The sequence below is a fragment of the Stutzerimonas stutzeri genome (assembly GCF_024448955.1).
Classification (GTDB): Bacteria; Pseudomonadota; Gammaproteobacteria; order Pseudomonadales; family Pseudomonadaceae; genus Stutzerimonas; species Stutzerimonas stutzeri_AQ.
On sequence record NZ_JAMOIH010000021.1, the window covers coordinates 1 to 57671 of the forward strand.

Here is a 57671-nt window from a genome sequence, read left to right on the forward strand (position 1 = left end):
TCGTCGAAGCCTTCGATGCCGAGCATTTCCTCCATTGGGACGTAGGCAACCTCTTCGAGCGAAGTGAAGCCTTCCTCGACCAGTACCTGCGCCAGTTCTTCATCGACATCCAGCTCTTCAATGAAATTGCGCAGAATATCGCCAGTCTCAGCCTGCTGCTTGGTCTGGATATCCGCCTCGGTCATTACGTTCAGCGTCCAGCCGGTCAACTGACTAGCGAGCCGCACGTTCTGACCACCGCGACCGATGGCTTGAGCCAGATTGTCTTCGCCGACAGCGATATCCATAGCATGGGCATCTTCATCGACGATGATGGCAGCGACTTCCGCCGGCGCCATTGCATTGATGACGAACTGGGCTGGATTCTCGTCCCAGAGCACGATATCGACGCGCTCGCCACCGATTTCGCCGGATACGGCCTGTACGCGCGAACCACGCATGCCAATACAAGCGCCTTGCGGATCGATACGCTTGTCCTTGGAACGAACGGCAATCTTAGCGCGCGAGCCTGGATCACGCGAAGCGCCCATCACTTCGATCAGACCTTCTGCGATTTCCGGCACTTCGATACGGAACAGCTCGATCAGCATCTGCGGCGCGGTGCGGGACAGAATGAGCTGCGGGCCGCGGTTTTCGGTACGGATTTCCTTGAGCAGCGCACGAACGCGAGCGCCGACCCGGAAGGTTTCGCGAGCGATGATATCTTCGCGGGCCAACAACGCTTCGGCATTGTTGCCCAGGTCGACGATGACGCTGTCACGGGTAACCTTCTTCACCGTGCCGGAGATGATCTCGCCCAGACGGTCCCGATACGCTTCGACCACCTGGGCACGCTCGGCCTCACGAACCTTCTGCACAATGACCTGCTTGGCAGTCTGCGCAGCGATACGACCGAATTCGATCGACTCGATTTTTTCTTCCAGGACGTCACCAACCTTGGCATCGGCTTCGCGAGCTTGAGGCATATCGACCGTCAGCTGATGAGCCGGATCGTCGAAATCCTCCTCCTCGATCACCGTCCAGCGGCGAAAGGTCTCGTAGCTACCGTTCTGCCGATTGATCTCAACCCGTAGATCCACCTCGTCCTCGAAGCGCTTCTTGGTAGCCGTGGCCAGAGCCAGCTCCAATGCCTCGAAAATCACACCGGCCGGTACGCCTTTTTCATTGGATACCGACTCCACAACCAGCAGTACTTCTTTGCTCATCGTACGCCTCGCCTTTCGCAATCCATTGGGGTCCGCGGGATCCGCGATTCACTCAAAACGGGGAATTATGTTGGTCTTGTCGATCATATCGATCGGCAACAGATACTCGTGATCATCTACCAGCACTACCACGTCCTGTTCTTCAACCCCGCGGAGAAGACCCTGGAAATTGCGCCGGCCCTCGAAGGGCGAGCGCAGCTTTATTTTGACCTGTTCGCCTACGTGCGCCGAGTACTGTTCAAGTGTGAACAAAGGTCGATCCATACCAGGCGAGGACACTTCAAGCGTGTAATCGGAACTGATCGGATCCTCGACGTCGAGAACACCGCTCAGCTGGCGGCTGACCTTCTCACAGTCGTCGACAAGAATCCCATTGGAGTGATCGATATAGACCCTCAACAAGGAATGCCGACCCTGCGAAATGAACTCGATGCCCCAGCATTGATAGCCGAGCGCCTCGACCACCGGGGCCAACAAGGCCTGCAACTGTTCTAGCTTGCTCGACATCGAAGTCCCTCGCGCATGCTGTACAAATGAAAAATGGGCGAAACGCCCATCCCTTATGATCGCCTGTAGATGCCGGCGATCTGGCTTGGAGCTAATAAAAAGCCCCTCGACAGGGGCTTCTCATTAACTGGTTGCGGGGGCTGGATTTGAACCAACGACCTTCGGGTTATGAGCCCGACGAGCTACCAGACTGCTCCACCCCGCGTCAAACTGGGCACGAATTATACGACCGCATCCAAAACAGGTCAACCCAAACACCTGAAAACAAGAAAGCCCGCATCTGCGGGCCTGCTTGTTTGGTACCGAGGAGGGGACTCGAACCCCTACAGCCTATGGCCACTACCACCTCAAGGTAGCGTGTCTACCAATTCCACCACCTCGGCAAAAACCTTACTTCTGCTCCTGAACCTGCGGCACATCATCTGGGCTAGGCGCGGACGGAGCAGATTCCAGGACCGGAACATCTTCAACCACCGGCTTGCTAACTGGAACTTCCAGTACTGCCGGATCCGGCAAACCCGCCTGCGACATCTGATCTGCCTGCTGCGTTGCAAAGAACGCCAACCCCAGACTCGTCACAAAAAAAACGCCAGCGAGTATAGCAGTAAAACGACTTAGAAAGGTAGAGGAACCTTGACTCCCGAAAACAGTTGCCGAAGCACCCGAACCGAAAGACGCACCAGCATCCGCCCCCTTGCCCTGCTGCAGCAACACCAGCACAACCACACCAATGGCAACCAGCAGATGCACCACAATCACAACAGTCTGCAACATCTGATCAGTTCCCTGCGGCACGACAGATCGCGCCGAAATCATTCGCTTTCAGAGAGGCACCACCGATAAGCCCCCCATCAATATCCGCCATCTCGAAAAGCTCGAAAGCATTCTCCGCCTTCACGCTGCCGCCGTAGAGAAGACGCACGCCATCAGCGATACGTTGATCCTCCAGCGCCAGCTGCCCTCGAATGGCCGCATGTACTTCCTGAGCCTGCTGCGGAGTCGCCGTGAGCCCGGAGCCTATCGCCCACACTGGCTCATATGCCACAACCGCTCGCTCGAAAGCAGCGATACCGGCATCAGTTATAATGCGAGCCAACTGACGCCCTACCACTTCTAACGTTTGTCCGGCCTGACGCTGTTCAAGCGTCTCCCCCAGACAAAGCACCGGAGTCATCCCACACTCCAATGCCGCCGCGAATTTTCTACTTACCACTTCGTCGCTCTCGCCCATTATCAGGCGTCGCTCAGAATGCCCAACCAGCACCCACTTGCAACCCACATCAGCCAACTGCGATGCGGATTCCTCACCGGTAAAGGCACCGAAGCCAGCTTGCGCTGCGCAGTCCTGGGCACCTACCGCGATCGCCTTGTCATTCAGATCACTCACCACCTGCGCTAAATGCAGACAGCTTGGAAATATCACTACTTCTACATCGGCAGGCATATCCTGCTGACGAAGCGCATCGATCAGCTCTGCGACGCTGGCGCGGGTACCGTTCATCTTCCAGTTACCAGCTACCAGTGGGCGACGCATGCTTTACCTCGTCGGTCAAAGTGGGCGCAGATGGTACTCAACGGCAACACACCTGGCAAGCGGGAATCATGCACAAACCTCAGCAACCACTTTGGCCAGCTCCTCGGCGTAGTTGCGAACCTGCTTTTCGTCGTCGCCTTCGACCATCACACGCACCAAAGGCTCGGTCCCAGATTTGCGCAACAATACACGCCCCCGACCAGCCATTCGCTCGGTGACACTGTCACAGACGGCTTGAACCTGGGGGTGCGAGATCGGATCGCGATCACCTGTGAAACGCACATTAATCAGAACCTGCGGACACTTGTTCCAGGCCAGTCGCTCTTGCGCCAGGTTTCGCCCCCGCCGCCTCAGAGCAAGCACGACCTGAAGCGCTGCGATGATGGCATCTCCGGTAGACACATGCTGGGCGCAGACAATGTGCCCTGAGTTTTCCCCGCCGATCACCCAGTTACGCTCTAGCATTTCCGCCATTACATAACGGTCGCCGACCTTCGCTCGTACGAAGGGTATATCACGTTCCTTCAGTGCCAGCTCGAGGCCCAGGTTACTCATCAGGGTGCCAACGACCCCACCTGCTAAGCACTCGCGCTCTTGCAAGTCGGTAGCAATGATATAGAGCAACTCGTCCCCATCCACTTGCGCACCAGTATGGTCGACCATCATCACTCGATCGCCGTCTCCATCGAAGGCGATACCGAGATCCGCGCCGTGCTCGACCACAGCTTTCTGCAATTGTGCGATGTGAGTCGACCCAACGTCGGCGTTGATATTCAGCCCGTCGGGCTGGGCAGCGATCACCACCACTTCTGATCCAAGCTCACGAAAGACGCTGGGGGCCACCTTGTAGGTCGCGCCGTGGGCGCAATCGAGCACAATCTTCATGCCGGAGAAGTCGGTACTGGTGGGAACGCTGCTTTTGCAGAATTCGATGTAGCGACCAGCAGCATCGTTGATGCGCGATGCTTTGCCGAGCTGCGCGGACTCCACGACTGTCATTGGCGTATCGAGCAACTCCTCTATCATCAACTCAACCTCATCCGGCAATTTCGTACCCCGTCCGGAGAAGAACTTGATGCCGTTGTCGTGGTGAGGATTGTGCGAGGCGCTGATCACGATACCTGCGTCAGCGTGGAAGGTACGGGTCAGATAGGCAACCGCAGGTGTAGGCATTGGACCGAGCAGCAGCACGTCGGCACCTGCCGCGGAAAGTCCGGCCTGCAACGCCGACTCGAACATATATCCGGATATGCGGGTGTCCTTGCCAATCAGAATGCGGCACTTGCCTTGCTTGCGAAACGCCATGCCGGCCGCCCACCCCAACTTAAGCATAAAGTCCGGGGTAATTGGAAATTGCCCCACATGGCCGCGTATGCCGTCAGTTCCAAAATACTTTCTAGCCATGACTAAATTCCTATCCCGCCGCTTGCACGGCGGCAACCATTCGAACCACATCAATCGTTTCGGCAACGTCATGCACACGCAGGATGCTGGCACCCTTGGCTACAGCAAGCGCGGCAAGCCCTAAACTCCCATAGAGACGATGCGCCACATCCCGCTCAAGCGTCTGTCCAATCATGCTTTTTCGCGAGACACCAACCAGCAACGGCCGCCCCAAAACATGAAGCTGCTCCATATGTTTGAACAGGCTGAGATTATGCGAGAGGGTCTTCGCGAAGCCAAACCCGGGATCGAGCACGATCCGCTCCGCAGGAATGCCCACGCTAATGCACACTTCCATGCGCTCGCGCAGGAAGCCCAACACGTCGGCAGCGACATCGTCGTAGCGCGGATCGTTCTGCATGTCGGCCGGCTCGCCCCGCATGTGCATCAAGCACACCGGAAGACCACTATCGGCCGCTGCGTCCAGTGCGCCGTCGCGGGAAAGCGAACGAACGTCATTGATCAGACCAGCGCCAAGACGTGCACTCTCGCGAATCACCGCCGGTGTCGAGGTATCCACCGAGATGACCACGTCGAGCTCGCGCGATATCGCTTCGACCACCGGAGCCACACGCTCCAGCTCTTCTAGCGGCGAAACGACACGTGCACCCGGGCGCGTCGACTCCCCGCCAATATCAACCAATGTCGCACCGGCAGACACCATCGCCTCAGCGTGACGCAACGCCGCATCGACGCCGACATGCCGACCTCCGTCAGAGAACGAATCAGGCGTGACATTAAGGATGCCCATGACATGTGGACGCGATAAATCAAGAACCCGGCTGCCACAAGACAGCCGGGTTGGGTGCAACATCTCAGTCATTTAAACGCCTTAGCTAGTGCTCGCCAGCGGGGCCACCGATTGGAGCCTGCGGGCGATCGCCTTCAGGCTGAGCGGGCGTTCCCGTTGGGCCTGAACCGTCCTGCCAATCGCGAGGCTCGCGCGGGGTCCGCCCCGCCATGATGTCGTCGATCTGGTCTGAGTCGATGGTTTCGTACTTCATCAACGTCTCGGCCATCACATCAAGCTTGTCGCGGTTGTCAGCCAGAATCTGCCTGGCCGTGTCATAGCAGTGATCGATGATGCTGCGTACCTCAAGGTCGATCAGCTTGGCTGTATCCCCGGAGACATTGGTGTGCTGACTGCCGGCACTGCGCCCAAGGAATACCTCGCCTTCTTCTTCGGCATACATCAGAGGACCGAGCTTTTCGGATAAGCCCCACTTGGTGACCATGTTACGGGCCAGCTGGGTAGCACGCATGATGTCATTCGATGCACCGGTCGTAACCCCATCAAAGCCAAGCGTCATTTCCTCGGCGATACGACCGCCGAACAAGGAGCAAATCTGACTGATCAAAGCACGCTTGGACAAGCTGTAGCGGTCTTCTTCGGGAAGGAACATCGTGACGCCAAGCGCCCGACCACGAGGAATGATCGAAACCTTGTAGACCGGATCATGCTCAGGAACGACGCGCCCAACAATGGCGTGACCCGCCTCGTGATAAGCCGTATTGAGGCGCTCTTTTTCGGACATGACCATGGACTTGCGCTCGGCGCCCATCATGATCTTGTCTTTGGCCAACTCGAACTCTTTCATTTCCACCAGACGCTTACCGGCGCGCGCGGCGAACAGCGAGGCTTCGTTGACCAGGTTGGCCAAATCGGCACCCGAGAAGCCAGGAGTACCACGAGCGATCAATGCCGGTTCGACACTGTCGCCGAGCGGAACCTTGCGCATATGAACTTTAAGAATCTGTTCGCGACCACGAATATCAGGCAATCCAACCACCACTTGGCGGTCAAAACGACCAGGGCGCAGCAATGCCGGATCGAGCACGTCCGGACGGTTGGTTGCAGCAATGACGATGATGCCGTCGTTCATTTCAAAGCCGTCCATCTCAACCAGCAGCTGGTTGAGCGTCTGCTCGCGCTCGTCATGACCACCACCCAGACCCGCGCCACGATGGCGACCGACGGCATCGATTTCGTCGATGAAAATGATGCACGGCGCGTGCTTCTTGGCCTGCTCGAACATGTCGCGCACACGGCTCGCGCCCACACCAACGAACATTTCGACGAAGTCGGAACCGGAAATGGTGAAGAACGGAACCTTGGCCTCGCCAGCGACTGCCTTAGCCAGCAGTGTCTTACCGGTACCTGGCGACCCCACCATCAGCACGCCGCGCGGAATACGGCCACCGAGGCGCTGGAACTTACCAGGATCGCGCAGGAACTCGACCAGCTCGGTTACTTCTTCCTTAGCCTCGTCGCAGCCGGCGACGTCGGCAAAAGTGGTCTTGACCTGATCCTCGGACAGCAAGCGCGCCTTGCTCTTGCCGAAGCTCATCGGCCCACCCTTGCCACCCGCTCCGCCCTGCATCTGACGCATGAAGAACATGAAGACCGCGATGATTACCAGGATCGGGAAACTGGCGACCAGCAACTGCGTCCAGATGCTCTGCTGCTCCGGCTGCTTGCCTTCGATCACCACATTGTTATTGATCAGATCGCCAATCAGGCCGTTGTCCTGAATTGCCGGGCGAATAGTCTTGAAAGTTTCACCATCACTGCGTTTACCGGTAATGACGAAGCCGTCGACGGTCACGCGCTCCACCCCACCTTCTTTCACCTGCTCGATGAAATCGGAATAGTTGAGCGTTTGGGGCTCGGTCGGGCTGGAAAAGTTGTTCATCACCGTCACCAGGACAGCGGCAATGATCAACCACAGAATCAGGTTTTTTGCCATGTCGTTCAATTCACTACCCTCTAGAGCGAGCTCGTTGTCGAGAGCTCGCATGACGGCCGATGGTTCGCTCTCGGCCTAACTTACTACACAACGTTACTAAACGGGCAGCTTGGTCTGTAACCCGATATGAAACATGCTAGCCCGTAATCCTGCAGTTGGCGCCAGCCGGAATTGTTATTAGACAGCTGGAACTGGGGCCGATGGACTACCCCTCGCCACGATAGCCACGCGCCAACAAGTACTGTTCGCGTGAGCGATCCCGTGAAGATAGAGGTTTGCGCATCTGCACCTTGTCGAAGTTCTGCCGCACGTCCTTCAGGTAGGCATCGAACCCCTCCCCCTGAAAGATCTTGATCAAAAAATCGCCACCGGGGCGCAATACACGCATCGCCAAATCCAATGCCAGCTCGCAGAGAAACATCGCGCGCGCCTGGTCAGCTACTTTCACCCCACTCATATTGGGGGCCATATCCGAAATCACAAGGTCGACTTGCGTATCACCGATGGCCTGGAGAATTTCTGCGAAGACCACCTCCTCGGTAAAGTCCCCGAGCACGAAGGTCACATCGGCAATGCTGTCCATCGGCAGGATGTCAGAGGCGATCAGCCGCCCACGGTCTCCGATGACGCGACTGGTTACCTGAGACCATCCACCCGGGGCCGCCCCCAGATCAACTACCGTCATGCCCGGCCGCAGGATCCGATCCTTTTCCTGGATTTCGAGCAGCTTGTAGCTCGCTCGTGAACGATAGCCATCGCGCTGCGCCATCTTCACATAGGGGTCATCGAAATGCTCTTTCAGCCAACGCGGGCTGGTCTTGGAACGTGCCAAGCTGATACCTCATCTGTGCGGCTCAGGGCGTGTCAGTTACACTAGCCGCCGTTTTCAAGAGTTCTGACGCAAGGGTCGAATTATGCCGCTCACCAATGAGCAGAAGAAACAGTACAAATCCATCGGCCACCACTTGAAGCCGGTGTTGATCGTATCCGAGAACGGGCTGACCGAAGGGGTGCAGGCCGAGCTGGATCGCGCCTTGAACGATCACGAACTGATCAAGGTACAGCTACGGATCACCGAGCGCGACGATCGCCATGCGGTGATGGAAGAACTCTGCAAGGTCGGCGGCTGCGAACTGGTTCAATCCATCGGCAAGATGGCCTTGGTCTATCGGAAAAATCCGAAGGTGAACAAGCAACTATCGAACGTGCATCGCTTTCAGGGCTAAGCCGCTTTCCGCCCGTATCGCCTTCCGCCTATCGCTCCCGCCCGGGAGCGACCTGCAGCACCAGCATCAGCCCGCAAAACCCCATCACCAAATAGCTGAAGACCAACCAGTACGCTGATTCGATGACGCCAGCGCGCACTACAAAATAGCTCGCCGCAAGCAACAGCACCGTCATTAGTAATTGACCACGCACATCCCGCCAAAGACTGCGAAAGCCTTTGGACTGGATCAGTACGACTGCCTGAAGCCCCACGCAGAACGCGGCAAGACCCACCAGCAATGGCCGAAGACTGGATGCGATCTCTTCGATCAGCAGCGGCGCCAAGCCAATTTTCGCCAGCGCTGGCAACATCACGAACTGCAGCAACCAAAGGCCGCCGACCCAGAACGTTTGGGCCAGCTGCCAGCTAATCACCCCGGCGCGCATGGGTTGGCGGTCAGATATGGCGAACCTCGACGATCTCATATTCCAACACACCGCTAGGCGTCTTCACCGTCACCACATCACCCTCCTCTTTACCCACCAGGGCGCGAGCGATAGGCGAGCTGACCGACAACTTGCCGCGCTTGATGTCGGACTCGTCGTCCCCAACGATCTGGTACGTCACGGTTTCATCCGTTTCGACGTTGGCGATGTCCACAGTCGTGCCGAAAATGACCTTACCGGTACGCGGAATGCTGGCAACATCGATGACTTGCGCGTTCTGCAGTCGGCCCTCGATGTCACGAATGCGCGCTTCGACCATACCCTGTTGTTCCCGGGCAGCATGGTATTCAGCATTCTCCTTAAGGTCCCCCAGCTCCCGCGCCTCGGCGATGGCCTGGGTAATCTGCGGACGCAGCTCGGTTTTCAGATGCTTGAGCTCCTCTTCCAGGGCGCGTGCGCCCTGGACAGTCATAGGGTATTTAGTCATGCCTTAATTCCTGCATGGAGGTCCTGCAAGCGGCGCACGGTCTTCTCAGGACCGAACCTGAGCGCCTCACAGATCGCCTGGCCACCCGCCAGGGTGGTGGTGCAGCAGATCTTATGTTGCAGAGCATTACGACGGATCGAGTAGGAGTCAGCGATGGACTGGCGCCCCTCGGTGGTATTGATGATCAAGGTGACTTCGTCATTCTTGATCATGTCGACGACATGCGGGCGACCCTCGGTCACCTTGTTCACCCGGCGCACCGGTAGTCCCGCGGCTTCGATGATCTTGGCGGTGCCGGCCGTACCAACCACCTCGAAACCGAGCTCGATGAGATCGCGCGCGACCTGAGCCACGTGAGGTTTGTCGTCGTCACGCACGCTGATGAAGGCGCAGCCGCTATTCGGCAGAATCTCGCTCGCGCCCAGCTGTGCCTTGGCGAAGGCCTCGGCGAAATTGTCACCAACTCCCATTACCTCGCCGGTGGACTTCATTTCCGGGCCAAGGATCGGGTCGACACCCGGGAACTTGGCGAACGGGAACACCGCCTCCTTGACACTGTAGAAGTTGGGGATGATTTCTTCGGTCAGCCCAACCTCTGCAAGCGTTTTGCCCGCCATCACCCGCGCGGCGATCATCGCCAGCGACACGCCAATGCATTTCGACACGAAAGGTACGGTACGCGACGCACGCGGATTCACTTCGATGACGAAGATATCCTCGCCCTGAACCGCCATCTGCACGTTCATCAGGCCGACCACGCCAAGCTCAAGAGCCATCTTCTTGACCTGATCACGGATCTCGTCCTGGATATGTGCGGGCAGGGAATACGGAGGCAGCGAACACGCCGAGTCACCGGAGTGCACACCCGCCTGTTCGATGTGCTGCATGATCGCGCCGATCACCACATGCTCGCCGTCGCACACCGCGTCGATATCGACCTCGATGGCGCAATTGAGGAAATGATCCAGCAGCACAGGGCTGTCATTGGAGACCTTGACCGCCTCGCGCATGTAGCGACGCAGCTCTTCTTCTTGGTAGACGATTTCCATCGCACGCCCGCCAAGCACGTAGGACGGACGCACCACCAGCGGGTAGCCAATGACCTTGGATGCGGCCAGCGCCTCTTCTTCGCTACGGGCAGTCGCGTTTGGCGGTTGGCGCAAATTGAGGCGCTCGACCATCTGCTGGAAGCGCTCGCGATCTTCGGCACGGTCGATAGCGTCAGGGCTGGTGCCGATGATCGGCACACCAGCTTCTTCCAGCGCACGAGCCAATTTTAGCGGGGTTTGGCCACCGTACTGAACGATCACGCCCTTGGGCTGCTCGACGCGGACGATTTCCAGCACGTCTTCCAGCGTCACCGGCTCGAAGTACAGACGATCCGATGTGTCGTAATCGGTCGAGACGGTTTCCGGGTTGCAGTTGACCATGATGGTCTCGTAACCGTCGTCGCGCATCGCCAGTGCCGCGTGCACGCAGCAATAGTCGAACTCGATGCCTTGGCCAATACGGTTAGGCCCACCGCCGAGGATCATGATCTTGTCGCGGCTCGACGGATTGGCTTCGCACTCTTCCTCGTAGGTCGAGTACATGTAGGCGGTGTCGGTGGCGAACTCAGCCGAACATGTATCGACGCGCTTGTAGACCGGCAACACCTTTAGCTTCTGGCGATGGTTGCGCAGGTTCTTCTCGGTCACGCCAAGCAACTTGGCCAGACGCGCATCGGAAAAGCCTTTGCGCTTGAGCTTGTACATCACATCGCGGTCGATGCTGGACAGGCCCATGGTCTTGATGCGTTCTTCGTCTTTGATCAGGTCCTCGATCTGCACCAGGAACCAGTGATCGATCTTGGTCAGCTGGAAGATTTCTTCCACGCTCATGCCCGCACGGAAGGCATCCCCTACGTACCAGATGCGGTCTGCGCCCGGTACAGTCAGCTCGCGCTTGAGTGTGCTGCTTGCGTCAGGATCGCCGGCCTCGATCTTCGGATCGAAACCAGCCACGCCCACTTCCAGGCCGCGCAGCGCCTTTTGCAGCGATTCTTGGAACGTCCGACCGATGGCCATGACTTCACCGACCGACTTCATCTGAGTGGTCAGACGAGCATCGGCCTTGGGGAATTTCTCGAAGGCAAAGCGCGGGATCTTGGTGACGACGTAGTCGATAGCCGGCTCAAACGAAGCCGGAGTACGACCGCCGGTAATGTCGTTTTGCAGCTCGTCGAGGGTGTAACCGACGGCCAGCTTGGCGGCGATCTTGGCAATCGGGAAACCCGTGGCCTTGGAAGCCAGAGCCGAGGAGCGCGACACGCGCGGGTTCATCTCGATTACCACCATGCGACCGGTGTTCGGGCAGATGCCGAACTGCACGTTGGAGCCACCGGTTTCTACGCCGATCTCACGCAGCACCGCCAGGGAGGCGTTGCGCATGATCTGATATTCCTTGTCGGTCAGGGTCTGTGCCGGGGCCACGGTGATGGAGTCACCAGTATGCACACCCATCGGGTCGAAGTTCTCGATGGCGCAGACGATGATGCAGTTGTCCTTCTTGTCACGGACCACCTCCATCTCGTATTCCTTCCAGCCGATCAGCGATTCGTCGATCAGCAGTTCGCTGGTTGGCGACAGGTCCAGACCGCGTGCGCAGATTTCCTCGAACTCTTCGCGGTTATAGGCGATGCCGCCACCGGTGCCGCCCATGGTGAAGGACGGCCGGATGATGCAGGGGAAGCCGACCTTGTCGAGTACGCCGTAGGCTTCATCCATGTTGTGCGCGATGCCGGAAACTGGGCAGGCCAAGCCGATGTCACGCATGGCCTTGTCGAAGCGCGAACGGTCTTCGGCCTTGTCGATGGTGTCGGCGTTGGCGCCGATCATCTCGACGCCGAATTTCTCCAGCACGCCGTGCTTTTCCAGATCCAGCGCGCAGTTCAGCGCGGTCTGGCCGCCCATGGTCGGCAACAACGCGTCAGGGCGCTCCTTCTCAATGATCTTGGCCACGGTGGCCCATTTGATCGGCTCGATGTAGGTGGCGTCGGCCATGGCCGGATCGGTCATGATGGTGGCCGGATTGGAATTCACCAGAATGACGCGGAAACCTTCCTCGCGCAGTGCCTTGCAGGCCTGGGCGCCGGAATAGTCGAACTCACAGGCCTGGCCGATGACGATGGGGCCAGCGCCGAGGATCAGGATGCTTTTGATATCTGTACGTTTTGGCATGTCTACTCTCGAATCCTTTGGTCAGTCGGCAGGCTTAACGGCGCTTGGCCATGGCTTCGATGAATCGGTCGAATAGCGGCGCTACGTCATGCGGGCCTGGGCTGGCCTCGGGGTGACCCTGGAAGCTGAAGGCCACCTTGTCGGTGCGCTCGATGCCTTGCAGGGTGCCGTCGAATAGCGACTTGTGCGTGGCGCGCAGGTTGCTCGGCAGACTGGCTTCGTCTACTGCAAAACCGTGGTTCTGGCTGGTGATCATCACCACGCCTGTGTCCAGGTCCTGTACCGGGTGGTTGGCACCGTGGTGACCATTGGGCATCTTCACCGTGGTCGCGCCGGAAGCCAGCGCCAGCAACTGATGACCCAGGCAGATGCCGAGTACCGGCGTATCGGTTTCCAGGATCTCCTGGATGGCCTTGATGGCGTAATCGCACGGCGCCGGATCGCCCGGACCGTTGGCCAGCAGGATACCATCGGGATTCAGCGCAAGCGCTTCGCTGGCAGGCGTCTGCGCTGGCAGGACGGTCAGACGGCATCCACGCGCAACCATCATGCGCAGGATGTTGTATTTCACGCCGTAATCGTAAACCACCACATGGTACGGCAGCTCGCTGGCCGGAATTTCCGCGTGCTGGTCGTTTTCCAGGCACCACACGCTGGAGCGCCATTCGTAGCGTTCCTTGACGCTGACTTCCTTGGCCAAGTCCATGCCCTTGAGGCCCGGAAAGCTCCGCGCCAGCTCCAGCGCCTTCTCTTCGGTCGCGTCTTCACCTGCCAGGATGCAGCCATCCTGGGCGCCCTTCTCGCGCAAGATGCGTGTCAGGCGGCGGGTATCGATACCGGCGATGGCAACAGTGCCGTTCTCCTTGAGGTAGTCAGGCAGCGACTGCTGGTTGCGCCAGTTGCTGGCCAGCAACGGCAGGTCGCGGATGACCAGGCCGGCAGCCCAGACTTTCCAGGACTCGGCATCGCCCGGGTTGGTCCCGGTGTTACCCACGTGCGGGTAAGTCAAGGTCACGATCTGCTTGGCGTAGGACGGGTCGGTGAGGATTTCCTGATAGCCGGTCATGGCGGTGTTGAACACCACCTCGCCGATGGTCTGACCATCGGCGCCGATGGATTCGCCGCGAAAAATGCTGCCATCGGCAAGGGCCAGAATGGCTGGCGTAGGGGCTGGCTTAGTCAAGAGACCTCCCAAAGATCAAGGCTGAAGCAGGCGCAGATTGTAAAAAAGCGGGATGACGTGTGAAGGTCATCCCGCTTTTTATTGGAGTCATTCTGCGCAACTTTTAGTGGACACACTAAAGCGGGAAGCTTACAGAAAACCCCTCTTGCGGTCCAGCCGCAATCCACCCGACGGCGAATCAGCGCAAGCCAAGCACGTCCTGCATGTCGTACAGCCCGGCCGGTTTTTCATCGAGCCACAGAGCCGCACGTACCGCACCCTTGGCGAAGGTCATGCGACTGGAGGCCTTGTGAGTGATCTCGACCCGCTCACCTTCGGCAGCGAACAGAACCGTGTGGTCGCCCACCACATCACCGGCGCGCACCGTGGCGAAGCCGATGGTGTCCCGCTCGCGCGCGCCGGTCTGGCCTTCGCGCCCATAGACCGCGACCTTGCGTAGATCGCGCCCCAGCGCCTCGGCAACCACCTCACCCATGCGCAGCGCAGTGCCGGATGGTGCATCGACCTTGTGCCGGTGATGCGCCTCGATGATCTCAATGTCAGCCTCGTCGCCCAGTACACGGGCCGCAGTATCGAGCAGCTTCAGGCAGAGGTTGACCCCAACGCTGAAGTTGGCAGCAAAGACAATGGGGATGTCCTTCGCAGCGGCAACCAGACGCTCCTTTTCAGCCTCGGAAAAACCGGTCGTACCGATCACCATCGCCTTGCCGGCACGCCGGCACACGTCCAGATTTTTCAAGGTAACCGAGGGATGGGTGAAGTCGATCAGCACGTCGAACTCATCCGCCACTTTGGCCACTTCGCCAATCAGCGGCACCCCCAAACGACCGATCGCCGCCAGTTCGCCGGCATCGGCGCCGACCAGCGTGCTATCCGGCCGATCGATCGCCGCAGTAAGTCCGGCGGCGCCAGCGGTCTGCTGCACCGCTTCGATCAGGGTCTTGCCCATGCGCCCAGCGGCGCCCATCACTGCAATACGTCGCATAACAAAGCTCCAAGCTGGAAAGCCTGAAGCTGAAAGCTGCTCCGGCGCGCTTCAGGCTCCCGGCTTCAAGCTTCCAGCTTCCGCTCAGACATCGCCGAAAAAGCGCTTCACACCCTCGAACCAGCCGCTGGCCTTGGGCGAATGAGAGGTGTCGCCCTGCAGCGTGCCGCGGAATTCCTCGAGCATTTCGCGCTGCCGCTTGCTCAGGTTGACCGGCGTTTCCACCGCAACCCGGCACAGCAGGTCGCCCGCCGCACCACCGCGCACCGGCGCCACACCCTTGCCGCGCAGGCGGAACTGCTTGCCGGTCTGGGTACCCTCGGGAATCTTCAGCTTGACCCGACCATCGAGGGTCGGCACTTCCAACTCGCCGCCCAACGCCGCGTCGGCGAAGCTGATCGGCACCTCGCAATAGAGATGCTTGCCGTCGCGCTGGAAGATTGCGTGCTCGCGCACGTTGACCACCACGTACAGATCACCCGCCGGGCCACCTTGAGTCCCGGCCTCGCCCTCGCCGGTCAGGCGAATGCGGTCACCCGTATCAACACCCGCCGGCACCTTCACCGACAGCGTCTTCTGCTCCTCAACACGCCCCTGGCCATGACAGCTGCCACAAGGGTCGGAGATCATCTTGCCACTGCCATGACAGCGTGGGCAGGTCTGCTGAACGGAGAAGAAGCCCTGCTGCATGCGGACCTGGCCGATGCCACCGCAGGTAGTACAGGTCACCGGACTGGTGCCCTTCTTGGCGCCGGAGCCATCGCAGGTCTTGCACTCGGCAAGCGTCGGCACGCGAATAGTCACGGTGGTGCCGCGCACGGCTTCTTCCAGATCCAGCTCGAGGGTGTAACGCAGATCGCTGCCGCGCTGGGCACCACCACGGGAGCTGCCGCGTGCACCGGTAAAGAAATCGCTGAACACGTCGCCGAAAATGTCGGAGAAATTGGCGCCGCCATAAGCCGCACCCGCACCGGCCCCCATCTGCGGATCGACACCGGCGTGGCCGTACTGATCGTAGGCCTGGCGCTTGCTGGCGTCCGAGAGCACTTCATATGCCTCGCTGGCTTCCTTGAAGCTCTCCTCGGCCGCCTTGTCCCCTGGATTGCGATCGGGGTGGTGTTTCATGGCGAGACGACGGTAAGCCTTTTTCAGCTCCGCCTCGCTGGCGCCACGCTCGACACCCAGCACTTCGTAATAATCACGTTTGGCCATAAATTTCCTGAACCTTCAAATTCGTACCCTCCAGACACGCCGACGCGGGAGCAAGCCCCCGCGCAGCGGTCAGGCCCGCCCGAACGCAGTCGGGACGGGCTGGAGCGGAAGTAAGCCAGGCTTACTTGTTGTCCTTGACCTCTTCGAACTCGGCATCGACCACGTCGTCACCAGGCTGCGCATTGTCACCGGCCGGCTGGCCTTCGCCACCCTGAGGCTGTTCGGCATACATTTTCTGCGCCAGGGGCGTAGAGGCCTGGGACACCGCAGCGATTTTCGCCTCGATCTCAGCCTTGTCGTCACCCTTGATAGCAACTTCCAACTCGGCAAGGGCCTTCTCGATGCTGACCTTGTCTTCCTCGGTGGCTTTGTCGCCAGCCTCGGTGATCATCTTGCGAGTCGCATGCACCAGTTGGTCACCCTGGTTGCGGGCACCGGCCAGCTCTTCGAACTTGCGGTCTTCCTCGGCGTTGGCCTCGGCGTCACGGACCATCTGCTCGATTTCTTCCTCGGACAGACCGGAGTTGGCCTTGATCACGATGGACTGATGCTTGCCGGTGGCCTTGTCCTTGGCGGACACGTGCAGGATGCCGTTGGCGTCGATGTCGAAGGTGACTTCGATCTGCGGCATGCCGCGTGGCGCCGGCGGAATCTCGGCCAGGTCGAAGCGACCCAGTGACTTGTTGCCGCTGGCCTGTTTGCGCTCGCCCTGCAGCACGTGGATGGTCACCGCGCTCTGGTTGTCGTCAGCGGTAGAGAACACCTGCGACTTCTTGGTCGGGATAGTGGTGTTCTTCTCGATCAGCGCGGTCATCACGCCGCCCATGGTTTCGATACCCAGGGTCAGCGGGGAGACGTCCAGCAGCAGCACGTCCTTGACGTCACCAGCCAGAACCGCGCCCTGAATGGCGGCGCCCATGGCCACGGCTTCGTCCGGGTTGACGTCCTTGCGCGCGTCCTTACCGAAGAATTCTGCAACCTTCTGCTGCACCAACGGCATGCGGGTCTGACCGCCGACCAGGATCACATCGTCGATCTTCGATACGTCGATACCGGCATCCTTCAGCGCGATGCGGCAAGGTTCGATGGTGCGCTGCACCAGATCCTCAACCAGCGCTTCGAGCTTGGCGCGGGATATCTTCACGTTCAGGTGCTTCGGACCGCTGGCATCGGCAGTGATGTACGGCAGGTTGACGTCGGTCTGCTGGCTGGAGGACAGCTCGATCTTGGCCTTCTCGGCAGCTTCCTTCAGGCGCTGCATGGCCAGCGGGTCGCCCTTGAGGTTCATGCCGCTTTCTTTCTTGAACTCGTCGACGAGGTAGTCGATCAGACGGATGTCGAAATCCTCACCACCGAGGAAGGTGTCGCCGTTGGTGGCCAACACTTCGAACTGGTGCTCGCCATCGACTTCGGCGATCTCGATCACCGATACATCGAAGGTACCGCCACCCAGGTCATAGACGATCACGGTGTGGTCGCCCTTGGCCTTGTCCATGCCGTAAGCCAGCGCAGCCGCAGTCGGCTCGTTGATGATGCGTTTGACGTCCAGACCGGCGATACGACCGGCATCCTTGGTGGCCTGACGCTGACTGTCGTTGAAGTAGGCCGGTACGGTAATCACCGCTTCAGTGACCGGCTCGCCGAGGTAGTCTTCGGCGGTCTTCTTCATCTTTTTGAGGATTTCCGCGGAAATCTGCGGCGGCGCCATTTTCTGACCGTTCACTTCCACCCAGGCGTCGCTGTTGTCAGCCTTGACGATCTTGTACGGGACCATCTGAATATCTTTCTGCACGACTTCTTCATCGAAGCGGCGGCCGATCAGACGCTTCACTGCGTACAGGGTGTTGTGTGGATTCGTCACCGCCTGACGCTTGGCAGACTGACCGACCAAGATCTCGCCGTCATTTGCGTACGCGATGATCGACGGCGTGGTACGACCGCCTTCAGCGTTCTCGATGACCTTGGCCTTGCCATTTTCCAGAATGGAGACGCAGGAGTTAGTGGTCCCCAGGTCGATACCGATGATTTTGCCCATTTATCTATCTCCGAAAATCTTGGATGAAATCCGCGCCTGTTTACCGGCTGCGGGTAACACAAAAACGCTTGGCTACCAGATGGGGGTCCGCAGCCGAAATTCAAGCCTTCTCGTCGATCGAAGGCGGGGTTTGCGCCGGCGCCTTGCTGACGACGACCATTGCCGGGCGCAGCAGGCGGCCATTGAGCAGATAGCCCTTCTGGAAGACCTTGAGCACGCTGCCAGGCTCGGCGTGGGTGCTTTCTTCCATCGCCATAGCTTGGTGGTGCTCGGGATTGAAGGGTTCGCCTTGCGGATCGAGCTGCGTCAGCTGATGGCGTGCCAGTGTGTCGAGCAGCAGTTTGAGCGTTAGCTCGAGACCTTCACGCACGGCCTTGACGGCCTCTTCATCTGGGCTCGACAGCTCGAGGCCGCGCTCCAGACTGTCAGCCACCGCCAGCAGATCACCCGAGAATTTTTCCAGTGCGAACTTGTGCGCTTTCTCCACGTCCTGCTCGGCGCGGCGGCGAATGTTCTGCAACTCGGCGGCAACCCGCAGAGACTGGTCCTGCGCCGCCGCCAGCTGCTCCTCGAGTGAATGCACGCGCGCGGCCAGATCCTCGGTCACCTCGGCTTGCAACTCCTCACTCTGTTCAGGGTTCTGGTTGTCCAGGTTCTGCTCGTCGGCCATGCGATCCTCCTCATCAAAACGTCAGCGGGCTGTCGAACCCGCGCTTGTGCCGCTATATGGGGGCACGGAATCCTGGTTCAAGGGGCGGCCAGCAAGCTAAACGCATGAGCGGCTCGGGCTGCATCGAGATGCTTTACCTTGTATTCCGTCTCGAGCTTGCAGTTTGCAGCTCGTCACTGCTTTTTTCTTCCTGCTTGAAGCCGCCTCAAAAACTACTGTATAAATAGCCAGCCACGCTTTCGGGAGCCCTGCCATGCTGGTTCATCTTTCCGTCCATAATTTCGCCATCGTCGAACATCTCGATCTCGAATTGCAGCGTGGTATGAGCGTGATCAGCGGGGAAACCGGCGCCGGCAAGTCGATCATGCTCGATGCCCTCGGGCTTACTCTGGGAGATCGCGCCGACAGCAGTGCGGTGCGCATCGGCGCGGACAAGGCCGACATCCTCGCTAGTTTCGATCTGGACGACATCCCCGATGCGCGCGCCTGGCTCGCCGAGCGCGATCTGGACAATGACGGCCCATGCATCCTGCGCCGCGTCATCACCGCCGAAGGCCGCTCGCGGGGCTACATCAACGGCACCCCCTGTCCGCAGGGCGACCTCAAGGCACTCGGCGAGCTGCTGATCGATATCCACAGCCAGCACGAACACCAGTCGCTGCTGAAAACCGATACCCACCGGCGCCTGCTCGACGAATACAGCGGCAGCCAGGAACTCGCGCGCCAGGTACAGCTGGCCGCACAGCGCTGGCGCCAGACCCGCCAGACACTCGAACGCCTGAGCAATAGCAGCGACGAGCAGCGCGCACGCCATCAGCTCCTCAGCTATCAGTTGGAAGAGCTGGAAAATCTCGCTCTCGGAGAAGGTGAACTGGAACAACTGGAGCAGGAGCACAAGAACCTGGCCAATGCCGAACAGCTACTCGGCGCGTGCCGCCAGGTCATGGACATGTGCAGCGAAAGCGATGCCGGCAACGTGCTGTCGGCGCTGACGGGCAGCCTGCAACGCCTATCCGCTTTCCAGAGCCAGCCCAGCGCACTGGCTGAAGCGGTGAATCTGCTGGCCAGCGCGCAGATCCAAGTCGAGGAAGCCATGGGCGAACTGAATCGTTTCGTCGATCATTTCGATGCCGACCCCGAGCGCCAGCAGACATTGGAAGAAAGGCTGGACAACATCTATACCCTGGCACGCAAGCACCGCGTACAACCAAGCGAACTGCCCCCCTTGCAGCAGCGCCTGCTGGAAGAACTCGAAAGCCTGAATGCTGATGACGAAGCGCTGGAGCGCCTGAGCGAGGAGCTGGCCGGCTACAGCCGTCACTATCAAGACAAGGCATCCGAGCTGAGCAACGCTCGCCGGCAAGCAGCCGAGACGCTCGCATCTTCGGTGGAGGCGGAAATCCAGCGCCTAGGTATGCCGGGTGGCAAGTTCAGCGTCGTGCTCAAGCCCTGCACTGAAGGCGAGCACCTTCCATACGGGCTGGAACAGGTGGAATTTCTCGTCAGTGCCAACCCTGGCCAGCCACTGCGTCCACTGGCGAAGGTCGCTTCCGGCGGCGAACTGTCGCGAATCAGTCTAGCGATCCAGGTGATCACCGCGCAGACTTCACGCGTACCGACACTGGTGTTCGACGAAGTCGATGTCGGCATCGGCGGCCCTACCGCTGAAGTGGTGGGCCAGCTGCTGCGCCGCCTCGGCGAACAAGGGCAGGTACTGACCGTTACCCACTTGCCCCAAGTTGCTGCCCAGGGGCATCACCACCTGTTCGTGCACAAAGCACGCGGCCAGAACGAGACCCATACGGCGGTCGCCGTGCTACAGGAAAGCGAGCGCGTCGACGAGATTGCACGCATGCTCGGCGGGGTCGACCTGACCGAGCAAGCGCTGGCCCATGCCCGCCAGATGATCAGTTCAGCCCAGGCGTAAACGGCCACAACGAAAAAGGCGACCGAAAGGTCGCCTTTTTTACGCAGCACTAATTATCACTCGGCCTTCTTGCGCACGTAGAGCACCAGATTGTGATCAACGAGCTCGTAGCCGTGGCGCTGGACGATCTCTTTTTGCAGCTTCTCGATGTCATGATCGAAGAATTCGATGACATCACCGCTATCGACGCAAACCATATGGTCATGGTGGCCACCGTCGGCTAGCTCGAATACCGCATGGCCGCCATCGAAATTGTGGCGAACCACCAACCCCGCCGCCTCGAATTGCGTGAGCACGCGATAAACCGTGGCCAGGCCGACATCTTCGCCCGCCTCCATCAGCGCTTTGTAGACATCTTCGGCACTCATATGACGCCGATCGGTGGTATCCAGCATCTGCAGAATTTTGACCCGTGGCAGGGTCACTTTGAGGCCGGCTTTGCGTAGTTCGCTATTTTCAACCATGGTTGGCTTTCTCGTTGCTGCTGTTTCGCAGCCTCCTTCAATACGGGTATGATCCAGGCTTTGCCCAGCCAAGATAGTGGAAGTCACCCACCGATGCAAAACGCCAAGCTCATGCTGTCCAGCCTCACGCTTGTGGGCCTGTTCGCACTCGCCGGTTGCTCATTCCCCGGGGTTTACAAGGTCGACATTCAACAGGGCAATGTCGTTACGCAGGACATGATAGACCAGTTGCGCCCCGGAATGACCCGGTCACAAGTGCGGTTTATCATGGGCAGCCCGCTTATCACCGATACCTTCAACGCCAGCCGCTGGGATTATCTGTACAGCATCCAGCCCGGCGGCGGGCAGCGCCAGCAGGAGCGCGTCAGCCTGGTCTTCAACGGCAACGATCAACTTGCAGGTCTGGCCGGTGATTTCATGCCAGGCGTCAGCCGTGACGAGGCAATCCTAGGCGGCCAGCCGACGACCGTCGAGCCCGCGGCAACCGGGGAAGAAAGCCCCGCGCCAGGCTCGCTGCTGGAGCAGATCCAGCGCGATGTCGACGCAGCCGAGCCGGTACCGGTGCCGATCCCGGAACCTCTGGAAACCAACTAAGCTGCGAGGCAGAGCCCGGATCGCCCGGGCTCGTCAACTCCCTGTCGTCTCGGCCTTGTTCTTTGCCGCCTTCGCGGCACGCTGCTTGCGTACTTCTTTCGGGTCGGCAATCAAAGGCCGGTAAATCTCCACCCGCTCGCCCTCTTCCAGCACCCGCTCATCCGGCTTGAGCACCGCCTTGCCGAATATCCCCAGTGGCGCCGCATTCAGATCCAGCTCGGGAAAATGCGCATCCATTCCCGATTGCAGCGCCGCCGCACGCACGCTCGTACCCTGCGGCACCGTCAGGCGAAGCAGCTTCTGCTTGTCTGCCCGGGCGTAGACGACCTCGATGGCGATGGCCTGCTTATCCATAGAGCTGTTTCGCGCGGTCACAGAAGGCATCGACCAAGGTGTTGGCCGCCTGATTGAACAGCGGTCCGAGGGTGGCCTTGACCAGCGGTCCGGCGTAGTCGAACGTCAGGTCCAGGCTGATCTTGCAGGCCTTCTCCCCTAACGCCTTGAATTCCCAAATACCGTGCAAATGGCTGAACGGCCCCTCCTCCAGCTGCATCTCGATGCGCTTGCCCGGCTGCAGCTCGTTGCGTGTCAAAAAGCGCTGACTCAGCCCCGCTTTCGCCACGGTCATGCTGGCCTGCATTTGCGTCTCGCTGGCAGACAGCACCTCGGTGGCGGAACACCAAGGCAGAAACTTGGGGTAGCTGGCCACATCGTTGACCATGTCGAACAATGCGTGCGCCGGATACGGCAGCAGTGCCGAGCGTTGGATATGTGTCGTCATGCAGACCTTCTACTTCATCAGTCGACAGCCAAAGACCGCCACAGCCAAACGAACGCCAACGGCATCGATGGCAAGAATGAGGGCACCCGTACAATCCTCCGGCACGCAGCACGACCGGCACGAGCGAACGAAAAGATGGCACATTGTCGGGGATAAGCCCGTCCCTCTCAAGTTTCATGCCGTCGCAGCTCACAGCTTATCGCCAGCCGCAGCGTCTCTCCCTATAATGCGCAACCTATGGCCAAACAGAAGAAACAGTCCCCCGGGACCATCGCGCTGAACAAGAAAGCGCTACACGATTACTTCATCGAGCAGAAATTCGAGGCGGGCCTCGTTCTGGCTGGTTGGGAAGTGAAAAGCCTGCGTGCCGGCAAGGCGCAACTGGTGGATAGCTACGTACTGCTCAAGGACGGCGAGGCCTGGCTGATGGGTTGTCACATCACGCCGCTGACCACCGCCAGCACCCATGTCATCGCCGACCCGACGCGCACCCGCAAGCTGCTGCTCAACAAGCGCGAGCTGGGCAAGCTGTTCGGTGCCGTGCAGCAGAAAGGCTACGCCTGCGTCGCCCTCTCGCTGTACTGGAAAAAGCATCTGATCAAATGCGATATCGCTCTTGCCAAGGGCAAGAAAGAATTCGACAAGCGCCACACCGAGAAAGAGCGCGATTCGGCGCGCGAGATCCAGCGCGCCATGCGCACCAAGGGCAAGGACGACTAAGCCAGCCCCCAAAGCTTGAAGCTATCCCAGGCGCTTTTCGCGCCAGGATTCGCTAAGAACCTTTTACCTTTTCGCCATGCCGGCGCTGCGCGCGCGCCAGGCGGCGAGCCTCTTGCTGACCTTCGGCGAGCACTTCCTGCACGTAATTGATATGGCGGTGGATCACGTCCCGCGCCTCGTCCGCCCGACGCCCGATGATCGCGTCGTACAGCTCTTGATGCTGCTTCATGAGCATGTTGCGCGTCTCATCGCGTAACGCATACATGCCACCAATGTTGGTCACCACATTGCGTTTGAGCATGTCGAACAGGCCCCGGATCGTGTGCAGCAAGACCGTATTGTGACTGGCCTCGGCAATAGCCAGATGGAAGCGTGCATCGGCCGCACCTTCTTCCGCCCGGCTTACGGCGCCCTCCCGCGAATAGCAATCCTGTAGCGCGGCAAAGGCTTCGCCGAGGCGCTGCTGATCGACCTCGGTAGCGCGCAATGCAGCGTAATAGGCGCAACTGCCCTCTAGCGTGTGCCGGAACTCCAGCAAATCACGCTGAGCATCGGCGTTGTTCTCCAGCAGATGTAACAGCGGATCGCTGAAAGTCGTACCCAGCGACTGCGCCACGAAGTTTCCGCCACCGTGCCGGCTGACCAGCAACCCCTTAGCCACCAGTTTGTGGATCGCCTCGCGCAGCGACGGTCGCGATACGCCGAACTGTTCCGCCAAGGTTCGTTCCGCCGGCAACCGCTCACCCGGCTTGAGCGTGCCTTCGAGAATCATCGCTTCCAATTGCGTGACGATGTCATCCGCCAACCGGCGGTGACGCACCATTCCCACTTCCATATTCCACTCCCCGAGTGGTCTTACCAATAAGTACAGAGCCTAGCGATCGCGCTGAATACTGGCAAGAGCAGACCCTGCGACCAAAGTCTATAGCGAGTTAATTGACGGCAAAACAGAGATGCTCTTACGCTGACGGCACTTCCATGTTAAGTGGTATGACCAATTTACAGGAAGCCAATAATAACGAGGACTCATCATGAGATCTTTATCCGGCGCCTACTCCACGGTCCGCTCAGGGTCCTGTCTGAACCCAACCACAGGGGGAGCCTGACATGTCCACCGGACTGCTTGCACTTTTCGCCTTCACGCCCATTCTGCTCGCCGCCATCATGCTGATTGGCCTGCGCTGGCCTGCTAGCCGCGCCATGCCGTTGGTCTATCTGTTCACTGCCGCCATCGGCTTGTTCGTATGGGACATGAGTTTCAACCGAATCATCGCCTCGACGCTGCAAGGCCTGGTAATCACCCTCGGCCTGCTGTGGATCATCTTCGGCGCCATCCTGCTGCTGAACACTTTGAAGCACTCCGGTGGCATCACCGCCATTCGCGCCGGCTTCACCACCGTCAGCCCTGACCGCCGCATCCAGGCCATCATCATCGCCTGGCTGTTCGGATGCTTCATCGAAGGCGCGTCCGGCTTCGGCACACCTGCAGCGATTGCCGCCCCCCTGCTGGTTGCCATCGGCTTCCCGGCCATGGCGGCCGTACTGATGGGGATGTTGGTTCAAAGCACGCCGGTATCGTTCGGCGCAGTCGGCACCCCTATCGTAGTTGGCATCAACAGTGGCCTGGACACCGCCTCCATCGGTGCTCAACTGGCCGCCCAGGGCTCCAGCTGGAACCTTTTCCTGCAGCAGATCACCAGCAGCGTGGCGATCACTCACGCCATTGTCGGCACCGTGATGCCGCTGGTCATGGCGATGATGCTGACGCGCTTCTTCGGCAAGGAGAAAAGCTGGAAAGCCGGCTTCGAAGTGTTGCCCTTCGCGATCTTCGCAGGCCTGGCGTTCACCCTGCCCTATGTCGCAACCGGAATCTTCCTAGGCCCGGAATTCCCGTCGCTGCTGGGCGGCCTCATCGGCCTGGCCATCGTTACAACCGCGGCTCGCTTCAACTTCCTGACACCGAAAAACGCCTGGGACTTCGCCGAGGCCAAGGACTGGCCGGCCGAATGGCTGGGCACCGTCGAGATGAAGCTAGAAGACATCGCGGCGCGCCCGATGAGTGCCCTCCGTGCCTGGCTGCCCTATGTGCTGGTGGGCCTGATTCTGGTGATCAGCCGGGTCTTTCCCGAAGTCAGCAGCGCGCTGAAGTCGGTGTCCATCGCCTTCGGTAACATTCTTGGCGAGACAGGTATCAGCGCCAGTATCGAGCCGCTGTTCCTGCCCGGCGGCATTCTCGTCGCGGTGGTGCTGATCACCTTCTTCCTGCACGGCATGCGCGCATCGGAGCTCAAGGCCGCCGTGAAGGAATCAAGTGGCGTGCTGCTCAGTGCCGGCTTCGTGCTGCTGTTCACCGTGCCGATGGTGCGCATCTTGATCAACTCCGGCGTCAACGGCGCGGACCTGGCCAGCATGCCGATCATCATGGCGCGTTACGTCGCCGATAGCGTGGGTGGAATTTATCCGCTGCTGGCGCCCTCCGTAGGTGCGTTGGGCGCCTTCATTGCCGGCTCCAACACAGTTAGCAACATGATGTTCAGCCAGTTCCAGTTCGGCGTTGCGCAGTCGCTGGGCATTTCCGGCGCGATGATCGTCGCGACGCAAGCGGTCGGTGCGGCTGCCGGCAACATGGTGGCGATCCACAACGTCGTCGCCGCCTCGGCTACCGTAGGCCTGCTCGGTCGTGAGGGCGTCACGCTGCGCAAGACCGTTTGGCCTACTCTGTACTATGTGCTGTTCACCGGTGTGATCGGCATGCTGGCGATCTACCTGCTGGGCGTGACGGACCCACTGGTTGGCGTCTGATGTAATGCACGACCTTTGCCCCGGTACGCCCGGGGCAAAGACGTTTGGAATGCTGTCCTGTTCACGCTCAGCCTCGCCTGATCAGGACAACCAGGTCGGAACACAGCCTTCGTCACAGACGGGAGCACCACGAGACTTACCCCGTTTCATTCGGTGAGAACACACGATGATCATTTCTGCCTCCACGGATTACCGCGCTGCTGCAAAACGCAAACTACCGCCTTTCCTATTCCACTATGTCGATGGCGGCGCCTATGCGGAGTACACGCTGCGTCGCAACGTCGAAGACTTGGCCAGCCTCGCTCTGCGCCAGCGCGTACTGCGCAACATGTCCGATCTCAGCCTGGAAACTCAACTGTTCGGCGAAACCCTGTCGATGCCCGTTGTGCTGGCACCGGTCGGCCTGACCGGCATGCTCGCCCGTCGCGGCGAAGTCCAGGCCGCCCGCGCTGCGGACAAGAAGGGCATCCCCTTCACACTGTCCACCGTATCGGTCTGCCCGATCGAGGAAGTCGCGCCGGCAATCAAGCGGCCCATGTGGTTCCAGCTCTACGTGCTGAAGGACCGCGGCTTCATGAAGAACGCCCTGGAGCGCGCCAAGGCCGCCGGCGTCACCACACTGGTATTCACTGTCGACATGCCGACCCCCGGCGCTCGCTACCGCGACGCGCATTCCGGCATGAGCGGCCCGAATGCCAACATGCGTCGCATGCTGCAAGCCATGACTCATCCGTTCTGGGCCTGGGACGTGGGCCTGCATGGCAAGCCGCATGATCTGGGCAACATCTCCACCTATCGAGGACATCCGACCGGGCTGGAAGACTACATTGGCTGGCTGGCGGCCAACTTCGACCCGTCGATTTCCTGGAAAGATCTGGAGTGGATTCGCGAGTTCTGGGACGGCCCAATGGTGATCAAAGGCATCCTCGATGCCGAAGACGCTCGTGACGCCGTGACCTTCGGCGCCGACGGCATCATCGTTTCCAACCATGGCGGTCGCCAGCTCGACGGTGTGCTCTCCAGCGCCCGCGCCATGCCCGCCATCGCCGACGCAGTCAAAGGCGACCTGAAGATTCTCGCCGACTCCGGTATCCGCAGTGGCCTGGACGTGGTTCGCATGATCGCCCTGGGCGCCGACACCATCATGCTTGGCCGCGCCTTCGCCTATGCGCTGGCGGCTGATGGCGAAGCCGGCGTGACCAACCTGCTCAACCTGATCGACAAGGAGATGCGCGTGGCGATGGTGCTGACCGGCGCGAAGTCCATCAGCGAAATCACCACCGATTCGTTGGTTCGCGAGCTGGGTCAGTACCAGAGCACCAAACACGTCGAATGAGCACCACGAGGTCGCGCCCCGACGCGGCCCGTTTGACCTTCCGGAGCCCGCATGAACGCGTCTGCCACCCTGCCGAGCGACTTTCTCGCAGCAGTCGAACAGTTGATCCCGGCGGAGCGGCGCTTCGACGACCCACTTTCCACGCTGGCCTTCGGCATCGACGCCAGCTTCTACCGGCTGATTCCGAAGCTGGTGGTGCGCGTCGAATCCGAAGCCGAAGTGGTGGGACTGCTCAAACTGGCCCACTCGCAGCACGTGCCGGTGACCTTCCGCGCCGCCGGCACCAGCCTTTCCGGCCAGGCGATCTCCGACTCGGTACTGATCGTGCTCGGCGACAACTGGAACGGCCGCGAGATCCGCAACAGCGGTTCACAAATCCGCCTGCAGCCCGGCGTGATCGGCGCCAACGCCAACGCCGTGCTGGCGCCGCTGGGCCGCAAGATCGGCCCAGACCCGGCCTCGATCAACGCGGCGAAGATCGGCGGCATCATCGCCAACAACTCCAGCGGCATGTGCTGCGGCACCGCGCAGAACAGCTACAAGACCCTCGCCGGCCTGCGTATCGTCCTGGCCGACGGCACCGTGATCGACAGCGAAGATGCCGTCAGTGTCAGCGCCTTCCGCCACAGCCACGGCGCGCTGCTCGACGAGCTGGCCGAACTCGGTCGCCAGACCCGCGCCAACAACGAACTGGCAACAAAGATCCGCCACAAGTACCGACTGAAGAACACCACCGGCTTCTCGCTCAACGCGCTGGTCGATTTCGATGAGCCGCTGGATATCCTCAACCACCTAATGGTCGGCTCCGAAGGGACCCTGGGCTTCATCAGCGCGGTGACCTACGACACCGTGCCGGACCACCCGCACAAGGCCAGCGCGCTGATCGTCTTCCCCAACGTGGAAACCTGCTGCCTGGCCGTGCCAGTGCTCAAGCAGCAGCCAGTCTCGGCGGTGGAACTGCTGGACCGTCGCAGCATGCGCTCGGTGGAAAACATGAAAGGCCTGCCGGAGTGGGTCAAGGACCTCTCCGCCAATGCCTGCGCGTTGCTCATCGAGTCCCGTGCCGCCAGCCAGTCGCTGCTGCACGAGCAGATCAACCTGATCATGGCTTCCATCGCGCATTTCCCAGTGGAGAAGCAAGTCGATTTCAGCGAAGACCCGGCGGTCTACAACCAGCTCTGGCGCATCCGCAAGGACACCTTCCCCGCCGTCGGTGCCGTACGCCAGACCGGCACCACGGTGATCATCGAGGACGTCACCTTCCCCATCGAACGCATGGCCGAGGGCGTCAATCGCCTGATCCAGCTGTTCGAGAAGCATGCCTACAACGAGGCGATCCTTTTCGGCCATGCGCTGGAAGGCAACCTGCATTTCGTCTTCACCCAGGGCTTCGACGACCCAGTCCAGGTCGCCCGCTACGAAGCATTCATGCACGACGTCACCCAACTGGTGGCGGTGGAATTCGGTGGAGCGCTCAAGGCCGAACACGGCACCGGGCGCAACATGGCGCCCTTCGTCGAGCTGGAATGGGGTAGCGAAGCCTACGCGCTGATGTGGCAGATCAAGCGCCTGCTCGACCCCTCCGGCATCCTCAACCCGGACGTGGTGCTCTCCGAAGACCCGCAGATCCACCTGAAAAACCTCAAGCCGATGCCTGCCGCCGACGAGATCGTCGACAAGTGCATCGAATGCGGCTTCTGCGAGCCAGTCTGCCCGTCCAACGGACTGACCCTGACGCCGCGCCAGCGCATCGTCATCTGGCGCGACATCCAGGCGCGCAAGCGCGCCGGCATCGATACCACCGAGATCGAACGCCTCTACCATTACCACGGCGTCGAGACCTGCGCCGCCACCGGCCTCTGCGCCCAGCGCTGCCCGGTGGGCATCAACACCGGCGATCTGGTGCGCAAACTGCGCAGCAAGGAAGCCAGCAAGACCGGCACCGCCAACTGGCTAGCAGATCACTTCGCCACCGCAGTGCAAGGCACTCGCTTCATGCTGCATGCGGCCAATGGCGCGCATCTGATTATGGGCACCAAGGCCCTGAGCAAAACCTCCTCGGCGTTCTCCAAGCTCAGCAAGGGTCGTGTTCCACTGTGGACACCGGCCATGCCGCAGCCGCTACATCGTCTGCACCTGCCCAAGCCGGCTCCGCAGGACGAACGGCCGCGTGTGGTCTACCTGGCCGCCTGTGTTTCGCGCGCCATGGGTCCAGCGGCGCGCGATCAGGAACAGAAACCGCTGCTCGACACCACCCGCGCCCTGCTAGAGAAGGCCGGCTACCAAGTTATCTTCCCGGACAACCTGAACGATCTCTGCTGCGGCCAGCCCTTCGCCTCAAAAGGCTACGCCGAGCAGGCCGAGCGCAAGCACCAGGAAACCCTTGATGCCCTGCTCAAGGCCAGCCGCGGCGGGCTCGACCCGATCTACTGCGACACCAGTCCCTGCACCCTGCGCATGGTCCAGGGCCTGACCGATCAACGCCTGGACTTCTACGATCCGGTGCGTTTCATCCGCACCCACCTGCTGGACCGGCTGGACTTCAGCCCACAGGAAGCGCCGATAGCAGTCCACGTCACTTGCAGCACGCAGCACCTGGGAGAGGCGCAGGCACTGATCGATATTGCCCGCCGCTGCGCAAAGGAGGTGGTGATCCCCGAAGGCATCCACTGTTGCGGTTTTGCAGGCGACAAAGGCTTCACCACGCCAGCGCTCAACGCCCACGCACTGCGCAGCCTCAAGGAAGCGGTGCAGGTGTGCAGCGAAGGCATCTCCACCAGCCGTACTTGCGAAATCGGCCTCTCCCGCCATGGTGAAATCGACTATCACGGACTGGTCTATCTGGTCGATCGCGTCAGCCGCAGCAAGGTCAGCCAGCCGGCCTGAACATCCGACGGACAAGGATGCCATCACAAAAATGAAACGCTTGAGCGCAACCGCAGTCCGAAGTTTAGAGCCCAGCAGTCTGAGGGCTCCACCCGCCTCGGCGCCGCCACGACAGACTGATTCAGGCAGGCCCGCCGGGAAGACAACTCCCTGGAGGACGCTCATGAAACGATTAGCCCTACTCGCCGCAGCCGCTTTGCTCGCCAGCCCCGCTGCGTTCGCCGCCGATAAAAATCTCTGCGAACTCAACATGCAGGAGGTCGACGACAACATGGCCACCAACATGGCCACCCTTGGAGAACCAGCCAAGAGCCAGATCGAAGAACACATCGAACAGGCCAGGCAGGCGCAGCAGTCCGGCGACACCGAAGCCTGCATCAGCCACTCGACCAAAGCACTGCAGGAACTCAAAGGACCAGGCAGCTCCGGTAGCGGCGGCACCAGCGGATCGGGTTCAGGCGCAGGCAACTGACCCACTGAGCGCGGGCAGGTGACCTGCCCGCTCTTCGCAGCAGAGCCCGTGAAATCCGACAAGCCGCACTTACCTAATCCATCAAGCGTTCGACGCAGCCTCTGCTTTGGCGTAGACTGCGTCGCACATGAAGCTGCAGACCGCTTCATGGGGCCGATTAGGATTCGACGCCGGTAACGAAACTCTAGGTGCATGCCGAGTTGGTAACAGAACTCGTAAATCCACTGTTGCAAACTTATAGTTGCCAACGACGACAACTACGAAGGGTACGCGCTAGCCGCCTAACCTTCATCTGGTCGCTTCGGCGCCAGCGGTCATGAGGGGATGCCTGTAAACCCGAAATGACTGTCAGATAGAACAGGATCGCCGCCAAGTTCGCTGTAGACGTAACGGTTAAAACTCATACAGCTCGCTCCAAGCACCCTGCCAATCGGGCGGCGCGGAGTTAACTCAATAGATCTGGCTAAGCATGTAGTACCGACAGCGGAGAACTGGCGGACGGGGGTTCAAATCCCCCCGGCTCCACCATTTCAACACTGAAACCCGTCTAGAATGCGGGTTTCAGACCAGATTTGATGGCATTGGATTACTCACAGTCCGTCTGTGAATCCAAAAGGTATGCCATCATGTCCAAGCGTCAAAGCAAAACAGGTGTCCCTCACCTGGTCTATCAAGCCAACACTGGCTTTCAGTACTACCTCACATTCCCGAAGCACTTCGCGGCCAACCCGAAACTGCCTGCGCAAATCCGGTGGTCGCTCAGCCACGACGAAGCACTTGCCCGCGACCTTGCGAGGTATCTGAACACGGCTTTCGAGCAGTTCCTTGCCAAGGCGACCGAGCACTACGTTGAGCTCTTTTCTGACCGCCTGCTGGCTGACCTCCAAAGGTTTCACTTGGCGGTAGCCGAGGCACTCAAATTCGCCGACCGAGTTTGGAAAGTCCGCCCGTCGCCAATGAAGCTCGCGAACCAAGACCTTTCGGTCGCCCACGCTCGCATGATGAAAGAGAGTGCCGAGCGTGTAGTGCTCTATAGCCACGAGCCAGGGGGCGAAATTTTCTTCGCACTCACACCAACACCCGCACTGGTAAAAGCGCTTGGGGTCGGGTTCGTACGCTTTGACTGGCCGCTCGGAACCAGCAACCAGAACGTGGCGAGCGACGCTGCCCGGTACATTTACGCCGCCCTTGATGTACTCGAGAACGTTCCACCCTCTCCAGGGCGCTATTCGAAAGAATCTCCTGCATTTGCAGCGATGACGCTTTATGAATACTTGTGCCATGCCCGCCCAGACCAGGGTCGGAATCTCATGCACATTCCCCCAGCACTACCGCAATCTCGACAAGCTTTGCATTTTCATCTTCAGCAAGCCAACGCGATGCATCTGAAGCTCCGCATCATTGATCGAGCGCTCTTGGTGCAGGAGGAATCGGGGCTTTATGTGATGCTTATCGAACTTGATCCGCTGTGCATGAAAGCGCATCTGAGAGAAAAGAAAAGCTTTCGGATTGAGCTGCTCACTAGCTCGATCATCATTGCGGTCCTCATGCTGACGTATACGCTGCAGAAGGTTGATAAGGTGCTGTTGCGTTACTTTCAGGAAGACGATCACGAAGATCCTTACGCCCAGGCGATGCAGGAGATCGGTGACCTCGTTCGGCGGATGTTGGGCTCTGCTGCAACCACCGAGCCTATGCAGACGATTCCGGAGCTGAACTCGCCGACAGATGCTGTGGCACCGCCGCAGGATCCTGGCACGCTCGCGTTGCTGAATGCGCTCGGGAGCGTTCTGCCCGACTCGCAGAAAGCCAGGCTTGAAACCCTCTTTACGCAACCGTCGGTCAACGAACGCATTGTCTCGCCGACGAGCAGTCCAAACGCAGGGTTGAGCCTCGCAGCTTTAGTAAAGGAATACGAAGAACGGCAAATTCGTGAAGGAGCCTGGGCTAACCCCCGGACTCGCATTACCGCAAAGGCCCGCCTGGAAGGCCTGTGCGAGCTGCTTGGCGGGCACCGGCAAGTCGAGACGCTGACTCGCGCTGAATTCAACACGCTACGCGATCATCTGCGTAGCTATCCGAAGAACCGGCATCGCCTCCGTGCCATGCGTAACCAGCCGCTAAGTAAGATCATTAGCGACGGTAAATTCGAGCCAATCAACCCTCGCACTGCGAAGAAGTTTTTCGAATTGGCGAGGGCGCTTGTCACCTACGCCCATGATCAAGGTTACATCACCGAAAACATCGCGGCCGGATTGGCGTTCAGCACGAAAGGTGCCGAGGCGCCTAGGAAGCGCACATATAGCCCAAGCCAAATCGAGAAGCTGCTTCACGGCCCGGCCTACACGTTAACCAAGCCGCCGCGCTGGCGTCTGGATGACTACAAGTTTTGGCTTCCGCTGCTCGGTCTCTATACCGGCGCACGGCTTAGCGAACTCTGCCAGCTGCGGCTGGAAGACATTCGGCAGGAGCTCGGCGTTTGGATCATCAGCATCAATCGGACAGGGTCGAAGCAACTCAAAACGTTCGACTCTGAACGGCTAGTGCCCATTCACAAGCAGCTGATCGAGACAGGCTTCCTCGACTATCACCAGGCTCGCCTGGACATAGTTAAGCAGGATATGAAAGCTCCTCTTTTCGAAAATATCCGTGTCTACGGTGATCTTTCTCCTGGGCACGTTGCGAGTCGTTGGTACCTGGGCTCAAGCCAGAGCAGTCATGGCTACTTGGGGCTCTGCGGCCTCGGAGAGGAGGGCCTGACGTATCACGGCCTACGGCATACTTTTATCAACCAATTCCGCCGACAGAACCTCGACCTCGCGAAAGCTAAAGCACTCGTGGGTCACGCTGATAAAAGTACAACTGGCGGCTATGGCGACTGCTATCCGGCAGGCGTCCTCAAGGACGAGCTCGACAAAATCGATTTCGGCATTGGCTTGGATCATATCCATTACCGGCACTATCAGAAGCTACAAAAAGCACAAGGTGACTTCAAAGTTGGGCGGCCGGTTGGCACGCCATTCCCGAACGTGCGAGCTCCTAAGCGCCACTGGAAATCGTACGCATAAGGCCTAGCCAAACAGAGGCGGGAGCCTTGCTCCCGCCCTTTTTACACATCCCTTAATTATTGACAAAGTGTCAATAAAAGCTATCGAAGCTAAGCTTCCAATAGATTACCTTGACTGTTCATTTATACAGTAATAATCTGAAGCCTCACCCACTGTGAGGTATATATGAATGTAACGTCCCCTGTCTCCATTCCTTTTTATAAGGGCCTGAGTCTGATCGTAGAGCCTGGCCATGAAGAGCACTTGCGAATCGCCTTGGCGAACATCTCCGCGGTGACGGACGCGATAAACCGCTTCCACTCTTCACCGTTACTTACCGAGTTCATGGACACTACGCTGTCCCGCTTCCTGCGAGAAAACACTTACGCAGGAAAGTCCGAGCATATGCTGCGGGCTCGAATGGAAAAGCTGAAGGTCGTCCTGACCCGAGATAACCCTACACGCCGAGTCGCTGAGCTTGATCGAGCTGATGTGCAGCGTCTAAAGGATCAGTTGCCATTGTTACTGAAGCAGAACTCGGCTTCGGGAAGTAAAGGCGCAAACCTGATGACCTATTACCAGCTGTTCAATCGCATGCTGGACGAGGCGCTGGAGAGCAAGCTGATTACCGATGCGATCAAGGTTGCTACTTGCAGTACAAAAAAGGCCGAGGTCACAAAGCCATTTCTAGATAGCAACCTGATTCAGATGCTCTCCGGCTGGCCTTACCAAAAGTACCTCGCGGGCACACTGCCCAAGGTCTACCAGGATGCCAAGCCGTATCGGTTCTGGTTGCTTCCTCTCGGGCTCTACACCGGCGCGCGGCTCAATGAACTCTGCCAGCTTCGTGTGCATGATGTCATCCAGGATGTCCACGGCGTAGACCTTATCGACATTAACGATAACGGCTACAACAAGTCGCTGAAAACGGGGACATCGGCACGGCAGATTCCGATCTGCACGAAGCTTGTGGAGATGGGTTTTATAAATTTCGTAGAGGAACGACGTCAGACCGATGGCAACGATGCATTGCTTTTCGGCGAGCTGAGCTTTGACCCGAAGCACTTATACTCCCGCGATCCGAGTCGTTTTTTCTGCGGGCCGTGTACGGGAACGGGATACATCGGTCAGCATTGTCCGCCGGCCGTTAATGGCGGGCTCAATTTTAAAAGTCTCCGTCGTTCGTTTGCCGTCCGGCTGGAACGGTCAGGCATATCTCCGTCCACGATCGCCTATCTGCTTGGCCATGAAGGCAGCGCTCCGGAGGTCACAGCAGACCACTACTTGGAAAAGCCGCTGAGTTTGAGACTGCTGGAGCAGATGGAGCGCGGCCTGACTTACAACATCCAGACCGACGAGATTCGCTGGGAACATTTTAAAATGCTGCTCCATAGCCAGGCGGGACGCGGAAAGCGCGGGAGGAAAAGTAAGCTGCAGCTTCACTAACGCATAGAGCGCGAACGATCATCGCTTGGAGATGGTTATGAGACAGGATGAATAAAAGGCCGCAGCTAATCTGCGGCCTTTTTGGTTCTGAACACAACAGGAAAGAAACCGTATATTTACGCGACTGCGGGTATCACTTGCGGCGACCGTTGGAACACCCAATCGCTGAGCGCTCTTCCACCGAAGAATTTGCACCCGCTGCGACGCGAATTCCGTGACAGTCGGCTGCTGCCACACAAATAGCACTTGAAGCATGGCCCCTTTGGCATCAGACCGGACACCGCGTCATACCTCTCTGCGACAGACACGCGGCATGGTCACCCGCCGCATCATCGACACTCACTAGCTGCCGCAAGCCCTACGAGTGACAAGGCGAGACTGCAGCACTCGAGTCATGTGACATGGCGGTCGTAAGACAAGTGTGCCGCGGTGATCGGGCTTATGATTGAGGCCGGGGCGGCAGCGCCCGCGAATGCCACAGCTCACGTCTGTGCACAATCGCCATTTCGGCCAGGCAACGCCTGGCGGCTATGATTTGACAACAAAATTGCGGGGGCATACTTGAAGCAGCGAAGCGTTCCTTCAAGTATGCCCCCGCGCCCCATACTTGAAACCTTCAAGTATGGGGCAGTTGAGCATTTTGGGCGTTTGCAGGTAAGCGAAACGAATGTGGAGCGAGACCGAGCAATAAGACCAAAATGATCAACTGCCTTCGCGAAGCGGCTGCCATTGTTGTCAAAAAAGGCAGCTTTCTTCATTTGCCGCAGGTAAATGGCTAGCTCTAATTTCGATGCTATGCATGGCTACCTCTGGCAAAGCGGAAGAAGCCTGCTCACGTCCGCTTCCTCTGCGGGATGCGCGACGTTTCTATGCAACGGCCGCCGCTTGGTCACCTCCCATTCTGCGAACCCACCACTTCATATGTCAGGAAAGTACACACCTCTCTGACTGACAAACACTCCGCAGCGCCATCCCTGTACCAGCCTCTCGATGACTGGATTACTCGCGAAATCGGTCGGTCCTTAGTTTTCTCCCTCCGTGCCCAAGCGGTAGAGGTAACGCCCACAGGTCGCAAAGTCTTCATGCTTCAATACCACAGGAACTCCGGTGTACGCCGCAAGCCTGCGCTCGGCCAGTTCGGCGAGCTGCAATGTCCGGGATTAGTTGACCACTACACTTCTCACCGCTAGGAACAAAAAAGTAGAAGCAAGCAGCACAGCACTGCCTGGTAGAACCGGCCTGCTCCGCTCTGGATTGCATAGCATTGCTTGCACTAACCGATCTTAGGTCGCCGCATCTTGAACAAGGTTTCTGGCCCTAGCTGGAAGTAATCCGCCGAGCCGCCGCCGCGCAGGATGGGCTCGGCCGCCACGGTGTCATAAATGCCATCCTTTAACAAAGATTGCTCAATGTGTACGCCAATTACCTCGCCAAGGACCAGCCAGCTTTGCACTAATACGTTATCTGCTCGCTGCAGCTGTACGATTTGGCAAACCCGACATTCGAAAGAAACAGGGCTTTCCAGCACCCGGGGCGCTGAAATCAGTCGGGAGGACGTTGGTGTGAGCCCGCTTAGAACGAACTCGTCAACATCGGGCGCCACGGCTACGCAGCTCTGATTCATGGCCTCCGCCAGCGGACGGGTCGCCAAATTCCAAGCGAACTCGCCAGTTTCTTCGATGTTCGCGAGGCTGTCCTTACGTCCAATGCTTGAAAAGCCAATAATCGGCGGGACGTAATTGAATGCATTGAAAAAGCTATAGGGGGCCAGGTTAAGCCGCCCTTCGTCATCTTTCGATGAGATCCATCCTATGGGCCGCGGCCCCACAATAGCACTGAACGGATCATGACGCAGACCATGGCCCCGGGCAGGCTCGTAGTAGTACATTTCATCCTGCATTTAGCCTCCAGTTCCGGTTTCGCCAGGCTCGCCTGCCCTCGCAACTAGGGATTTCGAGCAAATCGTCAACTAAACAATCCGTCGGCGTATCCCCCCGACAGCCGGTTTGCTGGTGTTGCTATTCTCCCACCACGGCGCGCAGGGACACGCCTAGTGGGTAAGGGGCAGGCAAACCGAACCGCTACAGTACAAGCCATCGAGGCTTCTGTTACAGACGATGCAACTAGGCAGCACATTTCCGTCGCGGTAGCCATGCCTAGTCTGTTCAATCGCTAGCAGACTCATCAGTAGCGCGCGAGCGGGGATGCGCTTAAGCTCGAAGCGGCTTTGGTTGTTATGTTGTCGAGTATCAGGCTACTGGGGGCGAAACACATCCTCCTGTTGCTACGGAGTAGCATGACTCATTATGGGTATCATCAGCGGAGCCGACGAGTGTCCAAGATTAACAGACGCCAATGCTAAGACGGCGCAAACACTTGAGCATATACCGTAGCCAAGAGTATCGATAGTTAGCGAGGGCCACGATAGGCTCAGGGCAAGCCTGCCCGAATTAATGCTCGAACAGAGCTTCGCTGGCCTTCCCGTAAGCCAGCTTCGCAACAAGTTTACCGTTGTTAAAATGAAGCAGATCCAAACCCCGGAGATACGCTGGCTTGCCGCCTAATTCAAGGTTGCAGCGCCAACTAACCATTACTTTACCTGCTTGTTCGTCAATGAATAGGTCTTCGCCAACGTATTGCACCCTGCCAAATGTTCCATCAAAAAATGGTTGGAGCGCATTGCGGATAGCCGTAACCCCAGAGTGGCGCCCACCATAGATATCTTCGAAAACCGCATCATCGGTAAAAAAATTCATGGCTGCGTCCAAATCAGCTTTGTTGTTCGCATCAACAAACCTAGAAGTCGCTTGCTCTAAGTTTCGCTTTTCAGATGACATTACGTTTTCCTCTTGGTGTGTGGATTCATCGTGCCGAAATCAACCCAAAAGCAACGGAGCTGATTTAACCCTAGTTAATAAAGTGCGCAAACTTGAGCTATAATCTATCTGTTGTTAGGCGACAATCTATTATCAACCATGTAGCCAAGCGCTAGCCGAGACGGAACAGAGGGGCGAATAACCCTGGGTGACGCTCGATAAGGAAAGCCTGTAAAGATGATTTCTACGACCCCTCATAACCCATCACTGCCTTTATCTCAAGGAACTCCTCAAAACCGTACTTCCCCCACTCTCGGCCATTACCAGACTGCTTATAACCGCCAAACGGTGCGGTGAAGTCGAGTGCCGCCCCATTGAGATGTACGGCGCCGGTGCGTAGTTGTTTAGCGACCTTCCGAGCGCGCTCCAGGCTTCCGGAACTAACATAGCCAGAAAGCCCGTAGCAGCTGTCATTAGCTATCTTGATCGCCTCATCATCATCGCGGTAAGGCATGATGCATAAGACGGGCCCAAAGATCTCTTCTTTAGCGATCTGCATCTGATTGTTAACCGCACTGAAAATAGTGGGCTGCGCAAAAAAGCCAGACTCGATCCCCTCTGGACGTCCCAAGCCCCCACAAATCAACTTGGCTCCTTCGGCCACGCCCTGCCGAATACATTCCTGCACTTTTTCATACTGCATTGCGCTAGCCAGAGGCCCCAAGTTGGTATCCGCATTCATCGGATCACCGACCATGATTTCCTTGCAGAACTGTTCGGCTAATCGTTCGACCTCATCTATCCTCGAAAGCGGAACCAACATACGAGATGGAGCGTTACAGCTCTGCCCGGTGTTAAGCATCATTGTGCTCACACCGTGCTTAACTGCAGTCTCCAAATCAGCGTCATCTAAGATAATGTTGGCGGATTTACCACCCAATTCGAGGGCGACACGCTTAACAGTCGGTGCCGCAGCTATCGAAACGAGGGTACCTGCTCGGGTGGAGCCGGTGAAGGAAACCAGGTCCACGTCTGGATGGGCAGCTAGGGGAGCGCCCACGCCAGGGCCGTCGCCATTGATTAGGTTGAACACCCCAGGCGGAACTCCAACTTCATCGAAGATTTTAGCAAGCAAATAAGCAGAAAACGGAGCGATCTCACTTGGCTTCAATACCATCGTGCATCCGGCCGCCAACGCGGGCGCCACTTTCGCAGCGATTTGGTTCAATGGCCAATTCCAAGGTGTTATCAAACCACAAACGCCAGCTGGTTCCCGTATCACACGAGTCGTTCCGAGGGACTCCTCAAAATCATAATCGCGCAATATGGAAGTTGCCGTGAGGAAGTGCCCCAGACCGGCCGGCGCCTGTAGCGGACGGGATAGCTGGGCCAGCGGAGCACCCATTTCCTCAGTGATAGCCTTGGCGATCTCATCAAGTTTGGACTCAAATGCTCGGCATACCTGGTCTAGCAGATCAAGACGCTGATCTCTGGTTGTACGGGACCAGCCGTCGAAAGCTTGCCGCGCAGCCTGCACTGCCAGATCAACGTGCTCCTCGGTGCCCAGCGAGATGACCCCGACAATCTCTTCATTCGCAGGATTTATGACTTCGGCTTCACGAGCGCCTTTCGGCATCACCCATTGCCCGTCTATATAAAACTCTCGGTAATCACGCATTGCCATTTTTTCCCTTGAGATAGCTAGCAACCTGATACCCAACCTCCCGACCGCTCTCTATCGCGCCGTCTATAAAACCACGCCAGCCGTTTGCCATGTCGGAACCAGCGAAGAAGAGTCGTCCTTCGCGCTTCTGCAACTCGGTTAAATAGCGAGTTGTCTGACCCGGTCGATAAGTGCACCAAGTGCCCTTAGAGAATGGATCGAGATTCCAATCGTAGCCATAGCTGGACGTGACCTCCACGCCTGGGAGAAGGGGTTGCAGGGCCTTTTCGACCGCTTTGCTATCATTAATGTCGACCAGTTTCGGATCGGCGGAAAAAGCGATAAGCAATGTACCGTTCTCACCGACGTGGTCCGTAAACACCGAAGTGAAAGGCGTTACATCGTTTCTAGCGGGCGCATAGGTCATTACGTTACCTACATCTTGCTTTATACGAATGTAACCCTTAACACCCTTACCCGCATGGCCTTGGGAGGCAATTTCTGACTTTGCATCAGAGAGACGCGGACTGTACTCAACGTCACCCATCGTGTTTAAAGGCACTGCCATGACAACTGCCGATGCCGCAATTGTGCCCTCTTCAGTGGTGATAAGTACCCTATGACTGTCTTGCTTAACTTTTAGCACAGGCGTTGAAAGCTGAATTTCCATATCACTTTCAGCAACCATGGCCTCCAGAAGACTCACGGTACCTGATTTAATTTTATATCTGGCAATTGAGTCGAACATAGTGGGCATGTTGAAGTTGCTGAGTGCAAACCAGCGCATAATCTCGCTATAAGCGATCGTCTCTGGGTAGTTATGTCCATTACCGCTAAGCCATGAATCCATCATGTCTTTTTGCTCGCGGGTTAGGGACAGTTTATTTAAGTACTCAGAAGCTGACAACCCATCCATCTCCTGGAGCGCTTTTTTTGCAAAGAAAGGATCGAAGGGACGTGGGTAGATGTTGTGCGCTTCTTTGTAATATTCAGTACAAGCGGCGCCAAATATTTCGAACGCCTCTGCCGCCGGCGCTCGCTTCACCTGATTATCAGTAACCCAAATAACAGTTTCAGGACTAGCGAGACCGACGGTTTCCTCGATTTCTAATCCATAATGCATGACCTCAGTCCACACATTAGGCTGGGTCCAGTGTACCCAAGTACCTCCAAGCTCCACCTTCTCACCATCGAGCTTAGACGTAAACGTGCGGCCACCTAGGCGACTCCGGCCCTCAAGCACTAATGTTTTCAAGCCGGATCGGCTCAACTCCCTTGCAGCCGTTACCCCCGCAAACCCACCTCCGATCACGACGGCATCGTAATCTACGTTGCTTTGCAGCGGACCAACTCTTTCTTTATCCGCCCCCTGTGCCGTAGCGGACAGTGATAGGATCTGAGAGCCAACGCCTGCAGCAGCAGCACCAATAACGGCACCGCCAAGAAATTTGCGTCGCGATACACCGTCCTTGCTTATATCACCCTTATCGTTAGCCATGTTATCTTTACCCCTTTCTTATTTTACAAGCCGTCGCTTGGACGACCGGCTAGTTGGACGTCTGATTCAGCATGCATATTACGTCGCGCCGATCTTGTTCATTCTTCAGGCCGGAAAACGCCATTCGGGTAAGCGGATAGACCCCCATTGGACTGTTAAGAAACGCATCAAGATGTTCTACGGTCCAGGTGTCGCCCGACTTACGCAGTGCGGAAGAAAACTTATAACCCGGCACTTTGCCAACCTCCCGGCCAACCACACCGTGAAGATTCGGCGCCGCAGGTCCGTGTTTCCCTGTATTGTCATTGCTGTGACAAACCGCGCATGTCTGAAAGATCTTTTTACCATTATCTGGATTGCAATTTTCACTGGCTGTAGCGACAGAAGAAGTAGCCCCAAAAAACAGCGCCCCCAGGCACAACAACACGGCTTGAAACTTTTGTTTTATCATGATCACTTAATCCAGTTATAACGTTGGCTAACCTAATATTTCTTTCGCTTCGCGTCCGGCGCGGAGACCACTCTCCACCGCGCCATCGATGTTGGCGTGCCAGCCGTTACTTGTTTCCGCGCCCGCGAATAAAATGCGCCCTTCAGGTTGCTGCAAGTCTGTCAATCGACTCAGTTGGCCGACACCATAGGCGGCCCATGCGCCCAATGAAAACGGATCCGCAGTCCAATCGTAGGCAGCTATTCCTAGAACTTCCACGCCGGGAAACAGTTTCCGGATTTCCCTAGTAACAGCATCACGATCATTCACGTCGATTGTTTCTGCGCGCGCGATGGTAATCGACAGTATTGTCCCCAACTCATCGCCGTAGTCGTGAGTCTGGACCCAGTTAAGCGGCTGTTGTTCATCAGCGAAAGCAAAAACTCGGCCGAGATTTTCTTTAACATGAACATAAAGCTTAGCGCCTTTACTGAGCTGCCCTTCTTGAATAAAGCGCTGTTTACCCTGCGATAGGGCCGGAGTGAATTGAATGTGGCGATAGGTATTGAGCGGAACCGTCATGATAACTGTTGCGGCGGTAATCGTTTCACCATCGTCAGTTTCGATGCGAACCCCGCCGGCTATTTGCTCCGCTGAGATAACCGGCACGTTTAATCGGACCTCGGCACCGCTATCGTCCAACATGGCCTCGATTAAACCAATAGTGCCTCCCTCTATCCGATAGTGAGTCTGCGTGTCCATAAAAGCGCTGTAGCTCCACCCGCCACAGGCAAATAACTTGAGAACTCCAGGGAGACCATATTTATCTGTGGTCTCACCAGCATAAAGCGCCATGAAGCTATTAAGCTCTGCTCGCTGGGCGCGACTCAGCTCCAGCTCATTTATACGATCCAAGACGGACAGCTTATCTAGCTTACGGGCTCGCTCGGTAAACATGGGCTCATGTGGCCGCGGAAATGCTTCCCAGGCGTCATGGCACATCTTTTCGAAAGCGACTTTGATGTTCGTTCCAAATACTTCAGGCGAAAGCTCTTCAACGTTTCCGTCGTTATACATAACTAGAGTCTTGTCTAGGCTTGCTAGAGGGTCTTCCACTACCCCTCGACCGTAGCGTTGCATTTCCGCCCAAATGTGAGGCTGCAACCAATGGACCCACGCTCCGCCAAACTCGATTTCCTGGCCGGCAAAATGGGAAGTGAACGTGCGCCCACCCAGGCGCGATCGTGCCTCAAGCAGAAGAGTTCGGTAGCCTTGATGGCCACATTCACGCGCAGCCGTCGCGCCAGCGAAGCCGCCACCAACCACGATCACGTCATAATCAAACTTGGTCGCCCGCTTGGAAGTGCTGTTCTCGGAAGCGGTTGCAGATGCAATGAGCCCAAGCCCCGCAGCACCGGCCGTTGCTGCCGCCGCGCCTCCAATAAAAGATCTACGACTAAGGCCTTTGTTTAGTTTGTCATCCATTAACTGACACCTTTAGTATCGTTGTAATTCTACTGAACCGATCAAACTAGCAAGCCGCTTATTCACCGAGATACGCCACAGCTGTTATTTCTATAAGGGTCTTATCGCTCACGAAGTCGGCCACTTTCACACCGGCTGCGCTAGGCGCCACTACCCCTTTATACGCGGCAGTTCTAACGTCTAGAGCTTTGATATAGGTTTCGTTATCGGTCTTGTAGTAGATAGTTTCACTGACAACGCTACTAAAGTCTGCATCATGAGCGGCCAGGATCGCACCCAGACGCTCATAAATAAGCTGCATTTGCTTGTTAGCATCATTGGCGTATACTTCATTTCCCTCTTCATCAACGGCTGTTACGCCACCGATATGAAGAAACCCGCCCGCCTTGACTGCAATTGAAAAACCGTATTGCTGCTCGAATTCAGGATTGAGGTGAAAAGCTTGCTTGGGCTCTGCCGCAAGCAGTTGTGTTGAAGCTAAAGACATAAGGGCGATCAGGCAAACCTTGCTACCTGTGCCGAATTTTTGAAAGAAAGATAACTGCCGCAGGCGTTGATTGGTAACGGTCATTACACATACCCCTTTTGTTTTGTTGTTTTGTGTTTCAAAGCCTATCTCATCGATGGGCATCGACGTTTGACCTAGCGCGCCATTTCACTTAACCGCACACGCCATTATTACCGGATTTTGACACCGCAACCGCTAGCGCAGCTCTTCAGAGTACACATCCCGGTACTGCTTTGGCGTCAATCCTGTCCAGCGACGGAACGCGCGACTAAAAGCACTGAGCTGCGAATAACCTAGCTCCGACGCTATATCGGTAAGCGAGCTGTTATTTTTCCTAAGGAGATCGACTGCTGCTTGGTGACGGACCTGATCCACTAGATGAAGGAAATCGACACCTTCGTTATTGCAACGTCGTTGCAGGGTACGCTCACTCATATGCATAGCGCTGGCAACTTGGGCCAGGGACGGCACACCAGCCTGAAGTTGACGACCCACAATCTGGCTGATTTTTACCGCAACGCTATGTTCGACTCGCCGCTCCACCAGGCGCTCACTGAGGTAACGGAGAGAAAGCATGTACAGCCTCTGATCGGCATTCACGACTGGCTTGGCCAAGACAGAGCGGCAAAACATTACTGCATTGATTGGTTGCTTGAATTTTGGGGCAGTACCGAAAAAATCTTCATGCTCGCGAGTGAATCTTGGCGCAGCGTGTTCGAAGTGAACCAATCGCGGTTTGATATCCGTCCCAGTCGCCTCGCGAATCATGGAGGTAATCGCAGCGAGTGAAAACTCTGAATCCTGACGACGATGTGTGATCCCAGAATCATTCAGACGATACGAGAGGCCGATAGCATCTTCAGTTTGAACAAGTTGCTCTTCTACTGCTTGGGAAAAAACGTTGACGAAGCCTGCCATGACGTTGAGTGCGGACAGTACATTTGGCGCATTGCGCACTGCATGGCCGAAAACCCCCCAATTACTGCACTTGAGCCTCATTGCCATGTGCAGCCCGATATACTGATCTTCCTCAATAGAGATAAGCTCAAGAAGCTCAACGAATTTACGATCCGTTATTTCGGCGTCCGGGTCGTCTAGTACCAGCCGGTCAATACCAAGGCGCTCCAAATAAGGCTCTACAACCTCACGAAACGGGCTAAGGACTGTCTCAGATATTTGTGTTGAATCTTTCGTGCTCATTTAATCGCCCTCGCCATCAGCCTCTCAAATATGTGACGCCGCATCAGCGTGCGTGAGCGATCTACAGCAAGCGCACGCTCGGCCCAACCGTCAGTTTACGAGACAGCCAAGCGAGACTGAAATGCATGCAGGTATCGACCCGCTCAGACTGTCCGATAGGTTAACCGTGTTCCCGGTTAGCACATGCATACAGGCCTCGCTAGGTAAGCGCTTTGAGGTTAGAGACGCTCGATCACTATTGATGTTATTTAGCGTTAACAAGGCATCAACATCCCCCGCACAACCGAGGCCGCAACTGCTTGGGCACCTAGAGACGATCCAGCATGGCCGTTCGACCAAGGATGATGAGATTAGATGGGAACGGTCCGCTCGCACGTCGCCCCTGCAAGGACCTGTCTCTTCTGACAGCGGGGTTGCGGCGTCTTGATTGGTAAGGATTATGTTTATCGACCGCATGAGTGAGCCATGTCTCTTTCGCTGCGGCGGAATCGCGAATACGCGCCTGGAGCGGCTTTAGCCGCAGTTATAAGCAGGCGGCCTTACTTGCGTTCGTTGAACTAGACGGCACCCCAGCGTTCAAGCGGCAGCATCGGTGCGTTGTCGCGCACGCTTCAATAACCTGGCCAAGGTTACATCGAGCCAGAGGCGAGCCATATCGGGCCTAGTTCATCGTATTGCGGCAAGGCTAAATCCGGAAGCCACCCACGAGCTCTTTGAGCCGAGTGGATTGCTGCCTTAAATCAGCGCAGGCGCCCAGGGTCGACTGCAGATTTTGGACGCCTACTTGGTTGAGCGTGTTTATCTCCGTAATGTCTTGATTTAGCGATTCGATTACTGAGGTCTGCTCCTCGGTGGCCGCCGCCACCGACTGGTTCATCGCGTCGATCTCGGCAATGCTCTGGGTCACGCTGGCTAGTCGCTCGCCGGCCTGATCGGCGATGTACGCGCTTTCGTCGCTCTGACGCCGGCTCTCAGTCATTAGGTATACCGAATCCCGTGCCCCGACCTGAAGTTTCTCGATCATTACATGGATTTCGTGAGCGGAGGCCTGGGTACGATGCGCCAAGCTGCGCACCTCATCGGCCACGACTGCAAAGCCACGCCCAGCTTCACCGGCACGGGCCGCTTCGATGGCAGCATTGAGCGCGAGCAAATTAGTCTGAGCTGAGATTCCCTGGATTACATCAAGAATATGACCTATCTCGGCAGTTTGACTATTGAGGGCCTCAAGCTGGGCGCAAGACGCGCTGATATTGGTAGAGAGCAGCTTCATCGCGTCGATATTTTGCTGAACAACTTTGCGGCTCTCCTTGGCTTGATGGCTGGCAGCACCGGCCCGCTGCGAAGCGTCAGCTGCGTTACGGGCGATTTCCTGGGCAGTTGCGCCGAGCTGGTTGACTGCTGCCGCGACGCTGTTTACCCGGCTCGCCTGCTCGTCAGAGTTGGCCATCGATGAGTTAGAGGCATCCAGTACTCGCTGTGCCACTTCGTTTACCTGCAACGTTGTGGAGGAGACTTCGTGAATCGATTCGTGTATACGTCCGACGAAGCGGTTAAAGTCCAACGCCAGCTTTCCGAACTCGTCCCGTGAATGTACGGCGAGGCGGCGAGTGAGGTCGCCCTCCCCTTCGGCAATGCTAGCCATCGCCTGGCTCATGTCCGTGAGGGGACGCATCAACATTTTTATCAGCATGCCTAGCAGCGTTATGACGAGCACCACTGCAATCAGGGCAGCTAGGAATGCGGATATACGGAAATCTGAAAGCGCCGCGTAAGCTTTTTCCTTACTCACAGATATGCCTACGTACCAAGTCACAGAAGGCAAGCCCTGGACGGGGCTGAAGCTGAGGATGCGCTGCTGTCCATCGAGCTCCGCCTCGATAAATCCACTTGTCACCGAAGGCGTATTGTTAGGATACAGCTCGGCCAAGGTTTTCATAACTTTGGTCTGATCCGGGTGCACAAGTACCTTGCCTTCGCTGCTAACTAGGAATGCATAGCCCATTCCGTCGAAGTTCAGTGTGTTGATGATATCCACCAGCACCTTAAGATTAATGTCGCCGCCCACCACGCCGAGGCTCTCGGCTCCGCTTTGCGCAGGCGTTGACGCAGCAATGACCAGCTCTCCAGTCGAGCCATCACGATATGGTCCGGTCAGAGTAGTCGTTCCAGACTCGAGCGCATGCTTGTACCAAGGCTCTAATCGATAATCAGAGCCAGCCTCCATGCTGAAGGAAGGAAAAATAATCAGCTCTCCATCACTCCTACCAAGGTACGTGAAAGCGAAAGCCGAGTTGAGCGCTGGCTGTTTAACGAGCGCTTGAACTTCTATACTCGAACTATCGCGGGCAACGGTCTGGGCTGTGCTTTCTAGCAAAACCAGACGCCCAGCAAGCCAGTTGGCAATGTTGCTAGCGGCTACGCCCCCCATCTCATCTAGGTAGCTCTCGAGCTTCGCCTGAATAACCATGCGTTGCGAAAAATCGTTGTAGAGAGTAAACAAAGTGAAAGCGGCGATGACCACCGATGACGCGGCCACCAATATTTTACGGCTAAACTTTAGTCGACTAAGTATGGCGCGTGTCCGAGGGATTTTCTGGGTCATATGCAAGCTACGTCCTTATTATTTCTTATCTGAGACACTTTCTTCAAATAGCCACTTAGGCGCAGGATCAAGCTAACTCATCCAAGCCTACATATGCCCAAGCGTTGATAATTATACCGGTTTGGTTGGGATAGCTCGCGCTTTGCTACCGGCTTCCTTATTCTCAGGAAGCCACTTAATCGTTAAAGAGCCTCGTCGCCTGCAAGCCAAATAAAATGACCCGAAGGCAACGTTTAAATAAGCGCTCCACAGCAGCTGGTATTTAACTTATCACCTGCTGAATAACAAAACATCTTTACATCCGAAAAACGGAACGTTTTCTAAGGAAAACGCCCGCATTCATGTGCTCAGAAAAGCTCAAGCGGGTAGGAGATAACAAGGCGGGTTTGGGTAAGATCACCGCCAGTGCTACCGTCACCCGAATGCCAAGATTGGACCAGCCTAGCGGTAAGATCTTTGACCGGCCCGCTTTCGGCAACATACTGAGCGCTTAAATTAGTCTCACGCTCCTTCTCAGACTCCCCATAAAGACCGAAGTAGGCCGAATCGGAGCTGACACTGCTACCATCGATGCCATGGCCACGTATATGCCTAGCCATTAACGTCAAACCTGAAACTCCAAAGCTTTGCATGTTTAGCTCGTAGCGAACCTGAACTGAGCGCTCATTCGGAGCATTGAAGTCCGACAGTTCAGCAGCGTTCGCCAAGTATAGCCCGTCGCTATATACTCCTGCTCCAACACCAGATTGTCTGCTGCCTATCGCAGCATAGTCATGAGGTTGGTCACCATCATTACGCTGTAACGCGACGACAAACGTGTGCGCCCCTGTCGTAAATGCGGAGGAGAGCGATGCAGCTGTCACGTTGATTTCGCCTGCTTTCTCCCGACCTGAGTCGAGGCTACGATATATATTAAAATCGAAAGTCAACGCCTGAGTATCAGAAAACACATGTACATAGTTAACGCCTGCATAGTACTGCGCCATCACGTCCTCATACCGAGAACCATACAGAGACAGTGATAGATTATCTTTAAGACCGTACGTACCTCCAACATAGTCAACTTGGGTGGTACTAACTCCAGCGAAAGCCAATCCAAGCTCACCATTTCGATTTGTGGAAAGGTAACCAGTTCCAGACGTAAAGTGGCCCGCAGAAATAATCGAACCTTCGACGTCAGCGCTTTCTATCATCCAGCCCACTGCGGTTTGGTTAAGCTGATAATAGCTTCCAGTAGCAAAGACCGGGACCTGCGGCTGCAGGTCTCCATACCTTAGTGTAGTATTTGAAAGGCGAACCTTTACACTTCCGCCTGCTTTACCGTAATTGTCAGCAGGCTGGCCGTTACCTCGATAAGGCAGAGTCATTGAGCCCGTACGACTGCCGCTTCCATCAAGCTTCACTGCACCATAAGCAAAAGCATCGATGCCCAAGCCAACAGCACCCTTGGTGAAACCAGACGTGAAATCTAACATTTCACCTTGCGTCCAATCGCGTTGCGCCCCTAAGTCTCCCGTCTGGTGCCAATAATAGTTGCGAGAGAGCAAGGTGAGGCGACTATCTTCAACGAACCCAGCAGATTCGGACTGACTATTTGCATAGCTAAAGCCTACCGGAATTATCAGGAGTGCGGCTCCGGCGAGCTGACTATACAGGGAGGTATTCTTATTCATTTGTTGCTCCCAAGATTCTACAGATTAGAGGTTATAGATTTTGGTGGCGAATTCGGGGAATCCTAATAGAGACCAGGCGGGATTATTAGGCCCCCGATCTGACCAGCAGCCTGTCACAGACGCCAACCGCTCGATCACTTTCGCTGCGTAGTGACAATTCTTAAATGGCGCACGGTGCTACGCTCAACTCAGCTAATCAATAAGTCAATTTTTAATCTCACCTCCTAGCCTCTAACATCAAACCATAATCACCGTGTTTCGTTGGCATCTATTTGCTTTTAGACAAATAACAGAACAACGTGGAGGATGATTTGATATCATCACTGGGCAGCATTTTCAGCCTAAAAGAGAAGTTGACGCTTGCAACGAGCTCAGCCATCTCAAGATATCGCCGGAATCAGTCACATCGCCATACTTCTGGTGTATGTCATATAAAGCTGCATCGTGCGGAGGTGAGGCGCGGTCAGCACAGCAATCAGCTGGCACAAGAACATTAAAGCCAGATTGAACGGCATCCACGGCAGTCGCGCGTACGCAGCCTGAAGTTGTGGCCCCGGTTATCACAACAGTATCCGTGCCGGATCCGGCTAGGAGAGTGGCTAAGGTGGACCCAAAGAAAGACGAGGCGCCCTTTTTAACAACGACCATATCCGATGGCTGAATCCCTGTAGCTTCATCAATTTCCACCAAGCGCGTTCCCAAAACCAAATTGGCCATGCCCGACGCTTTTTTCAGCCAAGGAAGTACCGCCACTTCTGCCGGATGGTAAGCGATGGTAGTGAAAATAACTGGAAAGCCCAGCTGTCGGGCGTAATCACATATTTCTTTCGTGCGCGCAATTTGGCCGGCGGCGTTAAACGCCGTGGGATATTGCTCGTCAGTGAACCCATACGAGAAATCTACTACAATTATTGCTGGTCGAGACCCTCTAGGTACGGGCCGCCCGAATCCTGCAGTATCATATATATTAGCCTGAGACATTTTCTCTCCTTAATACAAGGGCCGCTCTGTAGCGTTCATCTTGCGTCGAGTTGGATTTCCTTAACTACGATATCGCCAGCGATGACAACAGGCGCGTCATCAAGGAACAGCGAGCAATTTCGCAATGGAATATCGAGATGACAGGCTGTGTCATTTAACCCGCCAAGTTCATTATTTGGACCAGTAGAGAACATGACATTGCCGTAGAAACTTCTCGCCTCCATCCCCATGCCGCCAGGGAACTGGCCGGGCACAAAGTTATGCCACCTTGCATAAGGATTCATGCCCCAACCAACATGACTCATTCCCCTTCCCTGTGGGTCATTGAATGAATCCATGTACGCGCTGACTATATCCGCCTCGAGACCGCCGCGAATATCGGTAATCCACCCCTTCTCGATCGTATATGTAATCGGCTCCCTAACCATAAGCAGCTGCGGCAAAAGGATATCGCCTGGCGCGACGACAATTGTTCCGTCTACTCCATCGTCGTCGCCGCCCGTAAACACGAAACCTGAGGGCCAGTGATCCCAGCGTCCAGGTGTATCCGTACATGCGTATTCCGCAACGGTGGGATATGTGTTTAATTTATAAGTTACATCCGTACCATAAGGCGATGTGATTCGCATCACCTTAGCTCGGTCTAGCAACTCCGCAGCAATAGTCACCTTCTCGCGGAGTTCTGGAAATGGTTGCAATCGCGCTAGTAGTTCAGGTGGCTCCACGGCAGTGAGAATGCGAGTTCCCGCTGCTTGAATTGCCATTTGCTCAGGCGAGAAAAGAAGAAATATGCAATCAATGAGCATGTCGCAGTTTTTCAAAGCTTCGACAGCGCCAGGCATATCCGCCAAACCAGTGACACCTACGGCCCACCCTTCTGAAGGTAAAGGCGCCGGCAGTCGCATATGAAACATCTCGGCACCAAGCTGCCGCCCCGCAGACATAAACGCATCCGCATAAGCTAGACGGTCGTTTCCTTGGGTTAGAACGATAAGACGCTCGCCGTTCCTAACTCCCGACATCCTGAGTTGGTGTAGGCATATTTCTGTGAAGCTTAGGTGATCCATCCTAGGCCCCCTTTGCGTCATCGGTGACAGCGCCGAGGAATCCTTCCAAATCGTCCCAAGGAATCATGTGTCCGGCATTTTGAACAGTATAGGTCTTGGTCTGTGGTGCGAGACTCTCGAACTCAGCGATATCTTCCGCGCGGATAACATCCGCTCCGCCAGCTACAATCAGTCGGATAGGAAGCGTCAACTCTAACAAGTCAGCGTGTATATCATCTGTATGAAAACCATCGAAGGCTGTTTTGATGGCCGTATATTGGCAAGTGTGTAGCCACTCCGCGCGGAGTTGGATCTGTTGATCTGTCCAAGTTGGGCAGAAGACTCGCATCTCGTCAACAGAGCAGCCTTTTTGGGCTAAGCGTATGGAGTCGGCATACCATGGCCACTTTGCTGGATATTGCCGTCTCCCTGGCCCAGAGACAGGCGGATCTACAAGAATTAGCTTCGAGAATAACTGCGAATTCTTGCGTGCTGCACGGATCGCGATACGTGCTCCCATAGAGTGCCCTAACACAACAACAGTACCCCCCATCCGTTGGACCAGGGCTACAACATCATCCGACATCGCGTCCAAGGAGTAATCGAGGTCGCCTGCTTCACTCAATCCTCGGCCTCGAATGTCGAGAACATGCACGTCGTAGAACTTTGACAGCCGTTCTGCCACGAATCCCCAAGTGATCGCGGGCGAAGTGATTCCAGGAACCAAAAGAAGCGGCTCACCATTTCCCGGAAAATGAAGGATGTGTTGCCGAATCCCATTGGCATGTACGTTGTAACCTTCCATTAGTACGCCCCCGACAAAAGGGCGCCACCGCCTGGAACTCGTGTGGGCAAGTTCAATGCTTTCAACATTGCCCACGTCGTAGCGACTGCAGCTGAAACAACTGGCTTTCTGGTCTGGGCCTCAACCATAGTTATTGCTGACAGTGACGGCATTTGAACGCATGCGGAAAGAACGATCGCGTCAACGTCATCCGTTCTCATCTTGGCCACGATGTCTGGAAGATTCATTGGATCGTGTGCGGCTACTGCAAGATTGTCGGAGATTTCTAGCGCCCGATAATCTCCAACTTCGATGCCCTCGTTCCGAATATAGTCAACGACTAGCTCAGTTAGCGGCTTCATATATGGCGTTACAACTGCTACGCGCTTGGCACCAAGCGCACGAATACCATCCACAAGCGCTCCCGCCGAGGTAATAACCGGCGTTTTAGCATCGTTCTGCGCAGTGACTGTTTGGAGACGTTCGGCCGAAGCGCGATGATAACCGTGCCCCATGGACATGATGGCGACTAAACAGGCATAACCCATCACATCGACACGCGCGTCAGATAGCTCGAGCGCGCAACGGTCGCTGTCCCCATCCATCCGCGCCAATTCTTCTTTCGTTACATGTTTCATTCGCATGCGAGAGGAGTGAAACGTGAACCGCTCAGGAGCTATTAATTCCCTTGCCTTCAGCAAAGCAGGTATCTCCGTCTCCATAGTGATGTTGGAGCTAGGTACGATCTGCCCGACACGAATGATAGTCATTATCGAAACCCTCTTTTATATAAAACATTTAATTTAGTCGCCAATAACCCAGCACGTGTTATAGGCATGACCGGCGAGTTAGAATGAGCCCGTTCGTTTTGTAGCTGCTAGCTAATCCGGTATACCGACCGGCAGCGCTAAACAGCTAAAGTATCGCTCTCGTACTTGGCAGCGACTGTCTATTGAGCTGTCATTACCGACCCTTCAAACCATGAAACAAGTAAGCGCGCGATGTCACTGCTGTTTTTTTCTGACATAAGCATGTGATTGTTCCCTAAAATCCCATGCTCCTCTAAAAGGAAATGAGTGACATCGTAATTTAGATCTTTTAGATAACTAACAGCTTTACTATTAGCTTCCCTCATCCAAGTCGCCTGCCCTGTCACAAAGCAGATCGGCCTATCAAAAGGATCATGGGAACCGGACAGCTCCGCCGCGCAAAGTCCGTTATCAAATACTCCAAACGAATGCTCTAATCCCGGATATCCAAGCGGCTCTACCGCAGCAACGGCTTTGACTCGATGCCCACCGATAGCCGCCAGCGCCCAACCACACGGCCCGCCTGCTGAATGCGAAACCAAAATCGTATCACCGGTGACTTCAAACAATTTCGGGGCAATCGCTTCTACATGTTGTTGAGCTGCGGTTAAGGTTGTGGCCATTACACCTTGGCTCGCCATGAACCTATCACCGGCAAGCGGCTCGTGATCAGGCCATTGATCGTGACTTTCTGCTTGTGCCCATAGACCCAAAGTTTTGGGATCGACGAATCTTTGATAAAGAGTTTCGTAATCTGGATGAGGTGTATGGGGCCCTAAAACATCAGTATTCCAGCCACTACGGCCGTGACCCGGCCTGTCTAGAACAAAAACCGAAAAGCCAGCTTTCAAAAAGTCATGTACCCACCCAGGGCGCCCGTCAGGGGTGGTCAGAAATTCCGATCCTTGCCCACCACCACCATGTACAAGCGTAATAGACAATGGATGAGGGTTGACAGGTTTGAACCATTGCACGTAAGCATTTATACCTGGAAAACTCCGACCATTGCACGACAGCGGGGCACTGGTAAGAAACATTCCACCAAAGTCGGCCAGTTCAAGATTGGTCGACGGCGCGGTTCTGAATGCCTGCTCGTCTAGCATTATATCTAGCACTCCTACTCACTATTACTTGATTTAGTTTAGCTAAGCTAAGCTAAGCCTAGGTTCATTTCCGTCTGTCACCCTCAGCCAACGAACTGTGCGACGCTAAACCCAAAACGAACGATAGCGCCGGACCGGGTTCCGCAAAGCACTAATCCGGCACGATCAACTTTCGCGTATTACAGGAACGTCTCCATGTGTTCTGGGAATCGGAGTGCGTCGCGCATTCTGTCTACATCTTTCGAGATAGCCCTAGTGTTGTCCACCCACTCGTCTTTGCCTACACCTTGCTTCTGGTGATACAAATTACGAAGGTTATCGCTGGCTCTCGGGGAAACTAACTCAATAAATTTTCTACGACGGTCGGCTTCAAAAACATCCAGGACTTCTTCGCTACGACCTTCATGGATAATTTGATTTAGCGCAGCTGTTAACGCAAACGCATCAAACATACCACCCGTTAGGCCAAGCCCTCCCGTCGGATTAGTCAAATGGGCTGCATCGCCAATTAACAGAACACGACCCAAGCGCATGGTATCTGCAACCCGCTGGTGCATACGGTACGGCGAATAGGCAACCACCTCATATGGATCGTCAGTCGGCAAAAGCTTGTTGAACATCTGACCGATACGGTCTGAAATACCATCCATGGGTAAGTTCGGATCCTCCATGAAAGTGACCCGCCATAGCGAATCACTATCAATACAGCATATAACTGACCCGTAGACGTCATCCACCTGCATGGTGGTTTTACCAAAACCTAGACTGTCGAAATCAAACTTTGTATTTGTTGCAACGTATCGCTGCGGCCATGTTATGCCAAAGAAGTTTTGCTTCATGACCTGTTGCCGAACAAAACTGTTAGCGCCATCGGCACCAACCAGCCATCCACCCTCAATAACTTGTCCAGCGAACTGACCACCAAGTACAACCTGAACCGAATGGGAACTAATCTTATAATCAACAACGGGCGATGAATACCGAACTTCCACATTTGGGAGGGCTTTAAGATGGTTAATCAATATCTTAGAAAGCTTGTCCTGTCCTAAATGAAGCGCATATGGCAACTCGACCTCAGATTCGAGGCATTTAAGATCCCAGAAAATCATTTCGCCAGTTGAGTGCACACGCCATGCAAAGTTCTGCCTCATTAACCCTGCTGCTATGCAGTCGTCGAGCACTCCTAGACGTTTAAGATGAGGCAAAACCGGGAAGTGGTAAACAAGCGCGCGTGGGCTATCACTGGGCTGACTCTCAGCTTCTAGTACCGTTACATTCGCACCCGCCTTGCCTAATCCCAAGGCAGTTAGCAGCCCTACCGGGCCGCCGCCGACAATAATGACGCGCTTATCAATACTCATCACTTACCCTCTTATTAATTTGATTTCCGATCCCTACCGGGATGAACGAAACGCATTGCACGAATCCGGCCTCCCCCATATGACGTAAGCCGGCCGTTAGCGTAGTTATATGGCCGTATATATATGTGTGTCAAACCAAGGTTGGCTGGCTTATTTTTCATTCAGTTCAGAAAATGCGTGGTTGAAAAGTTATCTGGTTTGATTATTTAACCGACATAACGGAGATCAATGCCCTTGGTCTCTTTCCAGCATGCCACCACAGCAGCCCCTACTAAGACCATGGCCACTACGTATAAATGATATACCCACCCGTAGCTTAATTCCGTTAACCATGAGTTGAGGTAGGGAGCCGTGCCTCCGAAGACTGCAACGCCAATTGACAATGAAACGCCCATTACCCGTGCTCGGTATTTCGTGGGGATTTGCTCAGTGATAGTCGCTGGCATTGTCCCGCCTATACATGCGACCAAAGCGAGCATACCGCCCTGTGCCACAAATAACGTCCAAGCCTGATCCGTTATCATAGCCATAGCCGGATAGTTCAAGAGGGCAACGGAAAGGAAGTAAAATATCGTTACAGGTTTGCGGCCAATTTTGTCGGACACGTATCCCCAACACGGTACTGCAATCAAATATACAAGCTGAGCTAGGACAGTTGCCGTAAATGCATCACTTGGATTCATTCCCCTCTGGGTTATTGCAATCACGAGCGCATACCCAGTCCAGATATAGAATGGTATCCCTACCCCGGCTTGGTAGAAGAAAATACCCACCGACCGCAGAAAAATTTTCTTGCTAGTCCATTCCCTAGGTGTTTCTGCTGCTAACCGTGAGCTGTTAGCTTTGGTTGCAAAATCCTCAAGCACTTCGCTCTCCATCATGTTTCTCCTTAAAAAAAGGACAACAATGGTAAGGAACGCGCCCAATGCGAAAGGAATCCGCCAGCCCCACGCATTCATATCTTCAGCGGATATAGCATTTGTAAGGAATGCGCCTACGAGGGACGCTAGAAGACTTCCCAGCCCAGCGCTGAAGTACATGCTGCTTGACCACAAGCCGCGTCGCTCTTTAGGTGCAATTTCCGCTAAATATGTGTACGAAGCCGTGGCCTCTCCCCCGTGAGCGAAACCTTGGAGCAATCGGGCCGCCAGGATAATCAAAGATGCCACGCCTCCAATTGATTCATATGACGGCGCGAGGGTAATAATAAGACTCCCGATACCCATCAGCACCATAGATATCAGCAGTACGCTTTTGCGACCGTATGAATCCGCGAGAGTACCGAAAACGATCCCGCCGAGGGGGCGAGAAATAAATCCAACTGCAAATATAGCCAATGTTAAAAGGAGCGCGGAGCTTGGGTCGCTCGGATCGAACATCGCCTTCGCAATATATGATGCAAAAATTGCGTAAATGGTCCAGTCGAACCACTCAAGTATGTTGCCAAGACCAGTAGCGATCATCGAGCGCGTACGCAGCACACCACCCAGTGCTTGGGTGCGTGCAGGTTCGCTAGGAGTTGTTGTTGTTGTAATATTTAACATTTAACTAGTCTTCCTATGGACTCAGCCATGACAGTCGTGGCTACAGCTCGGCCCACCCCGTCACTTTTAAATTGAGAGTTCGGCCACACGTTAAGGACCAGCATTGCATCATTCTGATGGGTTTCGTCTGAAAAGTCCGGCTACCCAAGATTTTATGACCGGCCAGATAAGCGACCGAAGTCCGACAGGCGCGTTTTTTCGCTCAGTTAACGCTCCTTCGCGCAACAGTTGCTCTAGATTTTCTCCAAACATAGAAGCAAGACGTCGAACCGTTTCGATGACAATTCCGCCGCGCCCAAATTGAGCCAACGCTCCGGTGAGCTTCCATGCTAAACCTACATCTATGACTGAGCCCGACTCACCGTTTTGTCTTACCGTCCAAATGATCCGACCCGTAGCGGTGGAACCAGTCAACGCATCCCGACCCCCTACCGTCATCCAGCCTTCCCGGCGTTCATCATTCATTTCGTAAGTTCCATCGCCATTGAAATGGGCCCTAATTGGGCCTAGAGCCATGTGCATTTTTCCAGTTACTTCGTGTTCAGTTAAGCTCACAACCTCTGCCCCAGGAATACAGCTAGCGGCAGTCTTAAGGTCCCGCATAACTGCCCATGCTTCATCTGGCGGGAGGTCGATTTCCACACTCTGTGAAATTGAGTTTGGAAAGTCGTCGGCCTTAGCATCTCGCTTCAAGCTAGGTTCAGGCTTCGAAGATTCGTCAGTTTCATTGGCAACGGACTGAATAGCCTCGCGTTCCTGATGAACCACGACCGGACTTGCACTACCGGTCGGCACCTTTCCACAACTTACT

At 56.4% G+C, this 57671-nt stretch carries 48 protein-coding genes, 2 tRNA genes and 1 other RNA gene (1 of these 51 running past the window's edge); 11 read left to right on the plus strand and 40 right to left on the minus strand.

Annotated elements, in window-relative coordinates; all coding sequences use genetic code 11:
- From nusA to rlmE, 10 genes are all read right to left on the minus strand, one after another.
- The coding region (nusA, locus tag NA645_RS18785; protein ID WP_256050215.1) for a transcription termination factor NusA at nucleotides 1–1205 on the minus strand (1205 nt) is incomplete at its 3' end.
- Between the two features lie 48 nt (nucleotides 1206–1253).
- Nucleotides 1254–1712, minus strand: a complete 459-nt coding sequence (gene rimP, locus NA645_RS18790) for a ribosome maturation factor RimP (protein ID WP_256050216.1) — start codon at nucleotides 1710–1712, stop codon at nucleotides 1254–1256.
- Nucleotides 1713–1840: 128 nt separating this feature from the next.
- Nucleotides 1841–1917: transfer RNA gene (locus tag NA645_RS18795), tRNA-Met, on the minus strand.
- Nucleotides 1918–2009: 92 nt separating this feature from the next.
- Nucleotides 2010–2095, minus strand: a tRNA-Leu gene (locus NA645_RS18800).
- A 7-nt stretch (nucleotides 2096–2102) separates the two neighbouring features.
- Complete coding sequence (secG, locus tag NA645_RS18805; protein ID WP_256050217.1) at nucleotides 2103–2486, minus strand: preprotein translocase subunit SecG; 384 nt, start codon at nucleotides 2484–2486, stop codon at nucleotides 2103–2105.
- A 4-nt stretch (nucleotides 2487–2490) separates the two neighbouring features.
- Nucleotides 2491–3246 (minus strand): triose-phosphate isomerase, encoded by a 756-nt coding sequence (gene tpiA, locus NA645_RS18810; protein ID WP_256050218.1) that lies wholly within the window; start codon nucleotides 3244–3246, stop codon nucleotides 2491–2493.
- A 66-nt stretch (nucleotides 3247–3312) separates the two neighbouring features.
- Nucleotides 3313–4650, minus strand: coding sequence for a phosphoglucosamine mutase (glmM, locus tag NA645_RS18815; RefSeq protein ID WP_256050219.1), 1338 nt, complete (start codon nucleotides 4648–4650; stop codon nucleotides 3313–3315).
- A gap of 10 nt (nucleotides 4651–4660) precedes the next feature.
- The gene (gene folP, locus NA645_RS18820; protein WP_256050220.1) at nucleotides 4661–5512 is read right to left on the minus strand and encodes a dihydropteroate synthase; all 852 of its coding nucleotides are present in this window, start codon (nucleotides 5510–5512) and stop codon (nucleotides 4661–4663) included.
- A 13-nt stretch (nucleotides 5513–5525) separates the two neighbouring features.
- Nucleotides 5526–7436, minus strand: a complete 1911-nt coding sequence (ftsH, locus tag NA645_RS18825; protein WP_256050221.1) for an ATP-dependent zinc metalloprotease FtsH — start codon at nucleotides 7434–7436, stop codon at nucleotides 5526–5528.
- A gap of 205 nt (nucleotides 7437–7641) precedes the next feature.
- Nucleotides 7642–8268 carry a 23S rRNA (uridine(2552)-2'-O)-methyltransferase RlmE gene (gene rlmE / locus NA645_RS18830; RefSeq protein ID WP_256050222.1) on the minus strand — a complete coding sequence of 209 codons (627 nt, stop codon included), beginning with the start codon at nucleotides 8266–8268 and terminating at the stop codon, nucleotides 7642–7644.
- Nucleotides 8269–8350: 82 nt separating this feature from the next.
- Between rlmE and yhbY the strand changes: the two genes are divergently transcribed.
- A complete protein-coding gene (yhbY, locus tag NA645_RS18835; RefSeq protein WP_256050223.1) occupies nucleotides 8351–8662 on the plus strand; it encodes a ribosome assembly RNA-binding protein YhbY in 312 nt (103 codons plus the stop codon).
- Nucleotides 8663–8690: 28 nt separating this feature from the next.
- Here the strand turns inward: yhbY and NA645_RS18840 are convergent, their stop codons facing one another.
- The 8 genes from NA645_RS18840 to grpE all read right to left on the minus strand — a co-directional run bounded on the left by NA645_RS18840 (nucleotide 8691) and on the right by grpE (nucleotide 18879).
- Nucleotides 8691–9128 carry a DUF4149 domain-containing protein gene (locus NA645_RS18840; protein WP_256050224.1) on the minus strand — a complete coding sequence of 146 codons (438 nt, stop codon included), beginning with the start codon at nucleotides 9126–9128 and terminating at the stop codon, nucleotides 8691–8693.
- Nucleotides 9100–9576, minus strand: coding sequence for a transcription elongation factor GreA (greA, locus tag NA645_RS18845; RefSeq protein ID WP_256050225.1), 477 nt, complete (start codon nucleotides 9574–9576; stop codon nucleotides 9100–9102). The genes NA645_RS18840 and greA overlap by 29 nt, the downstream gene beginning before the upstream one ends.
- A complete protein-coding gene (gene carB / locus NA645_RS18850; protein ID WP_256050226.1) occupies nucleotides 9573–12794 on the minus strand; it encodes a carbamoyl-phosphate synthase large subunit in 3222 nt (1073 codons plus the stop codon). The genes greA and carB overlap by 4 nt, the downstream gene beginning before the upstream one ends.
- Nucleotides 12795–12828: 34 nt before the next feature.
- Nucleotides 12829–13977, minus strand: a complete 1149-nt coding sequence (carA, locus tag NA645_RS18855) for a glutamine-hydrolyzing carbamoyl-phosphate synthase small subunit (RefSeq protein ID WP_256050227.1) — start codon at nucleotides 13975–13977, stop codon at nucleotides 12829–12831.
- Nucleotides 13978–14155: 178 nt separating this feature from the next.
- Nucleotides 14156–14962, minus strand: a complete 807-nt coding sequence (gene dapB, locus NA645_RS18860) for a 4-hydroxy-tetrahydrodipicolinate reductase (protein WP_256050228.1) — start codon at nucleotides 14960–14962, stop codon at nucleotides 14156–14158.
- An 84-nt stretch (nucleotides 14963–15046) separates the two neighbouring features.
- Entirely contained in the window at nucleotides 15047–16174 is a 1128-nt protein-coding gene (gene dnaJ, locus NA645_RS18865) for a molecular chaperone DnaJ (RefSeq protein ID WP_256050229.1), read from the minus strand.
- A 121-nt stretch (nucleotides 16175–16295) separates the two neighbouring features.
- Nucleotides 16296–18209, minus strand: coding sequence for a molecular chaperone DnaK (gene dnaK / locus NA645_RS18870; RefSeq protein WP_256050230.1), 1914 nt, complete (start codon nucleotides 18207–18209; stop codon nucleotides 16296–16298).
- Between the two features lie 100 nt (nucleotides 18210–18309).
- On the minus strand, nucleotides 18310–18879 hold the full coding sequence (gene grpE, locus NA645_RS18875; protein WP_256050231.1) for a nucleotide exchange factor GrpE: 570 nt from the start codon (nucleotides 18877–18879) through the stop codon (nucleotides 18310–18312).
- A 253-nt stretch (nucleotides 18880–19132) separates the two neighbouring features.
- Here grpE and recN point away from each other — a divergent pair, with 253 nt between their 5' ends.
- Entirely contained in the window at nucleotides 19133–20806 is a 1674-nt protein-coding gene (gene recN / locus NA645_RS18880; RefSeq protein ID WP_256050232.1) for a DNA repair protein RecN, read from the plus strand.
- Nucleotides 20807–20862: 56 nt separating this feature from the next.
- On the opposite strand, the gene fur is transcribed toward recN, so the two are convergent.
- Nucleotides 20863–21270: a ferric iron uptake transcriptional regulator gene (gene fur / locus NA645_RS18885; RefSeq protein ID WP_131650799.1), complete on the minus strand. Its 408-nt coding sequence runs from the start codon at nucleotides 21268–21270 to the stop codon at nucleotides 20863–20865.
- Nucleotides 21271–21363: 93 nt separating this feature from the next.
- On the opposite strand from fur, the gene NA645_RS18890 reads away from it, so the two are divergent.
- A complete protein-coding gene (locus NA645_RS18890) occupies nucleotides 21364–21864 on the plus strand; it encodes an outer membrane protein assembly factor BamE (protein ID WP_131650800.1) in 501 nt (166 codons plus the stop codon).
- 33 nt (nucleotides 21865–21897) lie between these two features.
- On the opposite strand, the gene NA645_RS18895 is transcribed toward NA645_RS18890, so the two are convergent.
- On the minus strand, nucleotides 21898–22218 hold the full coding sequence (locus NA645_RS18895) for an RnfH family protein (RefSeq protein ID WP_256050233.1): 321 nt from the start codon (nucleotides 22216–22218) through the stop codon (nucleotides 21898–21900).
- Nucleotides 22211–22645 carry a type II toxin-antitoxin system RatA family toxin gene (locus NA645_RS18900; protein WP_131650802.1) on the minus strand — a complete coding sequence of 145 codons (435 nt, stop codon included), beginning with the start codon at nucleotides 22643–22645 and terminating at the stop codon, nucleotides 22211–22213. Before NA645_RS18900 ends, NA645_RS18895 begins: the two co-directional genes overlap by 8 nt.
- Before the next feature lie 237 nt (nucleotides 22646–22882).
- Here NA645_RS18900 and smpB point away from each other — a divergent pair, with 237 nt between their 5' ends.
- Nucleotides 22883–23365: an SsrA-binding protein SmpB gene (gene smpB / locus NA645_RS18905; protein WP_131650803.1), complete on the plus strand. Its 483-nt coding sequence runs from the start codon at nucleotides 22883–22885 to the stop codon at nucleotides 23363–23365.
- Nucleotides 23366–23417: 52 nt separating this feature from the next.
- Here the strand turns inward: smpB and NA645_RS18910 are convergent, their stop codons facing one another.
- The gene (locus NA645_RS18910; RefSeq protein ID WP_256050234.1) at nucleotides 23418–24200 is read right to left on the minus strand and encodes a GntR family transcriptional regulator; all 783 of its coding nucleotides are present in this window, start codon (nucleotides 24198–24200) and stop codon (nucleotides 23418–23420) included.
- A gap of 272 nt (nucleotides 24201–24472) precedes the next feature.
- Between NA645_RS18910 and NA645_RS18915 the strand changes: the two genes are divergently transcribed.
- From NA645_RS18915 to NA645_RS18945, 7 genes are all read left to right on the plus strand, one after another.
- Nucleotides 24473–26167, plus strand: a complete 1695-nt coding sequence (locus NA645_RS18915; protein WP_256050235.1) for an L-lactate permease — start codon at nucleotides 24473–24475, stop codon at nucleotides 26165–26167.
- 166 nt (nucleotides 26168–26333) lie between these two features.
- On the plus strand, nucleotides 26334–27503 hold the full coding sequence (gene lldD, locus NA645_RS18920; RefSeq protein ID WP_256050236.1) for an FMN-dependent L-lactate dehydrogenase LldD: 1170 nt from the start codon (nucleotides 26334–26336) through the stop codon (nucleotides 27501–27503).
- 51 nt (nucleotides 27504–27554) lie between these two features.
- The gene (locus tag NA645_RS18925; RefSeq protein ID WP_256050237.1) at nucleotides 27555–30389 is read left to right on the plus strand and encodes an FAD-binding and (Fe-S)-binding domain-containing protein; all 2835 of its coding nucleotides are present in this window, start codon (nucleotides 27555–27557) and stop codon (nucleotides 30387–30389) included.
- 163 nt (nucleotides 30390–30552) lie between these two features.
- Nucleotides 30553–30861: a hypothetical protein gene (locus NA645_RS18930; RefSeq protein WP_131650808.1), complete on the plus strand. Its 309-nt coding sequence runs from the start codon at nucleotides 30553–30555 to the stop codon at nucleotides 30859–30861.
- A 149-nt stretch (nucleotides 30862–31010) separates the two neighbouring features.
- Nucleotides 31011–31389, plus strand: a transfer-messenger RNA (tmRNA) gene (gene ssrA, locus NA645_RS18935).
- Between the two features lie 98 nt (nucleotides 31390–31487).
- Complete coding sequence (locus NA645_RS18940) at nucleotides 31488–33929, plus strand: site-specific integrase (RefSeq protein ID WP_256050238.1); 2442 nt, start codon at nucleotides 31488–31490, stop codon at nucleotides 33927–33929.
- Nucleotides 33930–34094: 165 nt separating this feature from the next.
- Complete coding sequence (locus NA645_RS18945) at nucleotides 34095–35354, plus strand: site-specific integrase (RefSeq protein WP_256050239.1); 1260 nt, start codon at nucleotides 34095–34097, stop codon at nucleotides 35352–35354.
- A gap of 1273 nt (nucleotides 35355–36627) precedes the next feature.
- Here the strand turns inward: NA645_RS18945 and NA645_RS18955 are convergent.
- From NA645_RS18955 to NA645_RS19040, 18 genes are all read right to left on the minus strand, one after another.
- Nucleotides 36628–37254, minus strand: a complete 627-nt coding sequence (locus NA645_RS18955; protein ID WP_256050240.1) for a flavin reductase family protein — start codon at nucleotides 37252–37254, stop codon at nucleotides 36628–36630.
- A gap of 550 nt (nucleotides 37255–37804) precedes the next feature.
- A complete protein-coding gene (locus NA645_RS18960; protein ID WP_064613883.1) occupies nucleotides 37805–38191 on the minus strand; it encodes a nuclear transport factor 2 family protein in 387 nt (128 codons plus the stop codon).
- Nucleotides 38192–38414: 223 nt separating this feature from the next.
- A complete protein-coding gene (locus NA645_RS18965) occupies nucleotides 38415–39848 on the minus strand; it encodes an aldehyde dehydrogenase family protein (RefSeq protein WP_064613884.1) in 1434 nt (477 codons plus the stop codon).
- Nucleotides 39841–41331, minus strand: coding sequence for a flavin monoamine oxidase family protein (locus tag NA645_RS18970; RefSeq protein ID WP_256050241.1), 1491 nt, complete (start codon nucleotides 41329–41331; stop codon nucleotides 39841–39843). The genes NA645_RS18965 and NA645_RS18970 overlap by 8 nt, the downstream gene beginning before the upstream one ends.
- Nucleotides 41332–41380: 49 nt before the next feature.
- Nucleotides 41381–41782, minus strand: a complete 402-nt coding sequence (locus NA645_RS18975; protein ID WP_082916852.1) for a c-type cytochrome — start codon at nucleotides 41780–41782, stop codon at nucleotides 41381–41383.
- A gap of 27 nt (nucleotides 41783–41809) precedes the next feature.
- Nucleotides 41810–43246, minus strand: coding sequence for a flavin monoamine oxidase family protein (locus NA645_RS18980; protein WP_256050242.1), 1437 nt, complete (start codon nucleotides 43244–43246; stop codon nucleotides 41810–41812).
- 58 nt (nucleotides 43247–43304) lie between these two features.
- Entirely contained in the window at nucleotides 43305–43877 is a 573-nt protein-coding gene (locus NA645_RS18985; protein ID WP_256050243.1) for a RidA family protein, read from the minus strand.
- 72 nt (nucleotides 43878–43949) lie between these two features.
- Nucleotides 43950–44954, minus strand: coding sequence for an AraC-like transcriptional regulator QhpR (qhpR, locus tag NA645_RS18990; RefSeq protein WP_064613886.1), 1005 nt, complete (start codon nucleotides 44952–44954; stop codon nucleotides 43950–43952).
- A 685-nt stretch (nucleotides 44955–45639) separates the two neighbouring features.
- Nucleotides 45640–47529: a methyl-accepting chemotaxis protein gene (locus tag NA645_RS18995; protein WP_256050247.1), complete on the minus strand. Its 1890-nt coding sequence runs from the start codon at nucleotides 47527–47529 to the stop codon at nucleotides 45640–45642.
- Nucleotides 47530–47906: 377 nt separating this feature from the next.
- Nucleotides 47907–49232, minus strand: a complete 1326-nt coding sequence (locus NA645_RS19000; protein WP_256050244.1) for an OprD family outer membrane porin — start codon at nucleotides 49230–49232, stop codon at nucleotides 47907–47909.
- Between the two features lie 336 nt (nucleotides 49233–49568).
- A complete protein-coding gene (locus tag NA645_RS19005; protein WP_181086762.1) occupies nucleotides 49569–50213 on the minus strand; it encodes an isochorismatase family protein in 645 nt (214 codons plus the stop codon).
- A gap of 35 nt (nucleotides 50214–50248) precedes the next feature.
- Entirely contained in the window at nucleotides 50249–51280 is a 1032-nt protein-coding gene (locus tag NA645_RS19010) for a leucyl aminopeptidase (protein ID WP_181086763.1), read from the minus strand.
- Nucleotide 51281: 1 nt separating this feature from the next.
- Complete coding sequence (locus tag NA645_RS19015) at nucleotides 51282–52064, minus strand: alpha/beta fold hydrolase (protein WP_256050245.1); 783 nt, start codon at nucleotides 52062–52064, stop codon at nucleotides 51282–51284.
- Nucleotides 52064–52765 carry a maleate cis-trans isomerase family protein gene (locus tag NA645_RS19020; protein ID WP_181086777.1) on the minus strand — a complete coding sequence of 234 codons (702 nt, stop codon included), beginning with the start codon at nucleotides 52763–52765 and terminating at the stop codon, nucleotides 52064–52066. The genes NA645_RS19015 and NA645_RS19020 overlap by 1 nt, the downstream gene beginning before the upstream one ends.
- A gap of 227 nt (nucleotides 52766–52992) precedes the next feature.
- Nucleotides 52993–53955, minus strand: coding sequence for an alpha/beta fold hydrolase (locus tag NA645_RS19025; protein ID WP_181086765.1), 963 nt, complete (start codon nucleotides 53953–53955; stop codon nucleotides 52993–52995).
- Nucleotides 53956–54134: 179 nt separating this feature from the next.
- Complete coding sequence (hspB, locus tag NA645_RS19030; protein ID WP_064613869.1) at nucleotides 54135–55316, minus strand: 6-hydroxy-3-succinoylpyridine 3-monooxygenase HspB; 1182 nt, start codon at nucleotides 55314–55316, stop codon at nucleotides 54135–54137.
- A gap of 206 nt (nucleotides 55317–55522) precedes the next feature.
- Nucleotides 55523–56860 (minus strand): MFS transporter, encoded by a 1338-nt coding sequence (locus NA645_RS19035; RefSeq protein WP_181086766.1) that lies wholly within the window; start codon nucleotides 56858–56860, stop codon nucleotides 55523–55525.
- A gap of 108 nt (nucleotides 56861–56968) precedes the next feature.
- Nucleotides 56969–57671, minus strand: the 3' portion of a protein-coding gene (locus NA645_RS19040; protein ID WP_256050246.1) for a 2Fe-2S iron-sulfur cluster-binding protein. It continues 476 nt past the right edge of the window; only the last 703 of its 1179 coding nucleotides appear in the window; its start codon lies off the right edge, out of view; the stop codon is at nucleotides 56969–56971.

Bases quoted from the DNA above. Each gene is read 5' to 3' on its own strand.
- rimP (WP_256050216.1), bottom strand. From the start codon at position 1,712: ATGTCGAGCAAGCTAGAACAGTTGCAGGCCTTGTTGGCCCCGGTGGTC.
- secG (WP_256050217.1), bottom strand. From the start codon at position 2,486: ATGTTGCAGACTGTTGTGATTGTGGTGCATCTGCTGGTTGCCATTGGT.
- tpiA (WP_256050218.1), bottom strand. From the start codon at position 3,246: ATGCGTCGCCCACTGGTAGCTGGTAACTGGAAGATGAACGGTACCCGC.
- glmM (WP_256050219.1), bottom strand. From the start codon at position 4,650: ATGGCTAGAAAGTATTTTGGAACTGACGGCATACGCGGCCATGTGGGG.
- folP (WP_256050220.1), bottom strand. From the start codon at position 5,512: ATGACTGAGATGTTGCACCCAACCCGGCTGTCTTGTGGCAGCCGGGTT.
- ftsH (WP_256050221.1), bottom strand. From the start codon at position 7,436: ATGGCAAAAAACCTGATTCTGTGGTTGATCATTGCCGCTGTCCTGGTG.
- yhbY (WP_256050223.1), top strand. From the start codon at position 8,351: ATGCCGCTCACCAATGAGCAGAAGAAACAGTACAAATCCATCGGCCAC.
- NA645_RS18840 (WP_256050224.1), bottom strand. From the start codon at position 9,128: ATGAGATCGTCGAGGTTCGCCATATCTGACCGCCAACCCATGCGCGCC.
- greA (WP_256050225.1), bottom strand. From the start codon at position 9,576: ATGACTAAATACCCTATGACTGTCCAGGGCGCACGCGCCCTGGAAGAG.
- carB (WP_256050226.1), bottom strand. From the start codon at position 12,794: ATGCCAAAACGTACAGATATCAAAAGCATCCTGATCCTCGGCGCTGGC.
- dapB (WP_256050228.1), bottom strand. From the start codon at position 14,962: ATGCGACGTATTGCAGTGATGGGCGCCGCTGGGCGCATGGGCAAGACC.
- dnaJ (WP_256050229.1), bottom strand. From the start codon at position 16,174: ATGGCCAAACGTGATTATTACGAAGTGCTGGGTGTCGAGCGTGGCGCC.
- dnaK (WP_256050230.1), bottom strand. From the start codon at position 18,209: ATGGGCAAAATCATCGGTATCGACCTGGGGACCACTAACTCCTGCGTC.
- grpE (WP_256050231.1), bottom strand. From the start codon at position 18,879: ATGGCCGACGAGCAGAACCTGGACAACCAGAACCCTGAACAGAGTGAG.
- recN (WP_256050232.1), top strand. From the start codon at position 19,133: ATGCTGGTTCATCTTTCCGTCCATAATTTCGCCATCGTCGAACATCTC.
- fur (WP_131650799.1), bottom strand. From the start codon at position 21,270: ATGGTTGAAAATAGCGAACTACGCAAAGCCGGCCTCAAAGTGACCCTG.
- NA645_RS18890 (WP_131650800.1), top strand. From the start codon at position 21,364: ATGCAAAACGCCAAGCTCATGCTGTCCAGCCTCACGCTTGTGGGCCTG.
- NA645_RS18895 (WP_256050233.1), bottom strand. From the start codon at position 22,218: ATGGATAAGCAGGCCATCGCCATCGAGGTCGTCTACGCCCGGGCAGAC.
- NA645_RS18900 (WP_131650802.1), bottom strand. From the start codon at position 22,645: ATGACGACACATATCCAACGCTCGGCACTGCTGCCGTATCCGGCGCAC.
- smpB (WP_131650803.1), top strand. From the start codon at position 22,883: ATGGCCAAACAGAAGAAACAGTCCCCCGGGACCATCGCGCTGAACAAG.
- NA645_RS18910 (WP_256050234.1), bottom strand. From the start codon at position 24,200: ATGGAAGTGGGAATGGTGCGTCACCGCCGGTTGGCGGATGACATCGTC.
- NA645_RS18915 (WP_256050235.1), top strand. From the start codon at position 24,473: ATGTCCACCGGACTGCTTGCACTTTTCGCCTTCACGCCCATTCTGCTC.
- lldD (WP_256050236.1), top strand. From the start codon at position 26,334: ATGATCATTTCTGCCTCCACGGATTACCGCGCTGCTGCAAAACGCAAA.
- NA645_RS18925 (WP_256050237.1), top strand. From the start codon at position 27,555: ATGAACGCGTCTGCCACCCTGCCGAGCGACTTTCTCGCAGCAGTCGAA.
- NA645_RS18930 (WP_131650808.1), top strand. From the start codon at position 30,553: ATGAAACGATTAGCCCTACTCGCCGCAGCCGCTTTGCTCGCCAGCCCC.
- NA645_RS18940 (WP_256050238.1), top strand. From the start codon at position 31,488: ATGTCCAAGCGTCAAAGCAAAACAGGTGTCCCTCACCTGGTCTATCAA.
- NA645_RS18945 (WP_256050239.1), top strand. From the start codon at position 34,095: ATGAATGTAACGTCCCCTGTCTCCATTCCTTTTTATAAGGGCCTGAGT.
- NA645_RS18955 (WP_256050240.1), bottom strand. From the start codon at position 37,254: ATGCAGGATGAAATGTACTACTACGAGCCTGCCCGGGGCCATGGTCTG.
- NA645_RS18960 (WP_064613883.1), bottom strand. From the start codon at position 38,191: ATGTCATCTGAAAAGCGAAACTTAGAGCAAGCGACTTCTAGGTTTGTT.
- NA645_RS18965 (WP_064613884.1), bottom strand. From the start codon at position 39,848: ATGCGTGATTACCGAGAGTTTTATATAGACGGGCAATGGGTGATGCCG.
- NA645_RS18970 (WP_256050241.1), bottom strand. From the start codon at position 41,331: ATGGCTAACGATAAGGGTGATATAAGCAAGGACGGTGTATCGCGACGC.
- NA645_RS18975 (WP_082916852.1), bottom strand. From the start codon at position 41,782: ATGATAAAACAAAAGTTTCAAGCCGTGTTGTTGTGCCTGGGGGCGCTG.
- NA645_RS18980 (WP_256050242.1), bottom strand. From the start codon at position 43,246: ATGGATGACAAACTAAACAAAGGCCTTAGTCGTAGATCTTTTATTGGA.
- NA645_RS18985 (WP_256050243.1), bottom strand. From the start codon at position 43,877: ATGCCCATCGATGAGATAGGCTTTGAAACACAAAACAACAAAACAAAA.
- qhpR (WP_064613886.1), bottom strand. From the start codon at position 44,954: ATGAGCACGAAAGATTCAACACAAATATCTGAGACAGTCCTTAGCCCG.
- NA645_RS19000 (WP_256050244.1), bottom strand. From the start codon at position 49,232: ATGAATAAGAATACCTCCCTGTATAGTCAGCTCGCCGGAGCCGCACTC.
- NA645_RS19005 (WP_181086762.1), bottom strand. From the start codon at position 50,213: ATGTCTCAGGCTAATATATATGATACTGCAGGATTCGGGCGGCCCGTA.
- NA645_RS19010 (WP_181086763.1), bottom strand. From the start codon at position 51,280: ATGGATCACCTAAGCTTCACAGAAATATGCCTACACCAACTCAGGATG.
- NA645_RS19015 (WP_256050245.1), bottom strand. From the start codon at position 52,064: ATGGAAGGTTACAACGTACATGCCAATGGGATTCGGCAACACATCCTT.
- NA645_RS19020 (WP_181086777.1), bottom strand. From the start codon at position 52,765: ATGGAGACGGAGATACCTGCTTTGCTGAAGGCAAGGGAATTAATAGCT.
- NA645_RS19025 (WP_181086765.1), bottom strand. From the start codon at position 53,955: ATGCTAGACGAGCAGGCATTCAGAACCGCGCCGTCGACCAATCTTGAA.
- hspB (WP_064613869.1), bottom strand. From the start codon at position 55,316: ATGAGTATTGATAAGCGCGTCATTATTGTCGGCGGCGGCCCGGTAGGG.
- NA645_RS19035 (WP_181086766.1), bottom strand. From the start codon at position 56,860: ATGTTAAATATTACAACAACAACAACTCCTAGCGAACCTGCACGCACC.